Source organism: Hahella sp. NS-SX17, assembly GCF_057367735.1.
The window spans coordinates 2600686-2658356 of record NZ_CM170632.1 but is presented as its reverse complement, the minus strand read 5'-3'; the positions used below and the strand labels follow the sequence as shown (position 1 = coordinate 2658356).

The window sequence follows — 57671 nt, the reverse complement described above, 5'->3', positions numbered from 1 at the left end:
GATGATATCGCCCACCAGATACAGCCTATCTGTTTTGATTTTATTGAGAAAATCCAGCAAGTGCTCGGCCTGACAGGCGGCAGAACCCAAGTGCGCATCGGAAATAAAAACGGCTCTCAGGGAATCTTGCATCTGGATGTCCTTTATTTACGATTGAGCCCTGTGGCGTATTTATCTATTGTTTCAGCCAAGGCAACATATTGATTTGAATATGCAAATACAAAGCAGAAACAATAGAAAATTAACTTTCATCATCTTTAGCCGCGATCCTAGAAAGGCTATATGACGCTTAAATGACCAAACGGCGAAAGTTACATGAAACAGCTCAAAAAACATGCTGTTACAATATCTAACCTTATGATTTTTGATAGGAAAGTCTTATTTGATATATCTTTGTCGTACCTTAGTGTTTGTTGAGGCTCCGGCAGCGCTGTTATGACGCCTGAAAAAGCCTGTGGCTGGGCGTTCAGAAGATGCAGAAGCCTCAGCAAACCCTATACTAGGATTTTGCCGGCTAGCTTCAAGAATGTGCTAGATTTATCGATGTATCTTAAATTGCAAAAGGTTCCGCAATGTCGCTGCAAACTGCACTGGTGGTAGATGACTCCAAACTGGCGCGTATTACATTACAAAGACTGTTAGAGAAGCATAATTTGCAGGTTCAACTTGCAGAATCCGGAGTACACGCTCTGGAAATGCTGAAAACCGATCTGCCCGATATTATTTTTATGGACCATCTGATGCCTGAGTTGGACGGCTTCGAAGCCACCAAAAAAATCAAGGCGGACCCTCAGACCTCCCATATTCCCGTCATCATGTGCACCGGGAAAGAAGGAAAAGATAATTACGATGCGGAAGCCCGCGCCATCGGCGCATCGGGCACGCTGTTCAAACCGCCGCAAGCGGAAAAATTAGCTATGGTGATTGAGTCTGCGCGTAGCGGAACTCTTACCTCCGTCGCCATCCCTCAGGAAGCGGAGCCTGTGACGGAAGCAGTAAAGGAAACCTCTCCAGAAATTGTCGTCCCCATCCCAACGCCGGAATACGCCCCACCGCAACCACAACAAGCAGTGGTGTCCGCCTCCGACTGGGAAATTCTGGTGGATCGTCTCGACAAGCTGGAGAAAGGCAGTCGCGATTTCCCTTCTTTCGATGGCTTCGAAAGTCGGTTGAGAGAAAGCGAAAGCGAGCTGACGTCTCTACGCCAGGATATCCAACAGCTGCGTGAGCAGCCTACTGAAGCGCCAGAGCAACCCCAGCCGGACTTCGCCGCGATGGCGGAGCAGTTGCGTGAAGAACTCATGCCAGGACTGGAAAAGCGCGTACAGCAGGTTCTGGAGGCGCATATCGCAAGCATTGAGCCTGCGGAAGCCCCTGCCGCACCCGCAATCGATGAAGTGCAACTCGCCGCCACGATTACCCGTGACGTGGAGCAGACCCTCACGCCATTGCTGGACGCCGAGCTGAAAAGCCTCGAAGACCGCTTGCTTGGCTCTATTGACGACGCCGTTAGCGAGTCCCGCCGCGATCTGGACGTACAGCTAAGAGAAACCGTCAACGACCTGGAAATGCGCGCCAAGCCTGTACCGGAAGCGCCCGACTTGGACGACCTCATTGAGCGCATTCGCCCCCAGGTGATGGATATCGCCACCCACTCCGCCACCGCCACCATGGACAACAATGTGGAAGACAGGCTCAGCGCCTGGGAAGCGGAGCTGCAGTCAGCCAAGGAAGAACTCAAGCGCGCCCTGATCGAGCGCACCTCCAGAGACGAACCTGCGCCCAGCCTGAACATAGAAGACATACTCAACGACGAGAAGCTGCATACGCTCATCGAAGGCACGGTGGAAGAATTGCTGCGCGGACAAATCAGCAAACAGGGCCAGGATCTGGTGCAACAAATCGCCAAAGCCCTGCGCGAGCAAATGGCGGAAAAACAAAGCGAGATCGACGCCATGGCTGTGCGGGTAGAGCAACTGGAACGCCAGAAAACCACGCTGGCGACGCAGCTCAACAACCTGCAAAACGTCAAACCGCCAAAAAGCGGCGGCGCAGCGGCCATGGTCATTGGCGGCGTCGCGGTAGTACTGGCGATTGCGTCTCTGCTGAAAGGCTTCGGCGTATTTTAAGCCCGGCGCAAATATGATGTAGGCAGGGAAACCAGGGACTCTGCTTGTCCCTTCCCATAAAAAAGGCCCGATGCAATCGGGCCTTTTTTGTTGGCTTTGACCCGTTCAGGTCAGCGCCTTAGAACTGGGCGTTATCCGGCGTTCTTGGGAACGGGATGACGTCACGCACGTTTTCCATGCCGGTTACGTAGGCGAGCAGGCGCTCGAAGCCAAGACCAAAGCCCGCGTGGGGCACGCTGCCGTAACGACGCAGGTCGCGATACCACCACAGCTCCTCTTTGTGGTGCATGTCGCCGATGCGGGCGTCCAGCACGTCCAGACGGTCTTCACGCTGGCTGCCGCCGATGATTTCACCGATGCCTGGAGCCAGAACGTCCATAGCCGCAACAGTCTTATCATCGTCGTTCAAGCGCATGTAGAACGCTTTGATTTCCTTCGGATAGTTCATCACGATCACAGGCGCGCCCACATGGGTTTCCGCCAGATAGCGCTCATGCTCGGACTGCAGGTCCAGACCCCACTGCACCGGATACTCGAATGTCTTGCCGCAGTTTTGCAGAATCTTGATAGCCTCAGAGTAGTCGATGCGCACGAACTCCTTGTCGACCATATTCTCCAGGCGAGTAACCACCTCAGGGTTGATGCGCTCGGCGAAGAACGCCATATCGTCGCCACGCTCGTCCAGCACCACCTTGAACATGTGCTTGAGGAAACGTTCCGCCAGATCCGCATCGGCGTTCAAATCCGCGAAAGCGATCTCCGGCTCGATCATCCAGAATTCCGCCAAATGACGGCTGGTGTTGGAGTTTTCCGCCCGGAACGTAGGTCCGAAGGTATACACCTTGGACATCGCCAGACAGTAGGCTTCCACGTTCAGCTGACCGGACACGGTCAAAAACGTCTCTTTGCCAAAGAAATCTTTGCTGTAGTCGATCTTGCCGCTATCCGTCTTGGGCAGGTTGACCATATCCAGCGTGCTGACGCGAAACAGCTCGCCGGCGCCTTCGCAGTCGCTGGCGGTCAGGATCGGCGTATTGATCCACTGAAAGCCCTGCTCATAGAAAAAGTGGTGCACGGCATGAGCCAGCGCCGTACGCACGCGAGTCACGGCGCCAAACGCGTTAGTACGGGGACGCAAGTGAGCGACGCCGCGCAGGAATTCAAAGGTGTGTCTTTTCTTGGCGACTGGATAGGTTTCCGGATCGTCCACCAGGCCAACCACTTCCACAGAGGTGGCCTGAATTTCACAGGATTGTCCTTGCCCGGGCGACTCTACCAGGGTTCCGGTGACAATCAGGGAGCAGCCAGTCGTCAGGCGCAGAACGTCGGCGTCGTAATTGGGCAACTCTTTGGCGACAACCGCCTGAATCGCGTCGAAGCAGGAGCCGTCATGCACGTGAATAAAAGAGACGCCCGCCTTGGAGTCCCTTCTTGACCTTACCCAGCCCTTGACAGTCACTTCGCTGCCTATCTCCGCTTTGTTCTTGAGTAAGTCTGAAATGGCGTAATGAGTCATAAACCTGCCCGCTATCCTCTCTATCTTTTCAATAAATGCTTCTCAAATTTTTTGGCCAATGGCGCACAACCGCCAATTAAAGATGGGTTAAGACGCAAAGTCTAGCGTTCTCTTGCGGTTTAAACGCCTTATCCGCCCGCCATCAGAGCTTACAGCAACCCAGGCGACTGGACCCTGTATGGGCCGGGGCGGTAAAATACGCGCCCTGACAGGAGCGAGCGGAACATGAGCGACAGCAAAGACCGAATCTACCAAGACGCCAAAGGCGCCGTCGGCGCCTTCGAATTTGATGAGCGGGTGGCGCACGTATTCACAGATATGATCAACCGCTCGGTGCCCGGCTACGCCATGATGCTGGAGATGATCGGCGTTATTTCCCGGCGCTACGCCCAGGCGGGAACCCATTGCTACGATCTGGGCTGTTCACTAGGCGCTTCTACCCTCGCCATCCGCAGCAACCTTGAACATTTTAATGAGTCCGACGACAAGCCCAAGGTGATAGGCGTCGACAACTCCGCCGCCATGGTGGAGCGTTGTCGAGTGAACATGGAGCGCATGCCCAGCGTCATCCCCACAGAAATTCTCTGTCAGGACATCCAGAGCACGCCCATTGAAAACGCCTCCATCGCGGTCATGAACTTCACGCTGCAGTTCATTCCTATGGCGCAACGTGAAGATCTGCTGCATCGCATCGCGGTCAACATGAAAACTGGCGGCGCGATGGTGCTGTCCGAGAAAATCGAGTTCGCCGATGCGGATAAACAGCACACCCTGTTCGATCTTCATCATGACTTCAAACGTTCCCGGGGCTACAGCGATCTGGAAATCGCGCAGAAGCGCAGCGCCCTGGAAAATGTCCTGGTGCCGGAAACCGTCGAGGCGCATATTGAGCGTCTGCAACGAGCCGGGTTCAGTCAGGCTTACTTATGGTTCCAATGTTTTAACTTCGTTTCTTTTCTGGCAATAAAATGATCCGTTTCGACGACTTCCTGGCCCACGCCGATAAAAACCGTCTGCAGCGCTTTATCCCCGACTTCGAACGCGTGTTGGATGAGCGCTATTACTCTCGCACCCATGGCGACTATGAAGGCTGGTGGAACGCCTTGCAGCAACTGCCCACCGTACAGGCGAGCCAAATGCAGTTCAACGTCGACATATTGATGGTCGGCGCGGAAGCAGACCTTGGTCCAGAAGCGCGAGAGTCGCTGATTAAAGGACTACGCGGCCTGCATCCCTGGCGCAAAGGCCCCTTCAATTTCTTTGGCGCCCATATCGACACCGAATGGCGCTCTGACTGGAAATGGACCCGCGTCGCCCCGCATTTAAGCCCATTGAAAGATCGCTTTGTGCTGGATGTCGGCTGCGGCAGCGGCTACCACTGCTGGCGTATGCTGGGTGAAGGCGCGCAGTTCGTCCTCGGCGTGGACCCTTCCCCCAAGTTTCTGTTCCAGTTTCACTGCGTCAAAAAATACGCGCCCACCGCGCCGGTTTATTACCTTCCCCTGCGTTCAGAAGACCTGCCTCCTAACATGGGCGCCTTTGATACAGTCTTCTCCATGGGCGTGCTTTACCATCGCCGCTCGCCGTTCGATCATATAGATGAGTTGAAAGCGGCCCTGCGTCCAGGCGGAGAACTGGTGCTGGAAACACTGGTCATTCCTGGCGACGAAAACAGCATCCTGACCCCGCTGGATCGCTACGCGCAAATGCGCAATGTCTGGTTTATCGGCAGCTCTCTGGCCACTAAACGCTGGCTGGAGCGGTCAGGTTTTGAGGATGTTCGCATTGTGGATGAAGGCGTCACCTCTCTGGAAGAACAACGCCAGACGGACTGGATGACCTTTCAGTCACTCAAAGACTTTCTCGATCCTGAGGACTTCAGCAAGACAGTGGAAGGCTACCCCGCCCCGGCCCGTGCGGTGTTGGTGGCCAGGAAGCCTTAATCGGCGGCCTAAACCGCAAGGGCTGTCGGTAGACCTGCCCCAGCCCTACTCCTTCCGATACAACACATGAATATACCGGCCCAGGGAAAGGTAGGGTTCTTTCTGGGAGTGGGCGCGCTCCATTTCCAGTACGTCTTCATAGCTGCGCTCGCGGGCGACGTGTTTTTGCATGAAGTCGTAAAAAGTGCGGATGCCTCGTTTGCAAACCTGTCGCATGCCCGCCTGCTCCAACCAGCCGTAGACCTCATCGGGATCAAGTGGATTCTGTGGCGTCAGGCCGCCTTTACGGTGGCTCCAGTTGTTCTTCTTGAGTTTGCGGAAATTGCCCTGCAGCAGATTGCGGTAAATCAGGCTATTGCGGTTATAGAAAGCCAGGGACAGCAGGCCGCCGCTGCGTAACTTGCTTAGCGCCTGCTCCAGGGCGGGGCGTGAATCATCCATCCACTCCAGCACTGCGTGGACGATTATCAGGTCATAGGGCCCCTGGAGTTGCGGCAGAACGTCCTGCATCGGGCCTTCACGCCATTCTTCGCAGGCCTGCGCCGCTCCCAGGGACTCCAGATTAGCGCGGGCCGCCGTCAGCATCTCGGCGGACAGATCGGTCAAAGTCAGGCGATGTCCCGCCTGCGCCAAGCGTCCGCTGATCATCGCCGCGCCGCAGCCGATATCTAAAACTCGCCAGGCGCCCTCTCCCAATTGTTCCGCCAAATGGGCATCCAGGTCTTCGTTGATCAGATCCAGTCGCAAGCGCCCTTTGGGGGTGCCGTAAATATTATTCTGAAAGCGCTCTTTCAGTTCGTCGAAGTTGTGCCCCGGGGAACCCTTTGAATCTTCTTGCATTTTGGGAACTTACTGTTGAATCGAGATTGATGTTGACGCGTATAATACCACTACTGCGCACAAAGCCCTCGACAGGTTATTGAAAAGCCTTCGAAAAAACGTCGCCGCAATATCAATCGCTTCAATGCAACAAGGATACGCTTCACCATGCTTTCGCTACTTAAAATACTTCATGTTCTAGCGGCCCTGGGCTGGGTCGGCGGTATGTTTTTCGCCTATTTCATTCTGCGCCCTACTGCGGCGGAGCAGTTGCAGCCGCCTCAGCGCCTGCCGTTGTGGTCGGAAGTGCTGACCCGCTTCTTCCGATGGGTGTGGATCGCCGTGTTGACGCTCTGGGGCTCTGGCTTGGGCATGCTCGCCCTGTGGGGTAGTAAACCGCCGTTGTATATACATGTCATGCTGGGCGGCGCACTGGCGATGACGCTCATTTTCATTGGCGTGTTTTTCTTTCCATTTCGCAAACTGAAGACCTGCACCCTCGAAAAGACCTGGAGCGAAGCCGGAGCGGCTTTAAATCAAGTTCGTCAAGCGGTGCTGATCAACCTGTGCCTGGGGGTCGCCGTAGTTTGTATCGCCGTCGGAAAGTGGCCGTTTTAAGCTTCTCGCCGCAATAAGACGAGCGCTTTATCCAGTGGCGCATCGTCTGCTTCCAGCCAGTGAATGGCGACGCCCTGACGCTCCATGCGACGGAACCATTTCACTTGCTGGCGGGCGAAGAGATATATCGCGGACGCCAGTTTTTGCATCATGTCATTGCGGTTAAGCTGCTCCTGCAGATACAACGCGACATAGCGGTACTCTAACCCCAGCTCATCCAACTGCCGCCAACTCAAACCCGCCGCCCGGAGGCTTTCCACTTCGTCAATCAAGCCTTCGTCCAGACGAGTTTCCAGACGTTCGCGAATGCGGGCGCGCAATCGGTCATTGTCGCAGTGCAACCCGATCACGACAGGATCGATACTGATCTGCACACTGGGACTGTCTTCATTCAGCTCTGCGTAGGCAATCTCAATCGCCCGCAGCGTGCGCTCACGGTCCTGGGTGTCAGTGGTGTTATGCAAGGGTCTCAATGATGCCAGCAGCGCATTCAGTCGTTCTTGATCGTGATGTTTGAGCCGTTCCCGCAGCAGCGGATCGACAGGCGCTTCGACCAGTCGATAACCACGCAGGATCGCATCCAGATACAACCCAGAGCCGCCGGCGATAATAGGACGCATCTCTCTTGTTTCCAGATCATCGAGTGTCCGCTGCATGACGCGGAGGTAGTCAAACAGGCTGAACGGAGTCCCCGGATCAACAATGTCGATCAGGTGATAAGGCGTATCGCCGTAATCCTGCAAATCCTTGCCGGTTCCAATATCCATACCCCGAAACACCTGCCGGGAATCCGCAGACACCACCTCTCCCCCAATGGCGCGCGCCAGCCCTACGGCGAGCCGCGTCTTTCCGCAGGCAGTGGGCCCAAGCACCACTATGGGCCTGGCGTTAGGGTTTTCGTTAGCGATACTCATCTGTGACTCTTTTCTTGATTTCGGACAGCCTTCTCCCCCAGGAAGCAATCTAATCTATGCTTATATCAGACCCTGTTTACCTGAGCACGGAGTATGGCAATGATGAAAATAACCATTATCTGGATGGCCGTCGCCGCTGTATTTATGCTGCCAACCATGATGGTGCTGGCGTTTATTTTTCGCAATTCACGCACAGCGGACCTGTATTACAACGGGCTGGCCAACCGGGTGGAACAAGAGCGCCTGGGCCAGATGCTGAAGCAGAAAGGCGTCGACACCGCGCATTATGTTCGGGGCTCGTCTTCCGTCGAGGTGTTCAAAGCCATTCAAAACTGTCGCAACTGTTCCGAAAAAGCCCACTGTGGAGAACACCTGCAACAGGAAAACGCTAACTTGGGAGTCCCCGACTTCTGTCCCAATCATGACGCCATCGCCGCCCAAGCGCCTGTCAGCGCTGATGAGCCCAAGCCGGAAGCAACCCCTCCGGCATAACTACTCGCATGGCCCGGCGGCGCATGGGACAGTTAAACGCCAGTTCCATCGCCGCCAGCATCAAACCGTCCTTGTGTTTGTTGCCGGAACCATAACGCGGGTCGCCCAACAGGGGATGCCCCAGATCCGCGAAATGGCGTCGAATCTGATGTTTACGTCCCGTAATCAGTTTGACCCGCACCAGACTGGAATCCGTCGCTTCGTCATAATGCTGGACCTGGTAGTAACTCAACGCTGCTTTGCCGTCCACAGGAAAGTCGATTTCCCCCTGCTCTTGCGCCAGTCGCCCTTTTACCCGCGCCAGATAGAACTTATCTAACGCATTATTCTGCAGCAGCGCGCCAAACCGCCCCGCCGCCGCTTTATTATGGGCAATGATCACCAATCCCATGGCCTCGCGATCCAGGCGATGCAGCAGGAACACCTGCCGCTTGCTTTGGAAATGCAGTTCCACCATGCGCAGCAGGCTGCAATGGTCGCCCCATTCGGAGCCCTGCGTCAGCAGCCCGGCGGGTTTGCACCAGATGGAATAAGCGTCATGATCCGCCACCAATGTGGGCTGCGGACTGTTGAGAGAAAGAATCTGGGGATCGTAATTCAGCTCCAGCACATCGCCAACCGCCAATGCGGATTTGGCTCTGCGCAAGCGCTTCTGCGGCTTGCCGCCGCGCTTCCACCAGACGGCGCCTTTCAGCATGGCGTCTTTGACTTTTTGCTTCGATAAGCCGGTCTGCGCAGCCAGCCAGGTAGATGCATCCGCCACCGCCTCGCCGACGATCAGCTTACGACGCCAGCGACTTTGCGCGTCCACTTCCCCGCCCCCGGAACGCCAAACATTATCTGACGGCATGGTACACCTTGAATCGGCTGTTCTCGAACAGAACCCGCACCGGACCAACATGGGCTTCGATCCAGTCCGGGTATGGCAGGAAACGGTTGGCCACCAGGGTCAATGAACCTCCCGGCTTAAGCACGCGAGCGCAATCGCGCAGAAACTGCTGGGTGATGCGCGTATCCTGCTTCACCCCCTGATGAAACGGCGGGTTAGTGACAATGGCGTCTACGCCGGGCTGCACCTCAGCAAGCCCGTCTGAAGCATAGATACTCAGCTCCGCGCTGTTGGCTTCAGCCGTGCGCGTCGCGCTTTTCAGCGCCAGCAGATTGATATCCGTCAGCTCTACCGATGCTTTGGGATAGCGCTTCTTCAAAGTCGTTCCAATAACGCCGCAGCCGCAACCAAAGTCCAGAAAACGCCGCCCGCGCAATTCCGGCAGAGACTCCAGCAGCACTTGCGTTCCCTCGTCCAGACGGCCAGCGCTGAAGACTCCCGGCAACGTGAAGAGTTGCAGGGCGCCCACTTTATCCTGCGTGAGTTCGTAGGCGCGCCAGAACTCGTCTTGTTGCGGCCGCCAATCGCTCGCTGGCGTCAGTTGCCAAACCTGGCAGTGACGCGCCGAGTCCACCTTGGCGGCGTCCCAGCCTTCTTTCGCCAGACGCTTGGCGGCGCTCTCTACGCCTTCGCGCTTTTCGCCCACCAGCCAGGTATGCTGTGCGTGTTTCAGTGCCGGCGCGACAACGGACAACATCAGATCCAGCATTTCTCTGGCCTTCGGCATAAACAGGGCGATCTGATCCCATTGCCCGTCCGCAGGCAACGCCAGATCCGTAAATAACCGCTCTTCCGCTACGGCGCCCCGGCAGGCGTTCACCGCTGTGTGATCCCAACTCAGAACACTGACCTCTGCGCCAGTCTGGCGCAGATCCGCCGCAATGGCGTCTGCGGGCGGCGAGCACAATAATATCCGGCCGCTCAACTGCTCACGTTGGCGTAAAAGCGCTTGGCTGGGATTGCTTAACTGATTCATGCAGGCCTCGGAATACTGATAACTTCGCCCAATGTGGCGTATTCATCCGCCCCCAGACGGGACAGCGGATTCACCTGCATTGCATCTACTTTGAGTCGACCTTTGGCGTCCGCCGTCATCACGCTGTCATCAACAAACAGCTTTTCTATATTGAGCAGCACCATCGCCTGAGGCACGCTGCCCAGCTCCACCACTTCCTGCACCCGGCACCCAAACGCCAAACGACATTCCGCCAATCTGCCCAATTCAAAACCTTCGAAGTCCACCAATGACAGATTAAGCCCTTGCAGCTCGGACTCGCCATAAGGCAGCGTCCGGGACGAGTCCGTCACCGCCTGCGCCATTTCGCGACCGGCGATATGCACCGTGCAGGGCGCGCCAACCTGTAAATTGCTGCGCGTATCTTTCAGCTCTCCGCTGGGCTTTTTACCGATGGAAATGGCGATGGTGGGGGGCGCGCTGGAAATCGCGGTGAAATAGGAAAACGGCGCCAGATTCATGCCTCCATCCTCATTGCGGGTCAGCGCCCATGCAATGGGACGAGGGATGATGGTCTGCGTCATCCAATGATAGATTTTGGTCGCTTCTAGTTGTTGGAAGTCAATGTACATGGGGGACTCTGTCGCGTTGCGGTGGCTTGAGGTTGCTAAAGCCCGCTATTTTAAGCCCGCCCGCCTCTTTTTTCTAACCTTTACGAAGAGTTGGGGAAAGAATGAGGCGCCACGCGCCGCTTTCTGGTCTTTGTCAACGTTTATGTCGTCGCATTATATGTGGAGCGTACGACTCACGAAGCGCCAGTTCTGTTAGCCGATGAAGGATACCGGCGTATGGCGTTCACCATGTTGCGGGACGTGCGCGGCCGCAAAATCGCTGACGCCTTTTACGAAGGCATGCGCCTGAACATCAGTAAACAGCAGGCGGAAGACATCCCCGGCAAAAAGCTGTTCGACGCCATTCTTTCCATATGGATTGGCGACTATCCCGTCAGTCGGGACTTCAAAGCCGGCATCCTGGGGGCGCCCCAACAGCCGGCGAACCGAATGGCGGAATCGGAATTGACTCCGGTCAATATACGCGTTACCAAAGCGTTGGCCGCTGAGAGGGGTTGATCTGGATCAAACCCGCTAAGGGGCCCCCTCGCCATAATCCAACTAAAGTTCACGTTATTATCGATCAGCCAAGTTGGAGATCCATTATGTACATCGACGAAACCATCATCGCGGGATTACTGGTAGTGGGCATGACCATCGCGTTTTTCGGCGGTGTTTATGTCGTGCTGAAAAAAGAGAACGACAAACACCAGAAACGTCACTGATTACTGAACGCAGCCTCTGTTGCGTCAGTAATCCTGTTTCCACTGCAGTTCAACACCGCCGAAGCCGGATTGACCGCCGGTGGTGGTCTCTAGGTTGAGGTTGGGGTTCAACTCCACCTCGACGGAGCCTTTCCACGGCTGCGATGGATCTGGGGTACGCTCCAGCTCCAGATAGACGCGTTCAGTCAGATATTTGCCCACGCCGACGGACACGCCGCTGCCGTTGTCGGTTTCCTGCGTGTCGACGGACAGTGTGTCGACCCCCAGTAAATCACGGGTGGTGGCGATGGGATCAAAGAAGCTGCCGCCTTCCCCACGCAGCGTTTGCACCGCCGCCGCCAGGCGATACGCCTGAATCGGCGTGATATTGCGCACGGACTTGCCGAACATAAGTTGCGACAGGATTTCGTCTTCCGGCAGGGGCGGGTTCGAGCTCAGGTTCACCTTCAGCGACGCCAGCGACCCAGACAGCTCCGCCCGGTACTCCGTGTCCTTGCTGGTGTAGACGCCGACGATAAACATAGTGAAGCTGTCGTTTTCAAACAGCACTTCCCCTTCCTGTAAATCAAATTTCTTACCGAACACCTCAAAGGTGCCGCGCAAGGTTTCAAAGTTGCCGCGATAGGAAGCGGACTCCAGCGGCCCTTTGGCGAATACGCGCCCTTTAAGTTCCGCTTCCAGTCCGCGCCCGCGAAGAAAGGCCTGCTGGTTGACGACCAGACGGATATCCAGAGCAACCTTGGGCAGAGGCAGGATGCTGTCTTCCTCCAGCACTTCTTTAGCGACCTCGCGCACTTCAATCTCAGGAATGTCACGGCCCAACGCCGCATCCAGCATCATGGCGAAAGGCAGAACCTCGACTTTTCCACTCAGTAACAGATTTTTGAAGTCTCCTTCCAGCGTCAGTTTGCCGGACACCGCGCCTTCCATGTCGGAACGACGCAGAATACTGGCGTTTGTGGCGATCAGCTGCAGCGCTATCGGTTTATCTCCATTTTCCTCGCCGCGTTTCAGCTCGCTCCAGTCCACGTGACCAAGCAGTTCTAACTTACCGACGCCGCCATCGCTGGCGGAACTGTCGCTCAGCGTCATTTTGCGGCCTGCAAAAGCCAAATTGGCGTGGGCGTCTTTAAATAAAGTGCTGGTGATGCGGTTTTCGTAAAATCCATCCTGCAGTTTTAAGTCGCCATTCAATAAAGGATCGCCAAGAACGCCCTGGGCGGAGAGGTTAAGATTCAGGTCGCCGGAAAAGCGGTGAATATCCGGGTCCAGCAGGAAGTTCAGCCAACGCGTCTCCAGATTGCCCGCCACAGATACATCCAGCGGGATCTTGCGTACGTCCAGCTCGCCTTGCAGCTGATTGAAGAAATCCAGATAAGTCCGCGCATTGATATCCAGCTTCACTTCGCCAGTCTGCGCGTCGTCTTTCTTGACTACTGTGAGCAACGATAAGGTTTCATCTTCCCGAGTGGAGATGTCGGTATGTAACTGCAACGGATACTTCTGCTTTCGCCCCTTGTCGTCCATTCCCTCGATGTCTGTGGAATAGGCGAAATATCCATCTACTTTGGGTTGTTGTAGAGAACCCTGCAGTCTCAGATCAGTGTTGAGCACCCCATGCTGCATCTCCCAGCCAAAAGCCTGCAAACTCTTTGTGTTCACACCAGAACCATGCAAAGAAACATCAAAGCCGTCAGGCCGCCACCAGCCGGACAGATCAACGCGTCCGGCTTCGCCCAGGTTCGCGCTCAAGGAGGAAACATCCACGCCCTGCGTCCCACCTGAGCCTTCTCCGCTTACCTCAAACGGCAGCGTTGAATAGCGTCCGGCGGTATGCAGACGACCGGAAACTTTCGGATTGGTAAATGGCCCTTCCACATGTAAATCCGCATCCACATCCCCGCTCAATTCCGGCGGCAGCGCCACATCCGCCAAAGCGGCCAGGGAATACGGCAGCTTACTCGCGGTCACATCCAGATTCAGCGTACTCTTGGCGATGCTGACTCGTCCCGAACCTTCCAGGGTGGCGAGATCGGTCTGACGACTACTATTGTCGTCAGCGCCCTCTTGACTCTCGCCCTCTTTACTTTTTTCACCCGCAGGCTTTCGGGGCAACTCTGCACGAAATGCGCGGAAATTCAGCGCATCGGGAGAGCCTGACAGGTTTGCGCTCACCCTAAAAGGCTGCGCTTTGAAGCTGCCCGCCGCCTGCGCCACACCCGAGAACTCCGGTTTAGTGAATTTACCTTTAACCTTAGCGTCGACGCCAATCAGTGTGGGTCCCAGTTCCGGCGGCAGTTCAACTTCCAGTTTGCTGAGCAGATCCAAAGGAATTTTGCCGCCTTTGGCGCTCAGGTCGAGCAGCGACTTGCTCCAGACGATTTTGCCGGAAGCGGTTACCCAGGCTTCCCCCGTTTTCACACGCGCATCACGCAACGTTACCGAATGAATATCGCCTTTAACCCCGCCCTGCACAGTAAAGGGAAGGTCCAGATAGGCGCCGCGAGCAGCCACTTGTCCCTCGTAACTTGGAGAAACGTAGGGGCCTGTCACCGAAACGTTGGCGGCCTCCGCAAATAACGTTAAGCCTTCCGGCGGCGCGATCTCCAACAGGCTAAGGTAACTCAGAGGAGTCTGCGCCCGGGTCACGCGAATATTCAACGTCTCCGCCGCCAGATCCACCGTCCCACTGGCTTGCGCCTGCAGCTCGTCCAGGCTGGCGGTCAAGGAGTCCACGACTATTTTGTCTTTACCGCCGCTGCCGCGTACGGAGGCGATCAGCGGCTTACCGCCAAAGTTAGTGCGCACGCTGGCGCCGCCCGTAACGTTCGGATCATTGAGAGAGCCCGTGGCGCGCAGGCTGGCGCTGAGGTTACCGGAGCTGAAATCTTTGGTCCAGGGCGCCAGCACATCCAGCGGAAAGCGATCAATATCCACTTGCGCGTCCAGCTCTTCATCCGTCACTCGCCCGCGGACTTTCTGCAGGCGCTGATCGATGTAGATATCCAGTCCATCGGTTTGCACCAGCAATGCGTCCAGATTCACGTCCACTTTTCCTGATGCGCGCAGGTTGTGGCCGAACAGCGGGGCTTTCAATTGTTGCAGATCGATGCCGTAAGCAGGTCCCGGTTGAGAGCCGTCAGCGGCCTGGTCAGTGGCTTCTGACTGCGCTATCACCGCTTTCAGCTCCACATCCAGCGCCTGCCAGGCGGGCATCTTCGCCAGACCGCCCAGCCAGCCGCCCGCCGGCTCATTCAGCATCGCCGTCAGCGTCAACCGTTTTTGCTCATCCCATTGAGTGGTGATGGCGATCTGCGCCGGCTTTTCCTCAAGCGTCCCAGCGTTAAGCTCTAAAGTAAGGGGCACATCCGTCCAGTACAGTGTGCCGGAGCCATGAATCTTCGCAGCGGGAATATCGTCCATCCCCGGCGCTTTGATCTTTAACCGCAGTAGAGACAGCTCATCCAGCGCCACCGGCCACATGGCGGTGGTTCCAGAATCCGACGTGTCTTCATCTTCCTCTTCACTGGACTCAGGCAAGGTATCAACCAGATTTATGTACAGATCATCCGCAGACAGGTTGTCCACATGCACCCGCTGCGCAAACAGGCTGTTGATATCAACCTGCAGATCCAACGCCCGCGCCCGCACCAGTTGCTTCTCGTTGAGATAGACTTCCAGCAGTCCAAAACTCCAGTGACCAAGATCCGGACTGCCGACGTCTTCGACTTCAATTCGGATGGGCGAGCCTTTCAACGCCAGCGGCAACCCTTTGCCCAGCATCCAGACGCGGCCGCTTTCACTACCGACAAAAGTCACCGCCAGCAGCAGCATGAATACAATCAGGCTCATGATCAGGGAGAAAAAATGAGCCGGCCAACGCACCCACCACTTGCGCAGCATCAGAAAGCCTGCCCTATGCTGATATACAACTGAAAATTATCATCCACGTCGTCTCTTGGACTGAGCGGAACGCCCACATCAAAGCGAATCGGCGCAAAGAAAGTGAAATAACGCAGGCCGATGCCCGTCCCCCATTTCAACTCTTCTCCGGGCTGTAAATTGGCGTCGTCAAAGGCGAAGCCGCCATCTACAAAGAGAACTGCGCCCCAGCTGTCGGAAAAGCGAAAACGCGTCTCCACGGACACCTCGTTAAAAGAGCTGCCGCCAAATGGGTCGTCTCCAGTAATCCGGCTCAACGACTGGTAAGGATAACCGCGTACGGAACCGCCGCCGCCCACATAAAAGCGCTCATCCGCGGGAATATCTGCGGTGGAGCGTCCGGATATTGTTCCTGTCGCCGCGCGCAACGCCAGCGTCGGCTCCCAGTAAAAAGAGTCCGCTGTCAGATACGTACTGGCGGAGAAAGTGGTTTTCACAAAGCGACGAGACGTTTCCAGAGTATCGATATAGGGCTGAATCCCTGCGGAAAGAATATACCCTTTGCGGGGGTCCAGCAGATTATCGGTGGTATCCAGCTTCAAGGTGAACGGGAAAGACACCAGACCGAACTCCTCGGTCACTCCTTCATCAGTGATTTCACTGTATTTCAGTTGCGTCCCGATGGAGCCGGACAGAATATCCGTAAACTGACGCTTGATTGTCAGGCTGGTCTGGGCGCTGAGGGAGTCATAGGCGTCCAGCTCTTTCTTGGTGAGATCGCCGTTCAAAATCGCACTTTGGTCGTCTCGAAAGAAGTTCGGCAGCGTCAGCTCCCCTTCCACGGTGCGACGCACCTGAGACACCCGTCCGCCCACTTCAATCTTCTCGCCGGCGCCCAGAATATTGCGATGCTCCCAGCCCAGGGACAAACCGACGCCCTCATCCGTGCTGTAACCGATACCCGCTTTACGCGTGCGGTGGTTGCGCTCCTGCAAGTTGAAAGAAGTGTTCACGCGCCCGTTATCCGGTTGCGCAATATTGGTCTCGATACGCGCTATCAGATTGGTCTTGAGCAGGTTCAAGCGCGCCTGATCCACCCGCGCCCGGTTAAAACACTGCCCCGCTTCGTAACCCAGCTTATTGCGCAAGTACTCTTCCTGCACGGTGGTCAACCCGGTTATAGCGATCTCCCCAAAATTGACGCTGGGGCTCGGCTCCATGCGATAAACGACCGTGGCGGAGTGGTCAGCGTGATTTACTTCGGCCACATAGCTGAGCTTCACTTCGTAATAGCACGCGCTTTCCTGAATATATTTTTTCAACGCATCCTGAGTGTCCAGGACATCGGACGCCACCAGCGCGCGTCCCTCTCGCAGCGGCCAAGTAGACGCCCTGGGCATTTTCAGCGCGTCCGGCACGTCGAAGGTAATCTTTTGCACTTTGTACAGAGGGCCGGGGGTGAGCAGATAGGTCACCCCTTTGTCATCGTCCTTCAGACGATACTCCACCGCGCCGGCATAGTAGCCCTGGGACCGCAGCAGACGTTGAATGATGTCTTTTTCGTAGCGGGCGATTTTGACCGGATTGGTGTACTGCTTGAGCGTGAGGTTTTCGTCCCGTTGCCGGTCCAGCTCATCCTCCACCAGAGACTGCAGCTTGTCGTTGTTCTCCACCACCACTTCATACTTGAGCTTGTCTGAAAAGAACGGAATGTCGATGGCGTAAGAGGTCCCGGAAATGGCCAGGATAAATGTAAAACTAGCTAAACACCTTAGTAAACGCATCAGGTTGAAATGGCTATCCGAAATATAAAGTCAGGTGATGGAATTGCTTCGTCCTATGAGACTCGGCATTTTGCGATAATTTTCGATGTCCTTCTAGATGAAACCGCAGGAATTACCCGTATTTAATAATGCCTGGAGGTGACAATCATGTTTTATCCGTTAACATAGGGCGGCTTTGCCTTTATCCAGGAACAGTTGCGAAAAGCACTTACAATTCAAAAGGATCAGGAAGAACTGGAACTCAGCGATTGCAATCAACGAACGTCGGGCCAACGCCCTCTTACCCATCGCCAGCATACAACTTTTCCCGGCCGCCCTCTGGCCGGGCCCGGACATATACAAGTAATCATATAGGGAGAACTTCATGGCTAAACGCATGACGATAATGATTGTCGTACTTGCTGTCGTCTTTGGTGGAATATTCTACTTCCTGGGCTATCTGAAGCCGAAAATGATGGGCGAGTACTTCGCCAACTTTCAGCCCCCGCCTGTCACCGTTTCCTCTGAGAGCGCCCGCACGGAAAAGTGGACGCCCTTCTACAGCTCCATCGGTAACGTCATCGCCGTGCAACAGGTGACGGTGACTTCCGAGGAAGCAGGCGTTATCAAGTCCATGCCGATTTCTTCCGGCGCCCAGGTCAACGCCGGCGACCTGTTAGTGCAGCTGGACACCGACGTGGATGTAGCGGAAATAAAAGGGATGCAGGCTTCCGCAGAACTCGCGGAAGCCACCTACAAACGCGATCAAAAGCTTTTAGAGCGTAATGTCGCCAGCAGCCTGGACTTTGAAACCAGCCGCGCGCAACTGAAAAACGCGCAGGCGCAGGTGGAGAGCCAGCGCGCCCGCATCAACAAGAAGAGCATTCGCGCGCCTTTCAAAGGCACATTGGGCATCCGTAAGGTCAATCTTGGCGAATATGTGCAGCCGGGAACGCCTATCGTCACCTTGCAGGATTTGTCCCGGGTGTACGTCAACTTCGCTCTGCCTGAGCAGCTATTCAGTCAAGTACATAACGGCCAGCAGGTCGAGGCTAAAGTGGCGGCGTTCCCAGAGCGCACTTTCAACGGCAAGGTCACGGCCATCGATGCCCGCGTAGATCAGCAAACCCGAAATTTCACTATTCAGGCGACTTTCGAGAATCCCGACCAGGCCCTGCGCCCCGGCATGTTCGCGGAAGTGAAGCTGTTGCTGGGCTCCGAACGCGATGTGATTACGGTTCCCTCCACTGCCCTGGAAGCCAAGCTGTATGGCACCTCTGTATTCGTGATCAGCAAAGCGTCCACAGAAGGCCAGGCCGCGACTGAAGACACGCAGGAGAACCTGGTGGTCGAGCGCCGTTATGTTGAGACGGGGCTGTCGCAGGACAACTGGACAGAAATCACCAAAGGCCTGGAGCCCGGCGACTCGGTGGTCACCGCCGGTCAGCTAAAACTGCAGAACGGCTCCCACGTAAAAATCAACAACAACGTGGAACTGCGCTGATCCGCACCGGTAAACAAGGAGAAGCCTATGCGTTTTACCGATATATTTATTCGCCGCCCGGTGCTGGCGTCCGTCGTCAGCCTGATTATCCTGCTGTTGGGCCTCAACGCCCTGAAAACCCTGCAGGTGAGGCAATATCCGCAATTGGAAAATGCGGTCATCAATATTTCCACCGCTTACCCGGGGGCCAGTTCCGAGCTGGTGTCGGGGTTCATCACTTCGCCTATTCAGCAGGCCGTGGCGAGCGCCGAGGGGATTGACTATCTGACCTCCTCCAGCAACCAGGGCTCCAGTCTGGTGGCAGTGCATCTGAAACTGGGCTTTGACTCCAGCACTGCGATGACGGAGATTCTGTCCAAGGTGGCGGAGGCTCGTCGTCAGTTGCCGGCGGATGCGGAAGAGCCAGTGATCCAGAAATCCACCGCCGGCACCACCGCGCTCATGTACGTCAGCTTCTTCAGCCAGGACATGAGCGAAGCGCAGATCACCGACTATCTGAAACGCGTCGTGCAGCCCCAGCTGGAAACCGCTGATGGCGTGGCCAAAGCGGAAATTCTCGGGGGCAAAACTTTCGCCATGCGCGTCTGGTTGAATCCGCAGAAACTGGCGGCCTTCGACCTGACGCCTCAGGATGTCGCCCGCGCCGTCGGCTCCAACAGCTTTCTGTCCGCCGCCGGCGCGACTAAAGGCCAGTACATCACCGCCAACATCACCGCCGATACGGACTTGCACAGCGTGCAGGAGTTCCAGCAACTGGTGGTGAAACGGGATGACGCCACCCTGGTGCGCCTGCAGGACGTCGCCACTATTGAGCTGGATGCGGAAAGCGACGATTCAGCCGTGTACTTCAACGGCAATCGCGCCGTATTCATGGCCATCACATCTCTGCCCGCCGCCAACCCACTGGAGGTGATCGACAATATCTATGACCTGATGCCCGCGTTGGAGAAGCAGTTGCCCAGCGCTCTGAACGTCAAAGTGGCTTATGACGCCACTAAGTTTATTCGCGACTCTATCAACGAGGTTATCAAGACAGTTGGTGAAGCGACGGTCATCGTTATATTCGTCATCTTTTTGTTTCTGGGCTCTTTCCGCGCCGTGTTGATTCCGGTGGTGACCATCCCGTTGTCGCTGATAGGCGTATGCTTTTTCATGCTGGCGCTGGGGTACTCCATCAACCTGCTGACCCTGCTGGCGATGGTGCTCGCTATCGGTCTGGTGGTGGACGACGCTATCGTGGTGGTGGAGAACATTCACCGACATATCGATGAGGGACTGTCTCCGTTCAAGGCCGCCATCATCGGCGCCCGGGAAATCGCCACGCCAGTCATCTCCATGACCCTGACCCTGGCGGCGGTGTACGCGCCGATTGGCTTCCTCGGCGGACTGACGGGGGGCTTGTTCAAGGAGTTCGCTTTCGCGCTGGCGGGCGCCGTCATCATTTCAGGAGTCATCGCGCTGACGCTGTCGCCGATGATGTGTTCCAAGCTGATGACGGAAACCAACAGCAAGATGGCGATCTGGCTGGATGAGGTATTTGAAAAACTCCGAGGCGCCTACCAGCGTCGCCTGCATAACGCGCTCAACTATCGCCCGGTCACGCTGGTGATGGTGCTGACGATGCTGGTGAGCTGTTTTTACCTGTATCAGCTGTCCAACAAAGAGCTGGCCCGGGACGAAGACCAGGGCATCATCTTCAGCATGTCCACTGCGCCGGTGAGCGCCACTCATGACTATGTGGCCGCCTATACGGACGAGGTCATCAAAACCATAGAAACCTTCGATGAAAGAAATGACTATTTCATCGTGCAAGGCGCCGACGGCGCCGCTAACAGCATGTTCTCAGGAATGATTCTGAAGACCTGGGGCGAGCGCGAACGCAGCCAGATGGATCTGGTTCCCATCATGCAGCAGCGCATGGGGGATATCGCCGGTTACCAGTCGGTGTCCTTCAACCTGCCCACCCTGCCCGGCTCCAGCGGCCTGCCCGTGCAGTTCGTCATCACTACCGCACAGGATTACAAGGTGCTGTATGAGTTAGGTCAGGAGCTGCTGGACGAAGCGCGCAAGAGCGGCAAGTTCTTGTTCGTTAATTCCGACCTGAAGTTCGACAAGCCCACCGCGCATATCTCCATCAACCGCAGCAAGGCGGCGGAACTGGGCATCAGTATGCAGGATATAGGCGCCGCATTGGCGACCATGTTGAGCGGCGGCTACACCACCCGCTTCAGCGTGGAAGGCCGCAGTTACAAGGTGATTCCACAGGTGCTGCGGGAATACCGCGCCACGGCGGAGCAACTGGACGACTACTACGTGCGCACCGCTTCCGGCGAGCTGATTCCGCTCTCCACTATCGCGGAAGTCACCAAAGGCGTAGAGCCCAACAAACGCGGGCAGTTCCAGCAGTTGAACTCCATGGTGGTGGAAGGCGTGATGACGCCCGGGATCAGTCTGGGCGAAGCACTGGACTTCCTGGATCAGAAGGCGCAAACCATCTTCCCGCAGGGCTATGGATATGAGTACGCCGGACAGTCCCGACAGTACAAGCAGGAAGGCAGCGCGCTGATCTTCACCTTCTTCTTCGCCCTGTTGATGATCTATCTGGTGCTGGCGGCGCAGTTCGAGAGCTTCCGCGATCCGTTCATCATTCTGGTGAGCGTGCCAATGTCATTGCTGGGCGCGTTGATTCCTATCGCCTTCGGTGTGACGTCAGTGAATATCTACACCCAGATCGGTCTGGTGACGCTCATTGGTCTGATCACCAAACACGGCATATTAATTGTGGAGTTCGCCAACCAGTTGCAGGTGGAACAGGGACTGAGCAAGCGTGAGGCCATCGAGCAGGCCGCCGGCATTCGTCTGCGGGCGATTCTGATGACCACCGCCGCAATGGTGGTAGGCGTGTTGCCTCTGCTGTTCGCCAGCGGCGCCGGAGCCGTCAGTCGTTTCGATATCGGTCTGGTGATCGCATCCGGCCTGTCCATCGGTACGATCTTCACACTGTTTGTAGTGCCCACCATGTACATGATCCTGGGCACGGACCACAGTCAGGTCGAAAAACAGGAAGACGTGGACGGCGAGCTGTCTCACGCCTGATCTCTCCGACTTAGCCTCCGGCGCCCGCCGGCGCCGAGGCTCCATTGAAAAAAAGCAATTATCGGGCGGCTGCGGCTTGCCTGATAATGGCTTTTCTGATTTATTCCCCTAACGCCATCCGCTATCCCATCGCTTTCAGGACGACTGCTGTATGACCGACTATTCCGTGCTTCTGGTGTTTCTCTCCACCTGCCTGTTTGTGTCCGCCACCCCGGGCATGTGTATGACGCTGGCGTTGACGATGGGATTAAGCATTGGATTGAAGCGTACGTTCTGGATGATGTGGGGCGAGTTGGTCGGCGTTGGTATTGTCTCCGTCGCCTCTGTCATAGGCGTCGCCACCTTGATGCTGCAGTACCCGCAGGTATTCGCCGTTATGAAATACGTTGGCGGGGCCTACCTCGCCTATCTTGGCGTGCAGATGTGGCTATCCCGAGGCAAGATGGCCATTCCCGAAAAAATGGAGGATACCCGCGTCGCCAGCCCCACAGAGCTGGCCACCCAGGGCTTTGTGACGGCGATTTCCAACCCCAAGGGCTGGGCGTTTATGGTGTCGCTGTTGCCGCCCTTTATTTCGACCGACGCCCCGATGGCGCCGCAACTGGCGACCCTGGTGTCAATCTTGTTGATAGTGGAGTTTTTCTGCCTGGTGTTATACGCCAGCGGCGGCCGCACGCTGCGCCACTTCCTCCTGCAAGGCGATAACGTCCGCTTGTTGAACCGCATCGCCGGAACCCTGATGATCGGCGTTGGAGCCTGGCTGGCGTTTTTCTGACGCCGGCTTTCAGACGTCAGGAGGTTTGCGGCGCAACGGGAATCTTATAACTCAGCGCCGCCGCCAGATCCCGTTTGGAGGCTTCCCAGTAAGCAGCGACGGAGGAAGCCAGCTCCAGCAGCTTATGGACGGGCGCAGGCAGGTCGTTAAGATCGCCGGTATCCAGCAGGTTTTTCATTTCATGCCCCAGCTCCGTATCACCGAGAATCACAATCCGACGTTGAAAAAACAACGTATCCGGGTCCATCCTGCGGCCAGCAATCAGGGCGAAGGCGGCGGAATCGCCCCGGATTTCCGTATCCGCCGTTTCCGTTAGCGCCACTCTGATGGAGCGATCCTCAGCAAGACTCAGGCTCCAGCTCAGCTCCAAATCCACCACCGTCACTTTGACCCAGCGATGAATAAGAGAGTCGAACTCTCCTTCTCTGATCGCCTCACCGAAACCGTCCTGCAGCAGCTTGCGAATAAGCGCTGCCTGTAGCGGAAACGGCGTGCGCGCCAGGGGATGCAGAAGATAGCGCCCCGGCCGGCGCACCACCTCTGTCAGCGCAGGCAGCGCGGCGGCGAGTTCTTTGGATAATTGCAGCGGGCTTTTGAACATGAACATCAGTCTCCCTTGTCGCAGCGTTTAGTCGTCGTTATTAAATAGACTCGGGACCCCGGGCATATTGATTTCCATCAAATCCCTCACACAGCGCTTTTGCTACCTTACTCGCATTTGCCGCCCTGGGAGTATGCAATGGAGCTGGTTTGTCCGGCGGGAAGTCCTCCCGCTCTTCGCGCCGCCGTGGATAATGGCGCTGACGCTGTTTACATCGGATTCAAAGACGACACCAACGCCCGCCATTTCGCCGGGCTGAATTTCGACGACGCCAAAGCTCAACAGGCGCTGGCTTACGCCCGCGACCGCGGCGTGAAGCTCTTCGTCGCCATCAATACCTATGCGCAGTCCCAAGGTTGGGAGCGCTGGCGCAACGCAGTGGATAAAGTCGCCGGATTACAGGCGGACGCGCTGATCGCCGCCGATATTGGCGTCATGGATTACGCCGCCCGCCAGTATCCCCAGCTTAACCTGCATCTCTCCGTACAGGGCTCCGCCACCAACTATGAAGCGCTGCGCTTCTATCATGACCGTTTTAATATCAAGCGAGCGGTCCTGCCCAGAGTCTTGTCCTTGCCGCAGGTGCGGCAGGTGGCGTCGCACAGCCCGGTTGATCTGGAAGTCTTCGCTTTCGGCAGCCTGTGCATCATGGCGGAGGGACGTTGTTATATGTCGTCCTACATGACCGGCGAATCGCCCAACAACAGCGGCGCCTGCTCGCCCGCCAAGTTCGTGAAGTGGGAGCAGAAAGACGGACGCCTGGAGTCCCGCCTAAATGGCTCTCTCATCGATCGCTTCGAAGCGGACGAAAACGCCGGTTATCCCACTTTATGCAAGGGACGCTTTGACGCTGGCGACAGCCATGCATTCCACGTTTTTGAAGAGCCGACCAGCCTGAACACCCTCGATCTCATTCCAGAACTCGCTGCGACCGGCGTCAAGGCGGTGAAGATAGAAGGCCGACAGCGCAGCCCGTCTTATGTCGCACAGGTCGTGTCCACTTGGCGTCAGGCGCTGGATTGCTTCCAACGCGAACCTGCGGCGTTCCAATGTCAGCAAGATTGGCTGGAGGCGTTACAGGCGCTGTCAGAGGGCGCGCAAACCACATTGGGCGCGTATTCACGTCCCTGGCAGTAAATCAACGGGCGCATACCTCAGGTCGCGTATGCCCGAACCACCAACAGAAGGCGCAGTACTATGAAAATTTCTCTGGGTCCCCTGCCTTATTTCTGGCCGAAAGACATGGTCGTTCAATTCTATTCACAGGTCGCCGCCGCGCCGGTCGATATTGTCTATCTCGGAGAAACTGTCTGTTCCAAGCGCCGGGAGATGAACTTGCGCGACTGGCTGGACATCGCTGACACACTGCTTGATGTGGGAAAAGAGGTTGCGCTTTCCACTCTGGCGTTAATAGAAGCGGAGTCTGAATTAAAAACTCTGCGCGCCATCTGCAAGGCGGCTAATGCTAATGATCGCCTGAGCGTGGAAGCCAATGACATGGCCGCGGCGCACCTGATGTCGGAAGCCGGCAAGCCCTTCATCGCCGGCCCTTACCTGAATCTCTATAACGCGCCAGCGCTGGAAATCATGCGCCAGACAGGCGCGAAACGCTGGACGCCGCCCGTAGAAATCAGCCGTCACGCCCTGGAGGGAGTTCTGGGGAGTCTCGCCACGCCCATTGAAACCGAGTTATTCGCTTACGGACATCTTCCCCTCGCCCTCTCCGCCCGTTGCTTCACAGCCAGATCCGAGGGACTGCCCAAGGACGACTGTCGCTTCGTCTGTAAGAAATACCCACAAGGCATTCCCACACGGAGCCAGGAAGGCGAAACCTTGTTCAACCTCAACGGCATTCAGACGCAGTCCGGCAAGTGTTATCACCTGCTGAATCAATGGCGCGATCTGCAACATGCGGGTGTGAACGCAATTCGTTTGAGTCCCGAGTCGCCGGATACCCTTCAGGTCGTAGAGAGTTTAGCGCTGGCGCTCAAACAGGAGCAGGAGATGGTCCTGCCTTACCAGCTCAACCACAGCAACGGCTACTGGAGCCGAATCCCAGGTATGGAGCTGGCGGCGGGACCGCAGGAAACGCCTCACTTATCCTGAGGCTTATCCCGGAGACAAAATCAGACTTAAAAATATCCCTGCATGATTTTATCGACGTCGATCTTTTTCAGGCCCTCGCTGAACACCTTGGCGAGCTCTTCCCCACGAGGGCCTTTTTTGAAGCAGATATAGAGCTTCTTGTCTTCCAGTAGCGTCGGGTTGAACTCGATTGCGTCAGCGGCGGATTTAAGGCTCGCCTCAGTAGATAACAGGTATTTCATAACGTTTTTGTCCACCACAGCCAGATCGATACGGTCCGACACCAGCTTCATCAGGTTCTTCACGTCATCCCCCGCCTCACTCGCATTGAGCTGTTTGTTGGCCACCATGTCGTCAAACTCAGCAGTATTCACATAACCGCTGACCACACCGATACGATATTTGGCGAGGTCCGGCAGCGCCGACCAGTCAATCTGATGATTTTTGCGTTGGGCGAAACCCAAAGGGCCTGAGCCCATCGGCTCGGACAGGATAAAGTCGTCTTCCAGCTCTTTGGCGTAGTACTCAGGGAAGTAGCCATCATAGGCCGGATCATTCTTGGCCAGGGCCACGGCGCGTTTCCAGGGATAGAATTTTACTTCCAACGTGTAGCCCATGGCGGCGAACGCCTCTTTGGCCACCGCCGCGCTGGCGCCCTGGTTGGCCAGACCTTCCGAGGTATAGGGCGGCCAGTCCAGTGAGGTCAGTTGTACATTCTTACCTTCAGCGCTCACCTCAAGACCTACAGCGGCGATAAAGACAGTCAAAACAGATAGAATAAGGCGCTTCATTAAAGCCTCCTAATTGCGTTGTTCACAGGCGTCATTTCGTCACATCTGGCTAAAGTATAGACATTAAGTCTTAGACCGGAATTGACGTTCGCCATGCAATCCACTTTAATCGCGGGGTTGGAGAGGGTCATACGTTAAACGTTGCCAGAAAAGTCACTTTTCCCGCGATTTTCGCGGAGTCACAGAGTCAGGGTCATACACATTGAGCAAACCGCCCATTCTTACGCTTGCCGACATCACCAAACGTTTTGATACGCAAGAAGTGCTGTCGGGCTTCAATTTAAGCATTGAAGACGGAGAATTCTTTACAGTTTTGGGGCCGTCAGGCTGCGGCAAAACCACCGTGCTGCGTCTGATCGCCGGATTTGAGGGCGCGGATGAAGGGCGCATCATGCTGAACGGGCAGGATGTTTCCATGCTGTCTGCGGAAAAGCGGCCAGTGAATACGGTGTTTCAGAGTTACGCCCTGTTCCCCCATATGACCGTGTTCGACAATGTGGCCTTCGGTCTGAAAATGGCCAAAGTCAGCAAACCGGAAATCGCCGAGCGCGTAAAGGAAGCGTTAGCCACCGTGCGCCTGTCTGATTTCGCCACGCGCAAACCTCATCAGCTGTCAGGCGGCCAAAAACAGCGCGTCGCCATCGCCCGCGCCGTCGTGAATCGACCCAAAGTATTGCTGCTGGACGAATCCCTCAGCGCTCTGGATTACAAACTGCGTCAACAGATGCAGATGGAGCTGAAACAACTGCAGCGCAAGTTGGGCATCACCTTTATCTACGTCACCCACGATCAGGAAGAAGCTCTGTCCATGTCCGACCGCGTTCTGGTCATGCACAATGGACAGGCGCAGCAAGTGGGGACGCCGCGTGAAATTTACGAGTGTCCGAATAATCTGTTCGTCGCCAGTTTTATCGGGGAAATCAACGTTTTTAATGCGGAAATCGTGGAAAGCCTGAGCGATTACCGCTACCTCGCTGCAATGGACGGCTTCAAGCGAGAGATTCACGCCGACCGCCGATTCGAAGCCGGCGACAAAGTACATGTGCTGCTGCGTCCGGAAGACCTGCGGATTGAATATCTGGAGGATGCGCCGGATCGTCCCGGCTTTTCTGGCCAGGTATTGGAGCGTAACTACACGGGACAGACACTGGATTCGCAGATTCAGTTACAGTCGGGACAAACCATCATGGCCAGTGAGTTCTTTGATGAGGACGATCCCGATTTCGACTACAGCATCAACCAAAAAGTCTGGGTCGACTGGGTGCATGGCTGGGAACACGTGATCAAAGCGGAGTCCTGACGTGAGCCAATCGCCTTTTCGCCGTTTCATTATCATTTTGACGCTGGCCTGGCTGGCGCTGTTCGTTCTGGCGCCTCACTTTCTCGTGGTGCTGACCAGCGTAATGACGCCGGATTCCGAGCATCTGGCGGTCTGGCCGGTAACGCTGGACGCCTACGCCCGTATTTGGGAGCCATTATACGCCGACGTTTTCTGGCAGAGTCTGGCGCTGTCCGCCAAGGCGACGCTGATCTGTCTGTTGCTCGGATATCCGTTCGCCTACATTGTCGCCAAGATGTCGCCGGCCTGGCGCGCCTTCATGATGTTCCTGATGATCATCCCCTTTTGGACCAACAGTCTGATACGCACCTACGCCATCAAGCTTTTGCTCGGCAATAAAGGCCTGTTCAACTGGGTGCTGGAGGCCATTGGCGTCATCGATGCCCCTATTCAGATGATTTATACCGAGTTCGCAGTCGTGTTCGGCCTGACTTACATCCTGCTGCCCTTTATGGCGCTGCCGTTGATCTCCAGTTTCGACAAGCTGGATAAGGATCTGATCGAAGCCGGCCACGATCTGGGCGCGGGATTCTGGCAGCGCTTCTATCATATCGTGCTGCCGCTCACTATGCCGGGGGTCGTCGCCGGATGTTTGATCGTATTCCTGCCCGCCATGGGCATGTTCTATGTGGCGGATCTGCTGGGCGGCGCGAAGAACCTGCTGTTGGGCAACATCATCAAGAATCAGTTCCTGGTAGTGAGGGACTGGCCATTCGGCTCCGCTTTCAGCGTCACCCTGATTGTCATCATGGGGATGATGTTATGGCTGTATTACGCCGCCAACAAGAAAGTACAGCGCATGGGAGGCCTCGATGATCAGAATCTTTAAGTCCGGTTTTCTAGGGCTGGTCTTCCTGTACCTGTATCTGCCCATACTGGTGCTGGTGGTCAACTCGTTCAATGAATCCAAGTACGGCTATGACTGGAAAGGCTTCTCCTGGCGCTGGTATGAAAAGCTGTGGAATAACGATGCGTTGATGGACGCCTTCGGCAACTCTCTGCTTATCGCCTGTCTGTCCGCGACGGCGGCGACAGTCATTGGGGCGTTAATGGCGCTGGCGATCTATCGCTACAAGTTTCCACTCAAGAAGACCGCCGGCAGCTTGTTGTTCGTGGTGATGATGTCCCCGGATATCGTATTGGCGATTACCTTCCTGGTTATTTTTATCGCCCTGGGCATTCAATTGGGGTTCTGGTCTCTACTGATCGCCCACATCACATTTTGCCTGCCTTTCGTGGTGATAACCGTTTACGCGCAATTAAAAGGGTTTGACGATAATCTACTGGAAGCGGCGCAAGATCTGGGCGCCAGTGAAAGCCGCATCTTTCGTCTGATCATTTTACCGATTATCCTGCCCGCCGTTATTTCCGGCTGGCTGCTGAGTTTCACACTGTCTTTGGACGATGTCATCATCAGCTCGTTCGTGACCGGACCCGGTTTTGAGATTCTGCCCATTCGGGTTTTCTCAATGGTGAAGGTGGGCGTATCGCCCGAAGTGAACGTATTGGCCACAGTGTTGCTAGTCATTTCTTTAACTCTTGTCACGGTGGTGACGCTACTTATGAAAAGGAAAACCGAAGCATGAAAAAAACCTCCTTTGTAACTGGCTTCCTCTTCGCGGCAGGTTTCCTGTTCGCCGCGATCGGCACAGCCCGGGCTGCGGAAAAAGTGGTCGTGTACAACTGGACGGAATACATACCTGAAGGCGTGCTGGATGAGTTCACCGCCAAGACCGGCATCGAAGTGGAGTACGCCACTTACGAAAGCAACGAGGTCATGTACGCCAAAGTCCAACTACAGCAGGGCAAAGGCTACGACGTTGTCGTACCCTCCGGTTACTACATCTCAAAAATGCGCAAAGAAGGTCTGTTGGCGCCTATCGATAAGTCCAAGCTTTCCAACTTCAAGCACCTGGACCCGAACCTGCTGAACAAACCCTATGATCCGGATAACCAGTACAGCATCCCTTACACATGGGGCAGCACTGGCATCGGCATTAACGCAGAAGCCATCGATCCCAAAAGCATCACCTCCTGGAAAGATCTATGGGACCCTAAATGGAAAGGAAGACTGTTGCTGACGGACGACGTTCGCGAAGTGTTCCACATGGCGCTGAAAATCAACGGGCACTCCGGCAACTCCACTGATCCTGCGGAAATCAAACAGGCTTATGAGCTGCTGAAAACCCTGATGCCCAATGTATTGGTATACAATTCCGACGCGCCCCGCGAACCTTATATGGCCGGTGACGTCAACCTGGGCATGATCTGGAACGGCGAAGTGATTCAGGCGCAACAGGAAAACCCCGATATCCAGTATATCTATCCACAAGAAGGCGCTGCTTTCTGGGTGGACAGCTTCGCCATTCCCGCTGGCTCCGAGAACAAGGAAAATGCGCTCAAGTTTATCGATTTCATGCTACAGCCGGAAATCGCCAAGCGTTGCGTGGAATTCATCGGCTACGCCACTCCCAACAAGTCAGCGCTTAGCCTGCTCGATGAAGAGCTGCGCAACAATCACACCATCTTCCCTCCCGCTGAAGTCATCCAAAAAGGCGACTTTCAACAGGACGTAGGCGAAGCCATGGAGATTTATAACGATTACTGGCAGAAGCTGAAAACCGGCAACTGATCCCGTTCCTCAAGCAAGTCGGAAGTTTAGTCCGGCTTGCTTACTTCCACGCCGCAATCCTTAATCCTTTCCCGATTTACTCTCACCTTCATTGCGACGACATAGACTCGCCTGACGTTCGCTGGGCTGAAATCCCAAAGATTCGTAGATACGCGCTGCGTGGTAGTTTTCGTCCGCCACCATGACCAATGTATCCGCCCGGACAAAACCCGCTTTTGCAGCTGCATGCACCAGAGTATGGCAAATCCCCCGACTCCGATGAGAAGTCTTGGTCAGCACACTCTGAAACCGCCCAATACGTCCATCGAAAAAGAGACCGACGCTCCCCACCAACTCGCCCTGTTGAAACGCGCCGAACCAATCTCCTCTTCCAGCAGCAATCATACTCCGGTACATATCACGAACGCCTTGCAGGAAAGCGACATACTCCTCCTTCGGCTGGTCGACATCCCGCTCCTGCAGCTCAAGCTCATACCAGGCGCGCCAGTCCTCCTCCGACCGCAGCATTCGCACATCAACATCAGCATTAACCTTGTGCGGCTCTAACAACGCGGTTCGCTTTGCAGTGAGGACCGCACATTCCATGTACTCGTATCCCCGCTGCATAAAACTGCTCATATCAGCCCCATCCTCTTCACCGCTGAGGCGCCACTGAAACGCAAAATGCCTGATCCGCGGCGGCGCCCCAACATAACGCGCAAAATCCAACTCCAAGTCAGCCCACCGACCTGCCTGCGGCGGCCTCTTCAACAGCAGGTAATTACCAAAGTAGTAATTGGGATTATGCGGCGTAGTGACCACAACATATCGTCCAATATCCTCCACCCGACCCGAGTATCGGCTGAACATTAAATCAGTCTGTAATCCAAGGCTGGGCATGGATATTTCCTTCCTTACGCCATATTCCAATAATTATAATTCCTTCGTCCTCACCTGAAATTGTTTTGACCACGCCCGCAAATTCTAAAAAATATTTAATATTTCCATCAAAAGTTAGTAAAATCGCGCGCTGTCTCAGCCAGTAGCAGTATATCGGAACGCCATCGAACGGAATCGTCCCAATAAAAACATTCCCACCAATGCAGCTCCGCTATACCAACCCTGATTATTAGTAATCCCCAACCAGATCAGACTGATCATTGGAGTTCTTAGTGTTTTTTCGCTGTATTACACTCTTCATGCACGCAGCCTGCGCTTTGACTTTTTCTTTAAGCGCGAATGGCGAAGCGATTAATCCATTGCTTCCAAAAGATTGTGAACAATCAAAACAATATTCTTACCTTCAGCTTGATAATGGGCTGAAAGTATTGACAATTTCAGACTCATCGTTAAACAAAGCCAGAATTGCCCTAGAGGTTTCTATCGGGACTCAACAAGACCCTCAAGACATACTGGGTATGGCTCACTTTCTGGAGCATATGCTTTTCCTAGGCTCAGAGAAATACCCTGATGCCGACGGCTTACAGACCTATCTGGCGCAGCATGGCGGCTCAACCAACGCCACCACGGATTACAACGCGACAAATTATCACTTTGATGTTGAACCCAAGCACCTGGAAGGCGCTTTAGACCTATTCGCCGACGCAATGTCAGCCCCCAGGTTGGACTCAACATATGTAGGAAGGGAAAGAAACGCAATTCAAGCAGAGTACCAGTATAGAAAAGACATGGTGTATTGGCGTTTGACTGATGCCGCTTCTGAAGCATTCGCCACTAACCATCCAATTACACGTTTCGGGATGGGCAATGCAAAATCTTTTAAGGCCTTCAACGATCAAGAGCTTGCCAATCGAGTAAGAGCCTGGTGGACGACACACTATAGCGCCGAAAAAATGTCTCTGGTCATTAGCGCCCCTCAATCCAACGAAGTCCTGGAGTCACTGGTCAAAGAAAAGTTTAAGCGACTGCCTGTACGTCAGGCGGCCCCCCGAGCAAACCAAGAGCCTCTCAGGCTGAATAGAGTCCCCTCTTTGGTGAAAACCAAGTTCAATGACCTGGAAAGGTACATGATTCTTTACTTCCCCATTTCTGATATTCGGGAAGAATACAAAGCTGCGCCAGAAGAGTTCATTCGCTATTTACTTGAGCAGCAAGTTCCCCAGACTTTATCCAGCAACCTGAGAGGCTACAGTTATGCTAAAGGGGTAAGCGTCCGGTTCAATACAGACGATCCAAGCGCTTCACGGATTGAAGTATATATAAACCTGCACTATAAAGGCGGCGAGCAGTACTGGGACGTTATCAGACGCCTAATGGCTTATGTCGACATCCTGAAGAAAGCACCGCTAGAAGAGTGGAGGTTTACTGAGTTTCGAAAGGCCAGAGGGCTACAATGGTGCTACTTTGACGACCTCAGCATCGCTAATACAGCCCATAACTTGAACCTTTACGGCCCAAACTACGCGCTGGCCAAAGGATATGTCGCAGAAGAATTTAACCCCGCTCTCTACCAAAAGATTCTTGAAGCAATTCGGCCTGATAATATGATGGCGATTGTCACTCACCCCGATTTCGTTCTATCTAAAGAGTCTAAATGGTTCAGCACACCATACTCTGTGAGCATGCTTTCCCCTTCAGAGCAAAAACATTATTTACCAAAGGAAAGCTATTACATGGCTCTTCCGCCCGCAAACCCGTTTTTACCTAAAGGAAAAGTGCACATTGCAGGCGACGATATAGCCGCCACTCCTGAGCTGTTAAACACCCATCAGAATATTAAGGCCTGGTATGGTAAGGATACTAAGGCCGGCAGCCCATTAGCTTATTACTTTGTATCATTGCGCTCCCCAGAAATGGACGAAGATCAGAGAAGTGCAGCGCTTACACAGCTTTTTTGGAGCCTGCTAAGAAAGAAGTTTGAGCATCAAATGCTTATTGCAGAAGAAGTAAATACCACATTAGATATCAAGCGACAGAAAAATGGCATCGCCCTCCACTTCAATGGCTACCCTGAAAGCATAGAGCTTCTTCTCTCGCAAATTTTGGAGGAAATAAAGACTTTTAGGGTTAAAGAACGCCGTTATGAAGGATATAGATATGGATGGATGGAGTTTTTAAACAAGTATACTGAGGAAACCCATCCATTAACCGTTGCGCAAGAAGCAGCGGACAGTATTCTCTACAGCCCTAGTTATAGCCGCTCTGATCTAGGAAAGGGCATGCAAGGCGCATCCTATTCGAGAATGATTAATCTTCTAGAGGACTTCAAGGATAGTTTGCAGGTTACTTCGCTAGCCTACGGCAATATTGAGCAGGCGCAAGCAGAAACATGGAATAAGATGGTGGCCAACGCAATCATCAATAAAAAAAGCACACCGAGAATAAAAGAATACGTGACACGTATTCCAAAAGGCGTCACTCGGTTATTCGAGGAGTCAGTATTTACAGACTCTGTCTCACTAGTCTATGTACAAGGAGACTCTGCAAGCTACGAGGAACGCGCCCATTTCAAATTATTAGAGAAAATGCTATCTGAGTCCTTTTTTAAAGAGCTTAGAACAGAAAAACAGCTTGGATACGTCGTTCACGCAACATCAAATAACTATCTTCATATTCCTGGTATGAAATTTAAAATGCAGTCGCCCGTGTCTGGCCCAGACAAGCTGGAACAGGAAACGCTGAGCTTTATAAAAGACTTCTTCGATATACTTAAGGGCATACAGGAAAAAGATTTTAGCATCTTTAAAAATACGCTGGTTTCAGAGCTAAATGCAGACAAGGAACTGGAAGGCAAAGCTTACGAATACTGGAAAGAAATCAAAAACGGTAGTTTGCACTTTGACGCATCCAAGCGTATGGCCGATGCGGTGGACAGCATCAGCAGGGACGACTTCATAAACTGGTATGGACAGCGCTTTGCAAGCTCAGAAAGTCGGTTGCTGTCCATACTTGTAGAAGGCGACGCTCACAGTATCGATACCCACTGGAAGTCTAAAGTCTCCAGCACACAACTACGCTCGCTTGAGAAATTTCAAAACTCTCATCAAAAGTGGGTCTTGGAAACTCCACAATCCGAAAGCGTTGTACTAGTGCTTAGTAAGCAATAACCCCTGTGAGGCCATAGGACTCATCGCCTGTGGCCTCTGCTCGGACAGCAGCTAATCTCCTAACCACTTATACATCACTAAAGCATCCACCAGTCCAAGCTTTGAGTGGCGAAATGCTTTCGGAAGACGGCCAGCAATCTCGTAACCCAGTTTTTTCCAGAGATTAACCGCAACCTCATTGGTGGAGACCACGAAGTTATACTGCATGGCTTTATATCCATAGCGCTTCGCCATGGATTGCGAGTGCTCGCACAGCGCCGCCGCCACGCCTTTGCCGCGAGCGGCCTCCGCTACCATATAGCCGCAGTTACTGACATGGGAGCCCAAACCCAGCTGATTTTGTTTCAGATAATAGGTACCCAGAACAGTGTCCCCTTCAACCGCGACATAGGTCTTCTGGGGCTGTCGCAGCCATAGTTCAAAGGCTTCTTCCTTGCTGGTGTCTGGGGCGTAGGCGTATGTTTCGCCTGCAGCGACAACTGAGTGAAATATCCGCCAGATCTGCTCAAAATCCTGCTCTAACGCTTCTCTTATTTCCATGACATTCTCGCTCTTATAAGCATTTCTTTTCCCGTCGCCGCTTACTTGAAACGGGGCCCGAGTAGAAGCATAGCGGAATGTTCATGGGCTAAAAAAGGGGACTATTCTCTATTTTTGACAAAAATACTGTTTTTATATACAGTATTTTTGTTTACTCAAATCAACCAAAGCCAATGAACAAACCGACGCTAGAACATGCTATTAACTGCGGCCAGGTATGGCGAGGCAAGCACTTCTCTGCAACGCCTACAAATGGCCTCGACACTGGGTTTCCTTCGCTGAATCAAGCGTTGTCGGACAATGGGTGGCCAGTGGATGGCGTGACAGAAATAGAATATCGAAGCCTTGGCATAGGAGAAGTCAGTCTTTTATTTCCTGCTTTAGCGACTTTGAGCCATCAAGACCAATGGATTCCGTGGATCGCCCCACCTTATCCTTTGTATGCTCCGGCCCTGATCAAAGGCGGCATCCGCCTCCACAATAATCTGGTAATTCATCCACAATCCCGCCGGGACTTGCTTTGGACAATTGAAGAAAGCCTGAAAAGCCCATCAACTGCCGCCGTGCTGGCATGGCCTGAAAGCATGCGCCCTGAGCATGTGCGTCGCCTACAGATCATCGCCGCACAACAGCAAAAACCTTGCTTTCTGTTTCAAGACAAGCAGCAGTCCAGCACGCCCAGCGCATTGAGAATCCGCCTGAGCGCCCTCCCTCAAGGAGGCTTATGTGTGGATATCAACAAACAACGCAGAGGATGGGCCACTGGCAAGGTAACCCTCAATATCATGCATTCGCACACGTTGTTTGGGTTGGCCAAACCACATCTCTCTCTGGCCCCCGGCATCGTGGATAGTTAAAGAAGCAAATAAGTTCAAAGGCGTCATAACCTTATGCGGTGGCTATATTTATACCTTCCTCATCTTTACGCAGAAACCTGGAGCGCCAGCTTCAGGGAAGACCGCCCCACCGCCCTGATTCATGAGTCAGGCTCTGTGATTATTGACGCAAACGCGAGCGCTTCCAGCTCAGGCGTGGACATTGGGATGCTATTAAATACAGCGTTCTGCCTGTGCCCGACCTTGCAGGTCCTGAGTATCAAACCTTACAAACAAACCCAGGCTATTCATCGCGCCGCGCAAATCGCTAACCGCTTTTCATCATGGGTAGGCCTGGACGAGCCTGACGGCCTATATCTGGAAGTCGCCACAATGAAGCGCTTATATGCAGCGCCCTCTCATTTGCGAGAATCTATTCGACAAGCTTTTTCAGCCATTGGGATAACTGTATTGTGCGCCACCGCGCCGCACCCTAAAGCAGCACGCATCCTTGCACGTTCAGAAATAGAAAAGGACGTGAACGTAGAGAGCTTTTGGCATGTGCTAAGACAGCTTAAATTAGGTCACCTAAAGCTGAAAAGCCGCATTGAATACAAACTGCGCAAGCTAGGGCTAAAGACTATTTATGATATCGCCAAGCTTCCAAGTTGCGATCTGGCGTACCGAATCGATGCGGAACTTGCTCAATATCTTGACCATGCTTTGGGTCGCAAGCCCTGGCGGCCCTCGCCATTTCCTACGCCAAGCCGCTTCAAAAAGCGGTTAGATCTGGAGCAGGAGTTTGAAAGCCTGCAGCCTCTACTTTTTTACTTGGCTAAAGCCATCAAAGAGTTTTGCCATTTTTTGCAGGAACGCTGTCTGATCTGTCAGTTACTGGAAGTGCGTCTGGTTCATCGCAAACGACCGCCGACACTGGAGAAAATCAGGCTTGCACAGGGAGACAATCGCGCCGAACCCTGGCTCTACATGCTTAATATGAGCCTGGAAAGAATAAATCTTTACGCCCCAGTGGTGACGATTGAGTTATATGCTTCGCAATTTGAGGACGCGCCGCAGCAATCAGAGTACTTATTCGCCCATTTCAATGAAAATATCGCCACAGAAAAAGCTCGCTTAATAAACCGGCTGGCGGCCCGACTGGGCTCCGACTGCATGCACTTTATTACCCTCACTACCGACCACAGGCCAGAGCTCAAAACCCAACAAACGCCTCAATCTGTGGTCACAAAAACTCCAGCATCACAACCTCTACTTCAACCACTTTGGCTATCGCCAACCCCATTACCTGTCGATATTGAAGCTTATAGACTGCTCCACGGGCCATTACGCATAGATTCAGGGTGGTGGGATAAGCAGGCAATACAGCGAGACTACTATGTCGCAGCCACCCCAACCAACTGCTTGCACTGGGTTTTTCAAACATCCGAAAAACAGTGGTTTATCCATGGTTTTTTTTCCTGAATCCGACGTTTCCCTATGTCTTTCGCCGAACTCCATTGCATCAGTAACTACTCATTCCTAAAAGGCGCATCCCACCCTGAAGAACTGGTGCAGCAAGCTATTCTTCAGGGTTATAGCGCTTTGGCGATCACAGATGAGTGCTCTGTAGCTGGAGCGGTTAAAGCTTGGCGTGAGCTTCAGAAGTTAAGGGAGGAAGTCCCTGATGTATCCGCTTTTAAGTTGATTATCGGCAGTGAGTTTCATTATGAGGACAATTGCTTTGTCGTATTGGCTCCACACAAAAAAGCTTATGGCGAGCTTTGCCGCTTTATAACCTCTTGTCGGCGAAATGCAGAAAAAGGAAGCTATCACTTTTCTCCTTATGACCTCATAAAGAATATTAAGCAGGGCCTTTTACTTTGGCGCCCCAAACAGAGCGACTCAGAATTTTCCCCCCCTTTAGCGAAAGCCTTCCAAGACCGTTTATGGCTACTATTGGAACTGTCTCTATCTGAAGAAGACGGCTCTAGGCGAGATTTAGTGCAAACACTTTCTCTCGCCCACAACCTCCCTGTTGTATGCAGCAACGGCGTCAATATGCATATCCCTGAGCGAAAACGCCTGCATGATGCGCTAACAGCCATTCGCCTCAATCAACCTGTCCACTCCATAAAAGAGCACCTTCCCCATAATGCAGAAAGCTACCTGCGTCCCCTAAGTGAAATACGCGCTATTTACCCTTCTTTCTCCATTAAAGAAAGCTTGACCATCTCAGCAAGATGCTCCTTTGAGCTGAATGAGATCCGCTACCAATATCCCAAAGAAGTTGTTCCAGAAGGAAGCGACCCTAGCGCCTATTTGCGTCTACTAACTTTCCAAGGGGCCCACCTCAGATATCCGAAAGGCATACCTGAAAAGGTTCTGGCGACGCTAGAGAGAGAGCTAAAGATCATCAGTGAATTAGAATACGAATATTACTTCCTGACCATCTATGACATCGTTAATTACGCAAGAAAATCGGACATCCTCTGTCAGGGTCGAGGCTCAGCCGCAAATTCTGTGGTGTGTTATTGCCTGGGTATAACCGCCGTAGACCCTACTAGAGCCAGCCTTCTCTTTGAACGCTTTATATCGAAAGGACGCGACGAGCCTCCCGACATTGATGTGGATTTCGAAAATGCGCGCAGAGAAGAAGTAATCCAATATCTCTATCAACGCTATGGCCGCGAACGCTGTGCAATTGCTGCGACTGTCATTACTTATCGCCCCAAAAGCGCACTGCGAGACCTGGGAAAAGCGCTGGGGGTTGACCTGATGCAGCTCGAAAATGTGATCGCCAATTATGGGTGGCGCTATCGTGGTCAAAACTGGATCGATGAAGTGATCACACCTCAGGTTTCTCAAGACAACCACCTCCTAACATGCTTTAAAGGGCTGCTACCTGAGTTGTTGGGTTTTCCAAGACATTTATCACAACACGTAGGCGGTTTCGTTTTATCCGCAGGCCCTCTCGTCGAGTTGGTTCCAATAGAAAACGCCGCCATGGAAGAGCGTACAGTCATACAGTGGGACAAAGATGATCTTGAGTCTCTTGGCTTAATGAAAGTCGACGTATTGGCGTTAGGCATGCTGACTGCACTGAAGAAGTGTCTTGTATATGTCAGCGAACTGACGAAAAAAGATTTCACTCTGGAAAGCATCCCCAAAAAAGAAGACCCCAAAGTCTATGCCATGCTACAGAGAGCAGACACCGTAGGCGTATTTCAGGTAGAGTCCCGCGCCCAGATGAATATGCTGCCTCGCCTCAAGCCCGAAAAATACTATGATCTTGTTGTACAGGTAGCTATTGTCAGGCCAGGCCCGATTCATGGCGACATGGTGCACCCTTATCTACGCAGACGTCATAACCTGGAAGATCCAAGTGATGTCCCCTTACCAGAGCTAAAACCCATACTGAAGCGAACGTTTGGCGTCCCAATTTTCCAGGAGCAGGTGATCGCCATCGCCATAGTCGGCGCGGGCTTCACGTCCGAAGAAGCAGAAGAACTGAGGCGCTCTATGGCCAGCTGGAAACGCCGCGGCCACATGGGTAAGTTGATGGATAAGCTGATAACCAATCTACTGAACAAAGGCGTTTCCAAGGAGTACATTCAACGCCTATGTCGACAAATAGAAGGCTTCGGTGAGTACGGTTTTCCTGAGTCCCATGCCGCCAGCTTTGCGCTGCTGGCATATCATTCAGCCTGGCTAAAGTATTATTATCCGTCTGCTTTTTGCTGCGCGCTCTTAAATAGTCAACCCATGGGCTTTTATGCTCCCTGGCAATTAGTGCAAGACGCGCAACGGCATGGCGTCCTCGTATTGCCAATAGATATAAATAACAGTTACTGGGAGCATCGCCTGGAACCGCACCTAAATATAATTCAAGAAGGCGCCTTGAGGCTGGGGCTAAAATTTGTCAAAGGACTATCTAAAGAAGCTGCTGCTTCTATCATTCAGCATAGAACCAATGGTGGGTTTCACACCCTCGCTCAAGTGATGCGTCTACCTAACGTATCCAGAGATGACCTTGAAGCCCTTGCTTCCGCCAACGCTCTGATTTCATTAGGCAACCATAGATACCAACAACGGTGGGAGTGTTCAGGCTTCCTTTATTACTACCAGCTTTTTTCCGAGTTTGAATATAAAGCCTCAGGCTTCTCCCCTCCCAATCGCTTGGACAGCATCTGTGAAGACCATGCCAGCACAGGTTTAGTGCTGGATGATCACCCACTAGCCTACCTTCGAGAGTCTAACTTAATCCCCCAATGCCTAGTGGCGGATGAGCTATTGGAACAAAGAGCAGGCGTTAAGACTTACGTAGCAGGAATCGTCATTAACAGACAGCGCCCTAAAACATCGACAGGCGTCACTTTTATCACTCTCGAGGATGAAACTGGATCCATTAACATCATTGTTTGGAAAGAAATAGCAATGGCTCAGATGGACGCACTCGTCAAAGCACGCTTACTGATGGTATATGGAGAACTGGACAAGGATGAGGAAGGTAAATTGGCGCATGTTATCGCCCATCGACTGATTGATCTGACGCCGCAACTTGAAGAGCTGGCGTCGAGATCGAGAGACTTTCACTAATTATTTTAAGTTATGACAGGGAGAGAAGGGCCTGGAGCGAGCTTATGTTTCGGCCTGGGCTAAATGACAGGCATAAAAAAACCCGCCACAAGGACGGGTTCTTCGTATTAAGAGCCTGACGACGACCTACTCTTGCATGGGAATCCACACTACCATCGGCGCTGGACTGTTTCACTTCTGAGTTCGGAATGGGATCAGGTGGTTCCAGTCCGCTATGATCATCAGGCAAAACTGTTAAGCTTTGTCTTAGTTCTAGCTTGTCTAGTTGGCGCTTGGTCAGAAGACCTTTAACTTGGATAAGCAGTTATACTCAATCAATACCGGTAAATTACTTCGGTGTTATATGGTCAAGCCTCTCGGGCAATTAGTACTGGTTAGCTCAACGCCTCGCAGCGCTTACACACCCAGCCTATCAACCTCGTGGTCTACAAGGGCCCTTTAGGAGGATCAAGTCCTCAGGGAGATCTTATCTTGAAGGGGGCTTCCCGCTTAGATGCTTTCAGCGGTTATCCCGTCCGAACGTAGCTACCGGGCAATGCGATTGGCATCACAACCCGAACACCAGCGGTTCGTTCACTCCGGTCCTCTCGTACTAGGAGCAACTCTCCTCAAATCTCCAACGTCCACGGCAGATAGGGACCGAACTGTCTCACGACGTTCTAAACCCAGCTCGCGTACCACTTTAAATGGCGAACAGCCATACCCTTGGGACCGGCTTCAGCCCCAGGATGTGATGAGCCGACATCGAGGTGCCAAACACCGCCGTCGATGTGAACTCTTGGGCGGTATCAGCCTGTTATCCCCGGAGTACCTTTTATCCGTTGAGCGATGGCCCTTCCATACAGAACCACCGGATCACTAAGACCTACTTTCGTACCTGCTCGACGTGTTTGTCTCGCAGTTAAGCGCGCTTATGCCTTTACACTAACCGTACGATGTCCGACCGTACTTAGCGCACCTTCGTGCTCCTCCGTTACTCTTTTGGAGGAGACCGCCCCAGTCAAACTACCCACCACACAGTGTCCTCGACCGGGATTACCAGTCAGAGTTAGAACCTCAAACATGCCAGGGTGGTATTTCAAGGATGGCTCCACGAGAACTGGCGTCCTCGCTTCAAAGCCTCCCACCTATCCTACACAAGCAGGTTCAAAGTCCACTGTGAAGCTATAGTAAAGGTTCACGGGGTCTTTCCGTCTAGCCGCGGATACACTGCATCTTCACAGCGATTTCAATTTCACTGAGTCTCGGGTGGAGACAGCGCCCCCATCGTTACGCCATTCGTGCAGGTCGGAACTTACCCGACAAGGAATTTCGCTACCTTAGGACCGTTATAGTTACGGCCGCCGTTTACCGGGGCTTCGATCAAGAGCTTCGCTTACGCTAACCCCATCAATTAACCTTCCGGCACCGGGCAGGCGTCACACCCTATACGTCCACTTTCGTGTTTGCAGAGTGCTGTGTTTTTAATAAACAGTCGCAGGGGCCTGGTATCTTCGACCGCCTTCCGCTCCAGCCGCAGGGCTTTCACGTACATGACGGCGTGCCTTCTCCCGAAGTTACGGCACCATTTTGCCTAGTTCCTTCACCCGAGTTCTCTCAAGCGCCTTGGTATTCTCTACCTGACCACCTGTGTCGGTTTGGGGTACGGTTTCGTATTGCCTGAAGCTTAGAGGCTTTTCCTGGAAGCTGGGCATCAATCACTTCACTCTCTTAAAGAGAGCTCGTCATCACCCCTCAGCATTGTGTGTCCGGATTTGCCTAAACACACTGCCTACAGGCTTAAACCTGGACTACCAATCCCAGGCTGACCTAGCCTTCTCCGTCCCCCCATCGCAGCAATACAAAGTATCGGAATTTTAACCGATTTCCCATCGACTACACCTTTCGGTCTCGCCTTAGGGGCCGACTCACCCTGCGCCGATTAGCGTTGCGCAGGAACCCTTGGTCTTCCGGCGTGCGGGTTTTTCACCCGCATTATCGTTACTCATGTCAGCATTCGCACTTCTGATACCTCCAGCAGACCTCTCGATCCACCTTCATCAGCTTACAGAACGCTCCCCTACCACTCATCCATTGGATGAATCCGCAGCTTCGGCGCCATGTTTGAGCCCCGTTACATCTTCCGCGCAGGCCGACTCGACTAGTGAGCTATTACGCTTTCTTTAAAGGATGGCTGCTTCTAAGCCAACCTCCTAGCTGTCTGTGCCTTCCCACATCGTTTCCCACTTAACATGGACTTGGGGGCCTTAGCTGGCGGTCTGGGTTGTTTCCCTCTTCACGACGGACGTTAGCACCCGCCGTGTGTCTCCCGGATATCACTCTACGGTATTCGGAGTTTGCATGGGGTTGGTAAGTCGAGATGACCCCCTAGCCCAAACAGTGCTCTACCCCCGTAGGTGTTCGTCCGAGGCGCTACCTAAATAGCTTTCGGGGAGAACCAGCTATCTCCGAGTTTGATTGGCCTTTCACCCCCAGCCACAAGTCATCCGAATCTTTTTCAACAGATTTCGGTTCGGTCCTCCAGTTGATGTTACTCAACCTTCAACCTGCCCATGGCTAGATCACTCGGTTTCGGGTCTACGCCTAGCGACTAATTCGCCCTATTCAGACTCGGTTTCCCTACGCCTCCCCTATTCGGTTAAGCTCGCCACTAAACGTAAGTCGCTGACCCATTATACAAAAGGTACGCAGTCACAGAATAAATCTGCTCCCACTGCTTGTACGCATACGGTTTCAGGTTCTATTTCACTCCCCTCACAGGGGTTCTTTTCGCCTTTCCCTCACGGTACTGGTTCACTATCGGTCAACTGGGAGTATTTAGCCTTGGAGGATGGTCCCCCCATATTCAGTCAAGATAACACGTGTCCCGACCTACTCGATTTCACTTTGATAAGATTTCAGATACGGGGCTGTCACCCACTATGGCCGCACTTTCCAGAGCGTTCTCCTATCTGTCACAAAGCTTAAGGGCTGATCCCCGTTCGCTCGCCGCTACTGAGGGAATCTCGGTTGATTTCTTTTCCTCGGGGTACTTAGATGTTTCAGTTCCCCCGGTTCGCCTCCTACACCTATGGATTCAGTGCAGGATACCTGATAAATCAGGTGGGTTTCCCCATTCAGAGATCGCCGGGTCAAAGGTTATTTGCCACCTCGCCGACGCTTATCGCAGGCTTTCACGTCTTTCATCGCCTCCAGTTGCCAAGGCATCCACCGTATGCGCTTATTCACTTGACCATATAACCCGAAGTAATTTCATTACTGCCATCACTTCAAGCTATACAGCGCTGGTTTCACCGTAACAATAATTCGCCGATATTGCGCTTGAGTATAACTACTCAGTAAAACCTATCCGTTGAGTGACAAATAAACTTCATCTGTCACCACGTTGGTTTTTACTTTGCTTATCCAAATTGTTAAAGAGCTTCTCTGACCAAATGCCAGAAACCAATACAGTCATCTTTCTGAAACTTTCATGCTGTATTCGTTTCTATCATCTGATACCGTCAGACTTCACTTACTTAATCGTCAACCGTACTACTACCATTCTATGAATGGTGGAGCTGAGCGGGATCGAACCGCTGACCTCCTGCGTGCAAGGCAGGCGCTCTCCCAGCTGAGCTACAGCCCCATAATCTTCCTAATCACACTTAGCTATTCACCAAGAACAAGGAAATTCTGGTGGGTCTGGGTGGACTTGAACCACCGACCTCACCCTTATCAGGGGTGCGCTCTAACCACCTGAGCTACAGACCCAGAACTTGCAATCTCTCGATTGCGTCACGGGCCTGATGACCCTTAAGTAAGCTCTCTACTCGCCAATCAAGCAATTTGTTGTGGACGCCAAACTAAGACAGTTGGATATCGTTTAAGGAGGTGATCCAGCCGCAGGTTCCCCTACGGCTACCTTGTTACGACTTCACCCCAGTCATGAATCACACCGTGGTAACCGTCCCCCCGAAGGTTAGACTAGCTACTTCTGGTGCAACCCACTCCCATGGTGTGACGGGCGGTGTGTACAAGGCCCGGGAACGTATTCACCGCGACATTCTGATTCGCGATTACTAGCGATTCCGACTTCATGGAGTCGAGTTGCAGACTCCAATCCGGACTACGAGACGCTTTAAGAGATTAGCTCCACCTCGCGGCTTCGCAACCCTCTGTACGCCCCATTGTAGCACGTGTGTAGCCCTGGCCGTAAGGGCCATGATGACTTGACGTCGTCCCCACCTTCCTCCGGTTTGTCACCGGCAGTCTCCCTAAAGTTCCCACCCGAAGTGCTGGCAAATAGGGACAAGGGTTGCGCTCGTTACGGGACTTAACCCAACATTTCACAACACGAGCTGACGACAGCCATGCAGCACCTGTCTCAGAGTTCCCGAAGGCACCAATCCATCTCTGGAAAGTTCTCTGGATGTCAAGGCCAGGTAAGGTTCTTCGCGTTGCTTCGAATTAAACCACATGCTCCACCGCTTGTGCGGGCCCCCGTCAATTCATTTGAGTTTTAACCTTGCGGCCGTACTCCCCAGGCGGAGAACTTATCGCGTTAGCTGCGCCACTAAAGTCTCTAAGGACCCCAACGGCTAGTTCTCATCGTTTACGGCGTGGACTACCAGGGTATCTAATCCTGTTTGCTCCCCACGCTTTCGCACCTCAGCGTCAGTTTTTGGCCAGAGGGCCGCCTTCGCCACTGGTATTCCTCCAGATCTCTACGCATTTCACCGCTACACCTGGAATTCTACCCTCCTCTCCAAAACTCTAGTCGCCCAGTTCTAAGTGCAGTTCCCAGGTTGAGCCCGGGGATTTCACACCTAGCTTAAGCAACCGCCTACGCGCGCTTTACGCCCAGTAATTCCGATTAACGCTCGCACCCTCCGTATTACCGCGGCTGCTGGCACGGAGTTTGCCGGTGCTTCTTCTGTAGGTAACGTCAACTGCAGTTGATATTAGCAACTGCCCTTTCCTCCCTACTGAAAGTGCTTTACAACCCGAAGGCCTTCTTCACACACGCGGCATGGCTGGATCAGGGTTGCCCCCATTGTCCAATATTCCCCACTGCTGCCTCCCGTAGGAGTCTGGACCGTGTCTCAGTTCCAGTGTGACTGATCATCCTCTCAGACCAGTTACGGATCGTCGCCTTGGTAGGCTCTTACCCTACCAACTAGCTAATCCGACATAGGCTCATCTGTTAGCGCAAGGTCCGAAGATCCCCTGCTTTCCCCCGTAGGGCGTATGCGGTATTAATCCGAGTTTCCCCGGGCTATCCCCCTCTAACAGGCAGATTCCTATGCATTACTCACCCGTCCGCCGCTCGTCAGCTCCCGAAGGACTGTTACCGCTCGACTTGCATGTGTTAAGCCTGCCGCCAGCGTTCAATCTGAGCCATGATCAAACTCTTCAGTTTAAAGAGTGTGAATCAATAAGATTCTTAATCTTGCTCAAGTTAAAACTACTGTACTCTTGAGTGATTGCTCACTCATGAATTGTACGAGTCACTAACTTAAGACTTAATCTTTTCCAGATCCGCCTCAGTTAGCGCCCACAACAAATTGCTTGATTAACTTTTTAAAGAACTTTCTCTTTCGGAGAACCTCTCCGACCGAGGCGCGCATTCTACACTTTCAAACCTCTGTGTCAACTCCTTTTTAGCGCCGCCGACTCTCTCGAACCAGCTCTTTTCCCTTCCCTCCGAACGGCTTCCCCGTCGAAGTGGGGCGCATTATACGCACATCCTTTTTCCCGTCAACTCCATTCTTTCACTTTTATTGAAAAAATTCCTGAGGGGCAATTTATAAGTGAAGCACACACTTTTTATTTTACAAGCTCACTCTTCTCTCATTTTCGGCTCAAGCTCGACAATAATGCTGTCAGCCGCTTCTTGCGCGAGCCTCTTCGCCGCATCAACGCTTTCGGATTGAGCTAAGACCACTCCCATTCGACGCTTGCCATGAACTTCCGGCTTACCGAAAAGTCTCACCTGAACGTCAGGCTTAGAAAGCGCGGCATCAAGGGATGAGAAGCACACGCGAGAAGAGTCGCCCTCGACCAATAAAGCGACAGAGGCTGATGCTCCCATTTGTTTAATAGCAGGAACAGGCAGGCCTAGTAACGCTCTTGCATGAAGAGCAAATTCAGATAAGTCCTGAGACACTAAAGTAACAAGTCCTGTATCATGAGGCCGTGGCGATACCTCGCTAAAGAAGACATCATCCCCCTTCACGAAAAGTTCTACGCCAAAAATCCCGTAGCCTCCAAGTGCTTTCGTCACCTGTTCAGCTATGTCTTGCGCCGCCTCCAGCGCTGTAGCGCTCATGGGATGCGGCTGCCAACTTACGCGATAATCGCCATCAATTTGCAGATGTCCAATAGGGGCGCAGAAAGATGCGCCACCAGCGTGACGCAACGTTAAAAGCGTAATTTCATAGTCAAAGTCTACAAATCCCTCCACGATGACTTTCCCCCGCCCCGCTCGACCACCCTCCTGAGCATACCGCCAAGCGCGGTCAACATCACTTTCGTTGCGAACAACACTTTGGCCCTTCCCAGATGAACTCATGATGGGCTTAATTACGCATGGGACGCCAATTGTGCTAACGGCTTCCCGAAACGACTCGAAATCAGCAGCGAACGCATAAGGGGAGGTCCGCACCCCTAACTCCTCAGCCGCAAGCCGACGAATTCCTTCTCGATTCATTGTCAAGTTAGCCGCCCTAGCGCTAGGAACGACGTTGAATCCTCTTTGCTCAAGCTCGATAAGTTCTGACGTTGCAATGGCTTCGATCTCTGGAATAATAAAGTTTGGAGCTTCAAGCTCAACCAACTCTCGCAACTGCTCAGGATTGAGCATATCGATCACATGAGATCGATGAGCAACCTGCATTGCCGGAGCATTCGGATAGCGGTCCACTGCGATTACTTCGACACCAAACCGCTGCAGTTCAATCGCCACCTCTTTTCCCAGCTCACCACTACCCAAAAGCATCGCACGCGTCGCCACATCCGTCAGCGGAGTTCCAATTTTCACCATAGCCTTTCTTCTCCTGTAAATATTCAAGTGACTTAAATGACGGACTTGCGTTCTCTGTCAGCCACTTTTTTCAACACATCCATGCGCTGTTCGTTACTCATTCGAGACCAAGCAGCTATCTCCTCAACGCTCCGGTGACAACCAATGCAGATATCATCGTTATCCAAAGCGCAGATACTGACGCATGGCGAACGCACGATTCGCTCACCATCCATTCGATTCTTACTCTCATTCATAAATATGTAATGTCAGGCAGGCTGCAAAGAACGTGTATATTTGAGGGCATTATCTACATAGTGTTCAGCGCTGACGATAAGCTGCTTTTTTTCTTCCTTGCTCAACTCGCGCCTCACTTTTCCAGGAGAGCCAATTACCAAACTGCCATCCGGTATCACAACACCTTCGGGAATCAATGCATTAGCGCCGATGATACAAAAGCGCCCAATTTTGGCGCCGTTAAGCACAACAGCATTGATACCGACCAAGCTGTAGTCGCCCACATCACATCCATGCAGCATGGCGTGATGCCCTACCGTTACCCCCTCTCCCAACACAATCGGGCAACCAGAGTCAGTGTGTAACACGGCGCAGTCCTGAATGTTCGATTTTGGCCCAATGGATATTTGATCGTTATCCGCCCGGACCACTGCCCCAAACCAAACACTAGACTGAGGGTGCATCACCACTCGTCCTATTACTGCTGCATTCGGCGCTATAAAGCATCCGTCCTCAGATATCTCAGCCAAATCATCGCCTAAGTTAAACCTCATATGCGTTCAATCCCTACCTTCAGTAAAGCTGCCAATTCTTCGATTAAAGGAAACCCTGAAAAAGTCCATCAATATGATGGCGGAAACACCCCAGATTTCATAATCGCCGTAATACCAGCAAGGCACTTGTAATCGATATTGCTCAAAATTGATTTTATCCAGCCGATCAGGCTCATTTTCCAAGAAAAAGCTCACCGGAGCCTTAAATACGCTGTGTAGTTCGCTCGGGTCAGGAATTAACTCTACGTCAGGGTCGACAACCCCGACATAAGGGGTGACTGCAATACCATAACGGGAAATCACCTGATTAAGGCCGCCAATCACTTCGATCTTTTCAGAAGACACTCCCACTTCCTCAAATGTCTCCCGCAGTGCAGTGTCCCGCAGGTTCTGATCTGAAGGGTCTCGCATCCCACCCGGGAAAGCCACCTGTCCACTATGAGTCTTCATGTGCTGCGCACGCTTGGTCAGGATAATCTGCGGACAATCTTCCCGGGTAATAGGCACCAGAACCGCCGCTTCAGGGAAGTCGTTGGGAAAACGCCTAGGTTGATTGGAGCTTAAGGTAGCAATGATTTTATCAAGCATGACCGACTACGAAACAATGAGGAAAACAAGGAAAGATACCATACAAGTTCGGGGTAATGTATGGTGCAATATGATGCGCAGATTTCAAAGAGTTCACCTATTTGCGCATGCTTACTTTCCAGCTCCTAACAAGACAACCAACGAGAATGTTCATCTGATCATGAAGTATTGCAGCCAGTGCGGCCAGCCCGTTGAGCACAAGATTCCCGCAGGAGATAACCGGCCAAGGCATGTATGCGGCAACTGTCAGGCCATCCATTACATTAACCCCAAAATAGTCGCTGGCACGCTCCCTGTTTATGGCGACCGTATTTTACTTTGCAAACGCGCCATTGAACCAAGGCTAGGCTTCTGGACATTACCTGCCGGCTTTATGGAAATGCAGGAGACAACTTCAGAAGCCGCCATGCGAGAAACTTGGGAAGAGGCGCAGGCGCGAGTTGATTTGGACGGCCTATACACCATGATCAGCGTCCCGCATATCGGTCAGGTTCATATCTTTTATCGCGCCAACGTGATCAATGGGGAATTCGCCGCAGGCGAAGAAAGTCTGGAGGTTCAACTGTTTTCAGAAAGCGACATTCCCTGGAGTGAGATTGCGTTCCCCACAGTAAGAGTAACGCTGCAACAGTATTTTGAAGACCGCAAAAAAAGTGTCTTCCCTGTTCACGTGAAAGACATACTCACAGGCATTCCTGAAGACTGATTACTTCGGCCAGCCGCCCCTCCACTCACGTACTAAAAACTCTCCAGCCGGTATACGTCATATGCCGGCTCTTCGTATGGGTGAGCCAGTTTCATGGCAGCCACTACCGATATTATTAGCGCATCCTCAACCACCAGCTCCACCTTATATTCTTCCACCTGCTCTATCTCGCCTATATCTCCAAGAAAGGGGTCACTGCCATCCAGCGGACGAAACTGACCAATACCTTTAGTTTGCCAACTACAGTGATCATAATCACCAATCTTTCCGCCTCCTGCCGCAAAGACTGCCCCTTTAACCTCTTCCATATGCGATTCAGGAACAAAAAAGCTTAATTTATACATTTCCCTTCCATTACAGTTTAAATTTTATCCACAGGCAGCCCCTAAATTACTGCCAAGACTAAAAAACCAGAGTTCTCCACAGATTCTGTGGATAACTTTGGGGATAAATACTTAACTTCCCCTCAAATCGCCCATAGGGCCTATGCCCGGGACAAATTGGCGATGAATTAAACAGGACGAGAATATCAATATTTATCAATAAGTTATATTTGTCAACGTCGATCCTAAAACATCTTTGAAATATTTTTAGAAGCTACTTGACATAGATATTTCTGGTGTGAATAAACAGAAACAACGCTAGAAAAAAAGCGTCGTTTTTAGGCGACGAGAGAGATTTTCGACAAAGCCCGACCATTTTGCCGAGCACTTTTTGAACACATCAAGTTTTGCAGCTGGCGATGACGTACACTTTGTTACCTTTTCTGACAAAAAATAATGCCGCAAAAAAGCATAGCCTAATTTTGCTCTTTGAAAAGGAAGTCAGGAGTTTTTTCTCTAGCGAGCCAAGGTCTTCTGAAAAAGCGCGACGCAGAAGTGAAAAGGGCGAAGACAAACGCCTCCGCCCCCAACTAGTTCAGAGCCCGAGAAGGCTTACCCCAACCACACTCTTGCGTTCCGGAACATTCTCATCCAAGCGCCGTCTTCCTTCCAAGTAGGCGGACGCCAAGAATTAGCAACAGCACGGAACACCCTTTCAGGGTGCGGCATCATAACCGTGATGCGGCCGTCATCGTTACACACCGAGGTAATGCCCAAAGGTGATCCGTTCGGATTGAATGGATATGACATAGTCGGGCGACCATAGTTATCCACAAAGCGCAACGCCACATTTTTTTGCGCAATCAGCGCCGAAGCGCCTTCTGGACCGATCTCGGCCAACCCCTCGCCGTGCGCCACAGCAATCGGCATCATTGAACCCGCCATACCCTGGAATAGTATTGACGGAGAGTCCAGCACTTCGACCATTGCGACACGAGCCTCGTATTGCTCTGAGCGATTACGAACAAAGCGCGGCCATGAGTCTGCTCCGGGTATCAACTCTTTCAGATTGGAAATCATCTGACAGCCATTACAGACACCCAATGCGAATGTATCTTTACGATGGAAGAACGCCTCGAACTGATCCCTCGCCCGTGCATTGAAGAGGATGGACTTAGCCCAACCTTCACCTGCGCCCAGTACATCGCCGAAGGAGAAGCCGCCGCAGGCGGCCAAGGCCTTGAACTGACTCAAGGAAACTGCGCCCGACAGAATGTCGCTCATGTGCACGTCCACCGCGCTGAAGCCAGCCCTATCGAACGCCGCCGCCATTTCAGCCTGACTATTAACGCCTTGCTCGCGCAACACTACAACTTTCGGCTTGGCGCCGCGGTTAATAAATGGCGCTGCAGTATCTTCGTTGACGTCATAAGTAAGCTTGGCGCTTAGGCCCGGATCCTTATCATCATCAATAGCAGAGAACTCTTCAGCCGCGCATTCACTATTATCCCGCATCGCCTGCATACGGTAACTGGTTTCGGCCCAGATTTTCTGTAACCCCGCCCGGCTATAATCCAGCACTGTTTGCCCGTCGTGCTGGAATTTCACAACCTGATCCGCATGAGGTTCGCCCAATACAACAACATGATCAGCCAGCCCAGCATTAGCGAAGCAGGATTTCACATCCTCAACGTGTTCTGCGGATACCTGCACCACCGCGCCAAGTTCTTCGTTAAACAACTCGCGTGCGATATGGGTAGGGTCTTTCACCAATCCATCAAAACAAATGGTCATGCCACAACGACTGGCGAACGCCATTTCACATAAGGTGGTGAACAGGCCGCCATCTGAACGGTCATGATACGCTTTAAGCTTACCTTCACCATTCAGCTTTTGGATGCAGGCGAAGAACGCCGCCAATTCACCCGGGTTGTCCAAATCTGGAGCCACGGCGCCGACAGAACGATAAACTTGCGCCAAGGCGGAACCACCTAGACGGTTCTTGCCCGCTCCCAAATCAATAAGCAACAGCTTCGACGGGGCTGACAGGTCCATTTGCGGCGTCAACGTTTTGCGAACATCCTCAACAGGAGCAAACCCGCTAATGATCAAGGACAGGGGCGCGGTAACGGATTTCTGCTTTTCGCCTTCTTCCCAAACGGTTTTCATAGACATGGAGTCTTTGCCCACAGGAATGGTGATGCCCAACTTAGGACACAACTCCATACCCACAGCCTTGACCGTTTCGAACAAGGCTTCATCTTCCCCCGGATGGCCAGCTGCTGCCATCCAGTTCGCAGACAACTTAATGTCAGACAACTTCTCTATTTTCGCCGCGGCGAGATTGGTGATCGCTTCGCCTACCGCCATACGACCAGAAGATGGAGGGTCAATCAGCGCAATCGGCGTTCTTTCCCCCATCGCCATCGCTTCGCCACGATAAGTATCAAAACTTGCAGTAGTCACCGCCACATCAGAAACCGGCGCCTGCCAAGGCCCCACCATCTGGTCCCTGGACACCATCCCCGTAACAGAGCGGTCACCGATTGTGATCAGGAAGCTTTTAGAAGCTACGCTAGGAAGACGAAGAATTCTCTCCGCCGCTTCTTTGATATCCAGATTAGTGGAGTCAAAGATAGGTTTGGTGAAGCTCTTCCGCTCAATAGTGCGATGCATTTTGGGCGGCTTGCCGAACAGGACCGACATGGGAAGGTCGACCGGGCTGTTGGCGAAATACTCGTCAGACACTTGAATTTTCAACTCTTCAGTGGCTGAACCTACTACAGCATAAGGACAGCGTTCGCGCCGACAGAGCTGATCAAACAGCTCCATATCCTCCTCCGCAACCGCCATGACATAACGTTCCTGAGATTCGTTACACCAGATTTCCAGAGGCGACATGCCAGGCTCATCATTGGGCACGTCACGAAGCTCAAACAAGCCGCCGCGGCCGCCATCTTTCACCAATTCAGGCAACGCATTTGACAAACCGCCTGCGCCAACGTCGTGAATAAACAGAATCGGGTTGTCGTCGCCAAGCTGCCAGCAGCGGTCAATCACTTCCTGACAGCGTCTCTCCATTTCAGGGTTATCCCTTTGTACGGAAGCGAAATCGAGGTCTTCCTGGCCGACGCCGCTATCCATTGAAGACGCGGCTCCACCACCCAGTCCAATCAGCATCGCTGGACCGCCCAGTACGATCAGTTTGGCGTCAACGGAAATATCCTTCTTTTCCACATGGGAAGCGCGGATATTGCCCATGCCGCCAGCAATCATGATCGGTTTGTGGTAGCCGCGCCACTCAAGCCCGTTTACGCCGGGCACTTGCTCTTCATAGGTTCGGAAGTATCCGCACAGAGCCGGCCGGCCGAATTCGTTGTTAAACGCCGCGCCGCCAATCGGGCCATCCAGCATGATTTGCAACGCGGAAACAATACGATCCGGCTTGCCGTAGTCTCCTTCCCATGGCTGTTTATAGCCAGGAATATTAAGGTTGGAGACTGTAAAACCAGTCAATCCGGCTTTGGGTTTTGCCCCAACGCCAGTAGCGCCTTCGTCGCGGATCTCACCGCCAGAGCCCGTCGAAGCGCCAGCGAATGGAGAAATAGCCGTAGGATGATTATGCGTCTCCACCTTCATCAGAATATGGATATCCTCTACGTTATACCCATAAACCTTGGTGTTGTGGTCGGGAAAGAAACGTCCTCCCTGACCGCCTTTAATCACGGCCGCGTTATCGCGATAAGCGGAGAGAACGTCCTGACCGCCCAGCTCATGGGTGTTGCGAATCATCCCAAACAGGGAGTGCGATTGGACTTCGCCATCAATCTCCCAGGTTGCATTAAAAATCTTGTGGCGGCAGTGCTCGGAGTTCGCCTGAGCGAACATCATCAGCTCTACATCAGTCGGATTGCGTCCTAAATCAGTAAAGGCGCCGGTGAGATAATCAATCTCGTCTTCCGCCAGGGCCAGACCCATGGCGCGATTGGCCTCAGACAACGCGTCTCGTCCATCCGCGAGAATATCAACCGTCGCCATCGGCTTGGGTTCTGCGTGAGCGAATAACAGCTCTGCGCCTGCAATCTCATGAAACACCGACTGGGTCATGCGGTCATGCAAAATTGTTGCGATCGCCGCGCGACGATCGCTACTCAGCTGCTCCGTACTGCCGATATGATACGCCACGCCTCTTTCGATACGACGAACCGCCGTGAGGCCACAGTTGTGCGCGATATCCGTCGCTTTACTCGACCATGGAGAAATCGTGCCGGGTCGAGGCACGACCAGAAACAGAGTGCCGCCAGGCATCTCACTCTGCCCTTGCGGCCCGTATTGAAGCAAGCGATCCAGCACGGTGCGCTGCTCTGCGGAAAGGTCTCCTTCCAAATCAACGAAGTGCATGTATTCGGCATACACTGACTGGACTTCAGGAGCCTGTTCCTGAATATTCTTGAGTAGTTTTTCGCGCCGAAATGGGGAGAGGGCTGGTGCGCCACGGAGTTCAAACATATCTCTGACTGATGGCCTCTAGGCTGGAAAAAAGAGGCGCTAATGATAATAGATATCAAGCCATTGAGCCACTTTTAAGAGGCTTAGCCGAACGTGCGGTATAAGCTTACGGGTTAACCCAAGCGAGCGACGTTTTGTACATAAACCGACAAGATTTTTCACATTTTAACTACAGTTAACTTGCAACCTGGTTTGTTACTGTTAAGTATTGAGCCCCTTTATTAACAATCGGAACTGATATTGCTTGCATCAGCCTGCACTCATTCATGGCGAACAGGACGTTTCCTGAACAAACTTATCAGAAGCGGCATTCAGACGCTGACCGCGGCGGCGCTTATCGCCAACCTGAGCGCATGCAGCCGCCCGACTACGCTGGAAAAGATCGAGCAAGAGGGCGTTCTCCACGTTATCACCCGCAATGCTCCCACCACCTATTATGAAGACAGAGACGGTCCGGCAGGCTTTGAGTATGAGTTGGCGAAGAAGTTTTCGGAGTATCTGGGCGTTGAGCTGCGTCTTCGGGTCGCCAGCGACCTTGACGAAGCCTATACCGTTCTAGAGCAGAATTACACCAACCTGGCGGCTGTTGGACTAAGTCGCCTGGCCGCTTCCGCACATAGCCCCAATCTACGATTTAGTTCCGAATATCTGGAAATTCAGCCCTTGGTGCTGTACCGAAACGGCAGCCCAAAGCCGAAACAGATCGACGACCTCATCGGCGGCAAACTAATTATTCCTGCACAGACTGCGCAAGCTGAATTCCTGCGGCAGATTAAAGACTCCCGCCTCCCCGATATGGACTGGCTGGAAGCCACGGATATGGAAACCTCCGAAATCATGCGCCTGATCGAAGAGGAAGAATACGAATACGCCATTGTTAACTCCCGGGAATATGAAATTCATAAGGCGATGTTTCCTCGCGCCCGGGAAGCATTTTCTTTAATGGAGCCATTACAGATCAGCTGGATTTTCCCTCCTGGCGAAGATATGTCTCTGGTCCAGAAAGCAGACGAGTTCATCAAGCAAATCAAAGACGACGGCACCCTGATCTACCTCCAGGAACGCTATTTTGGACATGTGAACCAACTGAATTACGTCGGCGCGCGCACCTATATCAGCCACATCAAAGACCGGCTGCCAAAGTTCGAGCCCACTTTCAAACAGGCTGCAGAGAAGTTTGAGGTTGATTGGCGACTATTGGCGTCAATCGGCTATCAAGAATCTCACTGGCGCCCTTACGCCACCTCCCCCACAGGAGTGAGAGGCTTAATGATGCTGACTCTGCCCACCGCCAAGGAAATGAACGTTAAGAACAGGTTAAATCCAGAGCAGAGCATTTTTGGTGGGGCCGGCTATTTCAGCCGGATCAAACAGCGCATCTCCGAGCGCATAGGGGAGCCAGACCGCACATGGATGGCGCTCGCCGCTTACAATGTCGGGCTTGGCCACCTTGAAGACGCCCGCACACTGGCAAAATCCCAAGGTTTGGACCAAGACAAGTGGATCGACGTAAAGCAGGCGTTGCCGTTGTTACAACAGAAAAAATGGTACGTTAAGACCCGTTACGGGTACGCGCGCGGCTGGGAGCCGGTGCACTACGTACAGAATATTCGTCGCTATTACGATGTGCTGGTCTGGATGACTCAACCCAGTGCGGAAGACGGCAGTGTCGCGCAAAATGAGGATGGTTCAGCGCCAGGCGCTGATGGCGCATTGGAAGAAACGCCAGCAATTCCCGCCCCGTTCCGTGTCACTCCGCCAATGCTCTAGCTACACCTCTTTCACCCACTATTAACATGGCAACGATATTGGCAGTTAGTACTCAGGAGCATGAATACGCCTGAACAGCGGCTAGCCGCAGTAGACAGGGCCTGCACATGTCAGCCCCGGTGGCTGCAGACAAGATAGAAAGAAGCTAATTGTATGCCTGATTAATAATTAGTATTCGCCCTCATCGTGACACTTCAGCGCTTCATTAATTTCGTCAAAGTTAAACCCCCTCTGCAATAGATATCGCTTTCGTTTTTGCAACTCGGAAGGTGAGTCCGGGCGCCCTCGAAAACGCTTATGCAGAGTAGCAGAAGCGCGCTCACACCAGTCTATACCGGACTCGGCGAACGCCATCCTGATCAGGTCCTGCTCCACACCTTGCTGCTTCAGTTCCGCCGTAATTCGCACCTGACCGTATCCCTGCCCCGCTCTGTGCCGGATCAGGACTTCCGCATAACGTGAGTCGCTTAGCCAGTTATTCTCCTGCAGGTGGGCGATCACCGCTTCCACGGCGGCGCCATCTGCACCGCCAGCCTCGAGCTTCCGCCGCAGCTCACGCTCAGCATATTCCCGGCGAGCCAGAAGCCGTAATGACTTCGCCAAAAGCCCCTGCTTTATTTTTTCTAAATCAGGATTGGCGGAAGAGTCCATAATTAAACCTTAAACAAATTGACCATATACAAAACAGCTGGCTAACCAATTGGTCCGCCGGATTTGCGCCCAGCACTTTCGAGACGCCAGCAACGAGAGTAGACTATGCTGTCGCGCGAATGAGCATAGCGCGAATGGTGACCAGATCGCACGTCCGCAGCGACGCAGTAAGCCGCCAGTAGTCTTTCCGCAAGAACTCAAGGCCCGATAATTGAACTTTCAGGAACCTTTCATGCCGACCCTGCTAAACAAGCTATTCAAGCCCAAGTGGCAAAGTAACAACCCGCAAACCAGGTTGGACGCGATTAACGAACTTGACTGGAATATACCAGAGCAGCGCAGCATCCTCGAACAGGTTATCGCAAAAGACTCCGAAGCCGAAGTGCGTCAGGCGGCGCTGAAAAAAGTGATAAAAATCGAAGACCTGCTTAAATTCACCAACGATAAAGATAAAGTCGTTCGGGACGCCTCAAAGGCGCGACTGCAATCTCTTCTACAAGGCGCCTCCAGCAACTTTGACAGTTTTGTCGCTCAAAACCTCAAGCAAGCTTCCGGTGAACTCTTGTTCACGATTCTCGGCGCATTAAACGAGGAAACCCAATTACCTGCATTTTTAAAGGCGCTGGGCGATAACAACTCGCCGATGCTGGAGAAAATCGCCAGCGAGCATCACCTGAGCAAAGTCCGTATGAAGGCGGCGGATCATCTACAGGACCCCGCCGCGCTGGAACGCCTCGCCAAAATCGCGAAAGCCAAGGATAAAGGCCTGTTCCAACTGGTCAAAGGCAAATTGAAGCAGGAAAAGGACCAGGAGAAACAGGAAGCCGCGGCCCGCCAGGAGATTGAGGCCTTTTGCCTCACGCTGGAAAATCACGCAAAGACAGATGTCACTCGCTACTACCCGGAAAAACTGCATGCACTCGAACGCACCCTTCACACGCTGACTCCCGCTCAGTTCGTCGACCTTCAGCAACGTATTCAAGCCGCTCTTGAGACTTGCCGTTCCAGAGCCAAAGTGATTGAAGATGAAGCCAAGGCCACTGCCGACGAAGAGGCGCAGACGCTTGAGCTGCAATCAGAGCGCGACGCAACCTGCTCTGAACTGGAAAACACGATTGAAAAGCTGCATGTCGCGCCCCTAAGCGCCCCTGGCGAGATATCCGCTTTGGACGCACTGATTAAAACCCAGGAAAACCGCTGGCTGGAAGCCACACGCGACCACAAAGTCAGCAAACACGAACAAAAGCGTTATCA

At 53.1% G+C, this 57671-nt stretch carries 43 protein-coding genes, 2 tRNA genes and 3 rRNA genes (2 of these 48 only partly in view); 23 read left to right on the top strand and 25 right to left on the bottom strand.

Features of this window, described 5'->3' with window-relative positions; all coding sequences use genetic code 11:
- A protein-coding gene (locus tag AC2IBB_RS11980; protein WP_486333081.1) for a UDP-2,3-diacylglucosamine diphosphatase crosses the window boundary here: on the bottom strand, nucleotides 1–132 show its start. Its footprint begins 723 nt before the window's first position; the window shows 132 of its 855 coding nt (coding positions 1–132); it begins with the start codon at nucleotides 130–132; its stop codon lies off the left edge, out of view.
- 440 nt (nucleotides 133–572) lie between these two features.
- Between AC2IBB_RS11980 and AC2IBB_RS11975 the strand changes: the two genes are divergently transcribed.
- Nucleotides 573–2129 carry a response regulator gene (locus AC2IBB_RS11975; protein WP_486333080.1) on the top strand — a complete coding sequence of 519 codons (1557 nt, stop codon included), beginning with the start codon at nucleotides 573–575 and terminating at the stop codon, nucleotides 2127–2129.
- A 118-nt stretch (nucleotides 2130–2247) separates the two neighbouring features.
- Here the strand turns inward: AC2IBB_RS11975 and asnS are convergent, their stop codons facing one another.
- Nucleotides 2248–3645 carry an asparagine--tRNA ligase gene (asnS, locus tag AC2IBB_RS11970; protein WP_486333079.1) on the bottom strand — a complete coding sequence of 466 codons (1398 nt, stop codon included), beginning with the start codon at nucleotides 3643–3645 and terminating at the stop codon, nucleotides 2248–2250.
- 225 nt (nucleotides 3646–3870) lie between these two features.
- Between asnS and cmoA the strand changes: the two genes are divergently transcribed.
- On the top strand, nucleotides 3871–4617 hold the full coding sequence (gene cmoA / locus AC2IBB_RS11965) for a carboxy-S-adenosyl-L-methionine synthase CmoA (protein WP_486333078.1): 747 nt from the start codon (nucleotides 3871–3873) through the stop codon (nucleotides 4615–4617).
- Nucleotides 4614–5588: a tRNA 5-methoxyuridine(34)/uridine 5-oxyacetic acid(34) synthase CmoB gene (gene cmoB / locus AC2IBB_RS11960; protein WP_486333077.1), complete on the top strand. Its 975-nt coding sequence runs from the start codon at nucleotides 4614–4616 to the stop codon at nucleotides 5586–5588. Before cmoA ends, cmoB begins: the two co-directional genes overlap by 4 nt.
- Nucleotides 5589–5633: 45 nt before the next feature.
- Here cmoB and AC2IBB_RS11955 read toward each other — a convergent pair whose 3' ends face one another.
- Nucleotides 5634–6428 (bottom strand): methyltransferase domain-containing protein, encoded by a 795-nt coding sequence (locus AC2IBB_RS11955; protein WP_486333076.1) that lies wholly within the window; start codon nucleotides 6426–6428, stop codon nucleotides 5634–5636.
- Between the two features lie 147 nt (nucleotides 6429–6575).
- Here AC2IBB_RS11955 and AC2IBB_RS11950 point away from each other — a divergent pair, with 147 nt between their 5' ends.
- Complete coding sequence (locus AC2IBB_RS11950; protein WP_486333075.1) at nucleotides 6576–7025, top strand: CopD family protein; 450 nt, start codon at nucleotides 6576–6578, stop codon at nucleotides 7023–7025.
- Here AC2IBB_RS11950 and miaA read toward each other — a convergent pair.
- Nucleotides 7022–7939, bottom strand: a complete 918-nt coding sequence (gene miaA / locus AC2IBB_RS11945; RefSeq protein WP_486333074.1) for a tRNA (adenosine(37)-N6)-dimethylallyltransferase MiaA — start codon at nucleotides 7937–7939, stop codon at nucleotides 7022–7024. The two genes, AC2IBB_RS11950 and miaA, sit on opposite strands and share 4 nt — an antisense overlap.
- Nucleotides 7940–8038: 99 nt before the next feature.
- Between miaA and AC2IBB_RS11940 the strand changes: the two genes are divergently transcribed.
- Entirely contained in the window at nucleotides 8039–8431 is a 393-nt protein-coding gene (locus AC2IBB_RS11940) for a DUF6455 family protein (protein WP_216739085.1), read from the top strand.
- Here AC2IBB_RS11940 and AC2IBB_RS11935 read toward each other — a convergent pair.
- The 3 genes from AC2IBB_RS11935 to AC2IBB_RS11925 are packed head-to-tail and all read right to left on the bottom strand — an operon-like array spanning nucleotide 8388 to nucleotide 10907.
- Nucleotides 8388–9281 carry an RluA family pseudouridine synthase gene (locus AC2IBB_RS11935; protein ID WP_486333073.1) on the bottom strand — a complete coding sequence of 298 codons (894 nt, stop codon included), beginning with the start codon at nucleotides 9279–9281 and terminating at the stop codon, nucleotides 8388–8390. The genes AC2IBB_RS11940 and AC2IBB_RS11935 overlap by 44 nt on opposite strands.
- Nucleotides 9268–10296, bottom strand: coding sequence for a class I SAM-dependent methyltransferase (locus AC2IBB_RS11930; protein ID WP_486333072.1), 1029 nt, complete (start codon nucleotides 10294–10296; stop codon nucleotides 9268–9270). The genes AC2IBB_RS11935 and AC2IBB_RS11930 overlap by 14 nt, the downstream gene beginning before the upstream one ends.
- Entirely contained in the window at nucleotides 10293–10907 is a 615-nt protein-coding gene (locus AC2IBB_RS11925) for a flavin reductase family protein (protein WP_486333071.1), read from the bottom strand. Before AC2IBB_RS11925 ends, AC2IBB_RS11930 begins: the two co-directional genes overlap by 4 nt.
- Nucleotides 10908–11066: 159 nt before the next feature.
- Between AC2IBB_RS11925 and AC2IBB_RS11920 the strand changes: the two genes are divergently transcribed.
- Together AC2IBB_RS11920 and ccoM are read left to right on the top strand one after the other, a co-directional pair.
- Nucleotides 11067–11405: a chalcone isomerase family protein gene (locus tag AC2IBB_RS11920; RefSeq protein ID WP_486333070.1), complete on the top strand. Its 339-nt coding sequence runs from the start codon at nucleotides 11067–11069 to the stop codon at nucleotides 11403–11405.
- Between the two features lie 86 nt (nucleotides 11406–11491).
- Nucleotides 11492–11611: a cytochrome c oxidase subunit CcoM gene (ccoM, locus tag AC2IBB_RS11915; protein WP_486333069.1), complete on the top strand. Its 120-nt coding sequence runs from the start codon at nucleotides 11492–11494 to the stop codon at nucleotides 11609–11611.
- A gap of 24 nt (nucleotides 11612–11635) precedes the next feature.
- Here ccoM and AC2IBB_RS11910 read toward each other — a convergent pair whose 3' ends face one another.
- Together AC2IBB_RS11910 and AC2IBB_RS11905 are read right to left on the bottom strand one after the other, a co-directional pair.
- Nucleotides 11636–15514, bottom strand: a complete 3879-nt coding sequence (locus tag AC2IBB_RS11910) for a translocation/assembly module TamB domain-containing protein (protein ID WP_486333068.1) — start codon at nucleotides 15512–15514, stop codon at nucleotides 11636–11638.
- Nucleotides 15514–17277 (bottom strand): autotransporter assembly complex protein TamA, encoded by a 1764-nt coding sequence (locus AC2IBB_RS11905; RefSeq protein WP_486333067.1) that lies wholly within the window; start codon nucleotides 17275–17277, stop codon nucleotides 15514–15516. Before AC2IBB_RS11905 ends, AC2IBB_RS11910 begins: the two co-directional genes overlap by 1 nt.
- 364 nt (nucleotides 17278–17641) lie before the next feature.
- Here AC2IBB_RS11905 and AC2IBB_RS11900 point away from each other — a divergent pair, with 364 nt between their 5' ends.
- The 3 genes from AC2IBB_RS11900 (at nucleotide 17642) to AC2IBB_RS11890 (ending at nucleotide 22631) form a co-directional block, all read left to right on the top strand.
- Nucleotides 17642–18760: an efflux RND transporter periplasmic adaptor subunit gene (locus AC2IBB_RS11900; protein ID WP_486333066.1), complete on the top strand. Its 1119-nt coding sequence runs from the start codon at nucleotides 17642–17644 to the stop codon at nucleotides 18758–18760.
- 27 nt (nucleotides 18761–18787) lie between these two features.
- Complete coding sequence (locus tag AC2IBB_RS11895) at nucleotides 18788–21856, top strand: efflux RND transporter permease subunit (RefSeq protein ID WP_486333065.1); 3069 nt, start codon at nucleotides 18788–18790, stop codon at nucleotides 21854–21856.
- 151 nt (nucleotides 21857–22007) lie between these two features.
- Nucleotides 22008–22631, top strand: coding sequence for a LysE family translocator (locus AC2IBB_RS11890; protein WP_486333064.1), 624 nt, complete (start codon nucleotides 22008–22010; stop codon nucleotides 22629–22631).
- A 16-nt stretch (nucleotides 22632–22647) separates the two neighbouring features.
- Here the strand turns inward: AC2IBB_RS11890 and ubiT are convergent, their stop codons facing one another.
- Nucleotides 22648–23232, bottom strand: a complete 585-nt coding sequence (gene ubiT / locus AC2IBB_RS11885) for a ubiquinone anaerobic biosynthesis accessory factor UbiT (protein WP_486333063.1) — start codon at nucleotides 23230–23232, stop codon at nucleotides 22648–22650.
- A gap of 138 nt (nucleotides 23233–23370) precedes the next feature.
- On the opposite strand from ubiT, the gene ubiU reads away from it, so the two are divergent.
- Complete coding sequence (gene ubiU / locus AC2IBB_RS11880; protein WP_486332673.1) at nucleotides 23371–24369, top strand: ubiquinone anaerobic biosynthesis protein UbiU; 999 nt, start codon at nucleotides 23371–23373, stop codon at nucleotides 24367–24369.
- A 60-nt stretch (nucleotides 24370–24429) separates the two neighbouring features.
- Nucleotides 24430–25338: a U32 family peptidase gene (locus AC2IBB_RS11875; RefSeq protein WP_486333062.1), complete on the top strand. Its 909-nt coding sequence runs from the start codon at nucleotides 24430–24432 to the stop codon at nucleotides 25336–25338.
- Between the two features lie 26 nt (nucleotides 25339–25364).
- Here the strand turns inward: AC2IBB_RS11875 and AC2IBB_RS11870 are convergent, their stop codons facing one another.
- Nucleotides 25365–26108, bottom strand: a complete 744-nt coding sequence (locus tag AC2IBB_RS11870; protein WP_486333061.1) for a substrate-binding periplasmic protein — start codon at nucleotides 26106–26108, stop codon at nucleotides 25365–25367.
- Nucleotides 26109–26310: 202 nt separating this feature from the next.
- Between AC2IBB_RS11870 and potA the strand changes: the two genes are divergently transcribed.
- Genes potA through AC2IBB_RS11850 form a run of 4 tightly spaced genes read left to right on the top strand, consistent with a single transcriptional unit; the run spans nucleotide 26311 to nucleotide 30079 of the window.
- On the top strand, nucleotides 26311–27408 hold the full coding sequence (potA, locus tag AC2IBB_RS11865) for a spermidine/putrescine ABC transporter ATP-binding protein PotA (RefSeq protein WP_486333060.1): 1098 nt from the start codon (nucleotides 26311–26313) through the stop codon (nucleotides 27406–27408).
- Nucleotide 27409: 1 nt separating this feature from the next.
- Nucleotides 27410–28276: a spermidine/putrescine ABC transporter permease PotB gene (gene potB / locus AC2IBB_RS11860; protein WP_486333059.1), complete on the top strand. Its 867-nt coding sequence runs from the start codon at nucleotides 27410–27412 to the stop codon at nucleotides 28274–28276.
- Complete coding sequence (gene potC, locus AC2IBB_RS11855) at nucleotides 28260–29033, top strand: spermidine/putrescine ABC transporter permease PotC (protein WP_486333058.1); 774 nt, start codon at nucleotides 28260–28262, stop codon at nucleotides 29031–29033. Before potB ends, potC begins: the two co-directional genes overlap by 17 nt.
- Nucleotides 29030–30079, top strand: coding sequence for an extracellular solute-binding protein (locus AC2IBB_RS11850; RefSeq protein ID WP_486333057.1), 1050 nt, complete (start codon nucleotides 29030–29032; stop codon nucleotides 30077–30079). Before potC ends, AC2IBB_RS11850 begins: the two co-directional genes overlap by 4 nt.
- Nucleotides 30080–30139: 60 nt before the next feature.
- Here the strand turns inward: AC2IBB_RS11850 and AC2IBB_RS11845 are convergent, their stop codons facing one another.
- The gene (locus tag AC2IBB_RS11845) at nucleotides 30140–30958 is read right to left on the bottom strand and encodes a GNAT family N-acetyltransferase (protein WP_486333056.1); all 819 of its coding nucleotides are present in this window, start codon (nucleotides 30956–30958) and stop codon (nucleotides 30140–30142) included.
- A gap of 272 nt (nucleotides 30959–31230) precedes the next feature.
- Here AC2IBB_RS11845 and AC2IBB_RS11840 point away from each other — a divergent pair, with 272 nt between their 5' ends.
- Entirely contained in the window at nucleotides 31231–34125 is a 2895-nt protein-coding gene (locus AC2IBB_RS11840; protein ID WP_486333055.1) for an insulinase family protein, read from the top strand.
- 51 nt (nucleotides 34126–34176) lie between these two features.
- Here the strand turns inward: AC2IBB_RS11840 and AC2IBB_RS11835 are convergent, their stop codons facing one another.
- Nucleotides 34177–34665 (bottom strand): GNAT family N-acetyltransferase, encoded by a 489-nt coding sequence (locus tag AC2IBB_RS11835; protein WP_486333054.1) that lies wholly within the window; start codon nucleotides 34663–34665, stop codon nucleotides 34177–34179.
- A 173-nt stretch (nucleotides 34666–34838) separates the two neighbouring features.
- Here AC2IBB_RS11835 and imuA point away from each other — a divergent pair, with 173 nt between their 5' ends.
- From imuA to AC2IBB_RS11820, 3 genes are read left to right on the top strand one after another with little or no spacing between them, the layout of a single operon-like run.
- Nucleotides 34839–35522, top strand: a complete 684-nt coding sequence (imuA, locus tag AC2IBB_RS11830; RefSeq protein WP_486333053.1) for a translesion DNA synthesis-associated protein ImuA — start codon at nucleotides 34839–34841, stop codon at nucleotides 35520–35522.
- Nucleotides 35523–35555: 33 nt separating this feature from the next.
- Nucleotides 35556–36962 (top strand): Y-family DNA polymerase, encoded by a 1407-nt coding sequence (locus tag AC2IBB_RS11825; protein WP_486333052.1) that lies wholly within the window; start codon nucleotides 35556–35558, stop codon nucleotides 36960–36962.
- Between the two features lie 15 nt (nucleotides 36963–36977).
- Complete coding sequence (locus AC2IBB_RS11820) at nucleotides 36978–40076, top strand: error-prone DNA polymerase (RefSeq protein ID WP_486333051.1); 3099 nt, start codon at nucleotides 36978–36980, stop codon at nucleotides 40074–40076.
- Nucleotides 40077–40189: 113 nt separating this feature from the next.
- Here AC2IBB_RS11820 and rrf read toward each other — a convergent pair.
- From rrf to AC2IBB_RS11775, 9 genes are all read right to left on the bottom strand, one after another.
- Nucleotides 40190–40302 (bottom strand): 5S ribosomal RNA (gene rrf / locus AC2IBB_RS11815).
- A gap of 117 nt (nucleotides 40303–40419) precedes the next feature.
- Nucleotides 40420–43310, bottom strand: a 23S ribosomal RNA gene (locus tag AC2IBB_RS11810).
- A 318-nt stretch (nucleotides 43311–43628) separates the two neighbouring features.
- A tRNA-Ala gene (locus tag AC2IBB_RS11805) sits at nucleotides 43629–43704 on the bottom strand.
- Nucleotides 43705–43752: 48 nt separating this feature from the next.
- Nucleotides 43753–43829 (bottom strand) — tRNA-Ile (locus AC2IBB_RS11800).
- Nucleotides 43830–43942: 113 nt separating this feature from the next.
- Nucleotides 43943–45477: ribosomal RNA gene (locus tag AC2IBB_RS11795) — 16S ribosomal RNA — on the bottom strand.
- Together the 16S, 23S and 5S rRNA genes with 2 tRNA genes alongside form the textbook arrangement of a ribosomal RNA operon.
- A 420-nt stretch (nucleotides 45478–45897) precedes the next feature.
- Complete coding sequence (gene purT / locus AC2IBB_RS11790) at nucleotides 45898–47100, bottom strand: formate-dependent phosphoribosylglycinamide formyltransferase (protein WP_486333050.1); 1203 nt, start codon at nucleotides 47098–47100, stop codon at nucleotides 45898–45900.
- A gap of 32 nt (nucleotides 47101–47132) precedes the next feature.
- Nucleotides 47133–47315, bottom strand: a complete 183-nt coding sequence (locus AC2IBB_RS11785) for a DUF1289 domain-containing protein (protein WP_486333049.1) — start codon at nucleotides 47313–47315, stop codon at nucleotides 47133–47135.
- A gap of 33 nt (nucleotides 47316–47348) precedes the next feature.
- Nucleotides 47349–47870 (bottom strand): gamma carbonic anhydrase family protein, encoded by a 522-nt coding sequence (locus AC2IBB_RS11780; protein ID WP_486333048.1) that lies wholly within the window; start codon nucleotides 47868–47870, stop codon nucleotides 47349–47351.
- A 6-nt stretch (nucleotides 47871–47876) separates the two neighbouring features.
- Nucleotides 47877–48458, bottom strand: coding sequence for an NUDIX hydrolase (locus AC2IBB_RS11775; RefSeq protein WP_486333047.1), 582 nt, complete (start codon nucleotides 48456–48458; stop codon nucleotides 47877–47879).
- Nucleotides 48459–48618: 160 nt separating this feature from the next.
- On the opposite strand from AC2IBB_RS11775, the gene AC2IBB_RS11770 reads away from it, so the two are divergent.
- On the top strand, nucleotides 48619–49164 hold the full coding sequence (locus tag AC2IBB_RS11770; RefSeq protein WP_486333951.1) for an NUDIX hydrolase: 546 nt from the start codon (nucleotides 48619–48621) through the stop codon (nucleotides 49162–49164).
- 32 nt (nucleotides 49165–49196) lie between these two features.
- Here AC2IBB_RS11770 and AC2IBB_RS11765 read toward each other — a convergent pair whose 3' ends face one another.
- Complete coding sequence (locus AC2IBB_RS11765; protein WP_486333046.1) at nucleotides 49197–49508, bottom strand: NGG1p interacting factor NIF3; 312 nt, start codon at nucleotides 49506–49508, stop codon at nucleotides 49197–49199.
- A 591-nt stretch (nucleotides 49509–50099) separates the two neighbouring features.
- A complete protein-coding gene (purL, locus tag AC2IBB_RS11760; protein ID WP_486333045.1) occupies nucleotides 50100–53996 on the bottom strand; it encodes a phosphoribosylformylglycinamidine synthase in 3897 nt (1298 codons plus the stop codon).
- Nucleotides 53997–54236: 240 nt separating this feature from the next.
- On the opposite strand from purL, the gene mltF reads away from it, so the two are divergent.
- Nucleotides 54237–55766, top strand: a complete 1530-nt coding sequence (gene mltF, locus AC2IBB_RS11755; protein ID WP_486333044.1) for a membrane-bound lytic murein transglycosylase MltF — start codon at nucleotides 54237–54239, stop codon at nucleotides 55764–55766.
- A 168-nt stretch (nucleotides 55767–55934) separates the two neighbouring features.
- On the opposite strand, the gene AC2IBB_RS11750 is transcribed toward mltF, so the two are convergent.
- The gene (locus AC2IBB_RS11750; RefSeq protein WP_486333043.1) at nucleotides 55935–56417 is read right to left on the bottom strand and encodes a regulatory protein RecX; all 483 of its coding nucleotides are present in this window, start codon (nucleotides 56415–56417) and stop codon (nucleotides 55935–55937) included.
- Between the two features lie 232 nt (nucleotides 56418–56649).
- Here AC2IBB_RS11750 and AC2IBB_RS11745 point away from each other — a divergent pair, with 232 nt between their 5' ends.
- Nucleotides 56650–57671, top strand: the 5' portion of a protein-coding gene (locus tag AC2IBB_RS11745) for a DUF349 domain-containing protein (protein WP_486333042.1). It continues 1831 nt past the right edge of the window; the window shows 1022 of its 2853 coding nt (coding positions 1–1022); the start codon lies at nucleotides 56650–56652; the stop codon falls past the right edge of the window.

Coding starts and splice junctions, on each gene's coding strand:
- AC2IBB_RS11975 (WP_486333080.1), top strand. CDS start 573: ATGTCGCTGCAAACTGCACTGGTGGTAGATGACTCCAAACTGGCGCGT.
- asnS (WP_486333079.1), bottom strand. CDS start 3,645: ATGACTCATTACGCCATTTCAGACTTACTCAAGAACAAAGCGGAGATA.
- cmoA (WP_486333078.1), top strand. CDS start 3,871: ATGAGCGACAGCAAAGACCGAATCTACCAAGACGCCAAAGGCGCCGTC.
- cmoB (WP_486333077.1), top strand. CDS start 4,614: ATGATCCGTTTCGACGACTTCCTGGCCCACGCCGATAAAAACCGTCTG.
- AC2IBB_RS11955 (WP_486333076.1), bottom strand. CDS start 6,428: ATGCAAGAAGATTCAAAGGGTTCCCCGGGGCACAACTTCGACGAACTG.
- AC2IBB_RS11950 (WP_486333075.1), top strand. CDS start 6,576: ATGCTTTCGCTACTTAAAATACTTCATGTTCTAGCGGCCCTGGGCTGG.
- miaA (WP_486333074.1), bottom strand. CDS start 7,939: ATGAGTATCGCTAACGAAAACCCTAACGCCAGGCCCATAGTGGTGCTT.
- AC2IBB_RS11940 (WP_216739085.1), top strand. CDS start 8,039: ATGATGAAAATAACCATTATCTGGATGGCCGTCGCCGCTGTATTTATG.
- AC2IBB_RS11935 (WP_486333073.1), bottom strand. CDS start 9,281: ATGCCGTCAGATAATGTTTGGCGTTCCGGGGGCGGGGAAGTGGACGCG.
- AC2IBB_RS11930 (WP_486333072.1), bottom strand. CDS start 10,296: ATGAATCAGTTAAGCAATCCCAGCCAAGCGCTTTTACGCCAACGTGAG.
- AC2IBB_RS11925 (WP_486333071.1), bottom strand. CDS start 10,907: ATGTACATTGACTTCCAACAACTAGAAGCGACCAAAATCTATCATTGG.
- ccoM (WP_486333069.1), top strand. CDS start 11,492: ATGTACATCGACGAAACCATCATCGCGGGATTACTGGTAGTGGGCATG.
- AC2IBB_RS11910 (WP_486333068.1), bottom strand. CDS start 15,514: ATGCTGCGCAAGTGGTGGGTGCGTTGGCCGGCTCATTTTTTCTCCCTG.
- AC2IBB_RS11905 (WP_486333067.1), bottom strand. CDS start 17,277: ATGCGTTTACTAAGGTGTTTAGCTAGTTTTACATTTATCCTGGCCATT.
- AC2IBB_RS11900 (WP_486333066.1), top strand. CDS start 17,642: ATGGCTAAACGCATGACGATAATGATTGTCGTACTTGCTGTCGTCTTT.
- AC2IBB_RS11895 (WP_486333065.1), top strand. CDS start 18,788: ATGCGTTTTACCGATATATTTATTCGCCGCCCGGTGCTGGCGTCCGTC.
- AC2IBB_RS11890 (WP_486333064.1), top strand. CDS start 22,008: ATGACCGACTATTCCGTGCTTCTGGTGTTTCTCTCCACCTGCCTGTTT.
- ubiT (WP_486333063.1), bottom strand. CDS start 23,232: ATGTTCAAAAGCCCGCTGCAATTATCCAAAGAACTCGCCGCCGCGCTG.
- ubiU (WP_486332673.1), top strand. CDS start 23,371: ATGGAGCTGGTTTGTCCGGCGGGAAGTCCTCCCGCTCTTCGCGCCGCC.
- AC2IBB_RS11875 (WP_486333062.1), top strand. CDS start 24,430: ATGAAAATTTCTCTGGGTCCCCTGCCTTATTTCTGGCCGAAAGACATG.
- AC2IBB_RS11870 (WP_486333061.1), bottom strand. CDS start 26,108: ATGAAGCGCCTTATTCTATCTGTTTTGACTGTCTTTATCGCCGCTGTA.
- potC (WP_486333058.1), top strand. CDS start 28,260: ATGATCAGAATCTTTAAGTCCGGTTTTCTAGGGCTGGTCTTCCTGTAC.
- AC2IBB_RS11850 (WP_486333057.1), top strand. CDS start 29,030: ATGAAAAAAACCTCCTTTGTAACTGGCTTCCTCTTCGCGGCAGGTTTC.
- AC2IBB_RS11845 (WP_486333056.1), bottom strand. CDS start 30,958: ATGCCCAGCCTTGGATTACAGACTGATTTAATGTTCAGCCGATACTCG.
- AC2IBB_RS11835 (WP_486333054.1), bottom strand. CDS start 34,665: ATGGAAATAAGAGAAGCGTTAGAGCAGGATTTTGAGCAGATCTGGCGG.
- imuA (WP_486333053.1), top strand. CDS start 34,839: ATGAACAAACCGACGCTAGAACATGCTATTAACTGCGGCCAGGTATGG.
- AC2IBB_RS11825 (WP_486333052.1), top strand. CDS start 35,556: ATGCGGTGGCTATATTTATACCTTCCTCATCTTTACGCAGAAACCTGG.
- AC2IBB_RS11820 (WP_486333051.1), top strand. CDS start 36,978: ATGTCTTTCGCCGAACTCCATTGCATCAGTAACTACTCATTCCTAAAA.
- purT (WP_486333050.1), bottom strand. CDS start 47,100: ATGGTGAAAATTGGAACTCCGCTGACGGATGTGGCGACGCGTGCGATG.
- AC2IBB_RS11785 (WP_486333049.1), bottom strand. CDS start 47,315: ATGGATGGTGAGCGAATCGTGCGTTCGCCATGCGTCAGTATCTGCGCT.
- AC2IBB_RS11780 (WP_486333048.1), bottom strand. CDS start 47,870: ATGAGGTTTAACTTAGGCGATGATTTGGCTGAGATATCTGAGGACGGA.
- AC2IBB_RS11775 (WP_486333047.1), bottom strand. CDS start 48,458: ATGCTTGATAAAATCATTGCTACCTTAAGCTCCAATCAACCTAGGCGT.
- AC2IBB_RS11770 (WP_486333951.1), top strand. CDS start 48,619: ATGAAGTATTGCAGCCAGTGCGGCCAGCCCGTTGAGCACAAGATTCCC.
- AC2IBB_RS11765 (WP_486333046.1), bottom strand. CDS start 49,508: ATGTATAAATTAAGCTTTTTTGTTCCTGAATCGCATATGGAAGAGGTT.
- purL (WP_486333045.1), bottom strand. CDS start 53,996: ATGTTTGAACTCCGTGGCGCACCAGCCCTCTCCCCATTTCGGCGCGAA.
- AC2IBB_RS11750 (WP_486333043.1), bottom strand. CDS start 56,417: ATGGACTCTTCCGCCAATCCTGATTTAGAAAAAATAAAGCAGGGGCTT.